The 43,921-nt window shown below is 71.4% G+C and carries 30 protein-coding genes and 1 pseudogene; 11 read left to right on the forward strand and 20 right to left on the reverse strand.

Features of this window, described 5'->3' with window-relative positions:
- Positions 1-110: 110 nt before the first annotated feature.
- The gene (locus MXD62_RS19635; protein ID WP_248830976.1) at positions 111-605 is read right to left on the reverse strand and encodes a DUF1772 domain-containing protein; all 495 of its coding nucleotides are present in this window, start codon (positions 603-605) and stop codon (positions 111-113) included.
- Positions 606-847: 242 nt separating this feature from the next.
- On the opposite strand from MXD62_RS19635, the gene MXD62_RS19640 reads away from it, so the two are divergent.
- Positions 848-1,861 carry an AraC family transcriptional regulator gene (locus MXD62_RS19640; RefSeq protein WP_248830977.1) on the forward strand — a complete coding sequence of 338 codons (1,014 nt, stop codon included), beginning with the start codon at positions 848-850 and terminating at the stop codon, positions 1,859-1,861.
- Positions 1,862-2,028: 167 nt separating this feature from the next.
- The gene (locus MXD62_RS19645; RefSeq protein ID WP_248830978.1) at positions 2,029-3,000 is read left to right on the forward strand and encodes a phospholipid scramblase-related protein; all 972 of its coding nucleotides are present in this window, start codon (positions 2,029-2,031) and stop codon (positions 2,998-3,000) included.
- An 80-nt stretch (positions 3,001-3,080) separates the two neighbouring features.
- On the opposite strand, the gene MXD62_RS19650 is transcribed toward MXD62_RS19645, so the two are convergent.
- The 4 genes from MXD62_RS19650 to MXD62_RS19665 form a co-directional block, all read right to left on the reverse strand.
- Positions 3,081-4,457, reverse strand: a complete 1,377-nt coding sequence (locus MXD62_RS19650) for an NADP-dependent succinic semialdehyde dehydrogenase (RefSeq protein ID WP_248830979.1) — start codon at positions 4,455-4,457, stop codon at positions 3,081-3,083.
- 295 nt (positions 4,458-4,752) lie between these two features.
- Positions 4,753-5,568 carry an SDR family NAD(P)-dependent oxidoreductase gene (locus tag MXD62_RS19655; protein ID WP_112105555.1) on the reverse strand — a complete coding sequence of 272 codons (816 nt, stop codon included), beginning with the start codon at positions 5,566-5,568 and terminating at the stop codon, positions 4,753-4,755.
- Between the two features lie 113 nt (positions 5,569-5,681).
- Positions 5,682-6,734, reverse strand: a complete 1,053-nt coding sequence (locus tag MXD62_RS19660) for an alcohol dehydrogenase catalytic domain-containing protein (protein WP_248830980.1) — start codon at positions 6,732-6,734, stop codon at positions 5,682-5,684.
- Positions 6,731-7,573: a sugar phosphate isomerase/epimerase gene (locus tag MXD62_RS19665; RefSeq protein WP_248830981.1), complete on the reverse strand. Its 843-nt coding sequence runs from the start codon at positions 7,571-7,573 to the stop codon at positions 6,731-6,733. The genes MXD62_RS19660 and MXD62_RS19665 overlap by 4 nt, the downstream gene beginning before the upstream one ends.
- A gap of 104 nt (positions 7,574-7,677) precedes the next feature.
- Here MXD62_RS19665 and MXD62_RS19670 point away from each other — a divergent pair, with 104 nt between their 5' ends.
- Complete coding sequence (locus MXD62_RS19670; protein WP_248830982.1) at positions 7,678-8,367, forward strand: TetR/AcrR family transcriptional regulator; 690 nt, start codon at positions 7,678-7,680, stop codon at positions 8,365-8,367.
- A gap of 522 nt (positions 8,368-8,889) precedes the next feature.
- Here MXD62_RS19670 and MXD62_RS19675 read toward each other — a convergent pair.
- The 4 genes from MXD62_RS19675 to MXD62_RS40750 form a co-directional block, all read right to left on the reverse strand.
- Entirely contained in the window at positions 8,890-11,277 is a 2,388-nt protein-coding gene (locus MXD62_RS19675) for a serine/threonine-protein kinase (protein WP_248830983.1), read from the reverse strand.
- A gap of 10 nt (positions 11,278-11,287) precedes the next feature.
- Positions 11,288-13,609, reverse strand: coding sequence for a protein kinase (locus MXD62_RS19680; protein WP_248830984.1), 2,322 nt, complete (start codon positions 13,607-13,609; stop codon positions 11,288-11,290).
- Positions 13,610-13,693: 84 nt separating this feature from the next.
- Positions 13,694-16,189, reverse strand: a complete 2,496-nt coding sequence (locus MXD62_RS19685; RefSeq protein ID WP_248830985.1) for a protein kinase — start codon at positions 16,187-16,189, stop codon at positions 13,694-13,696.
- A gap of 657 nt (positions 16,190-16,846) precedes the next feature.
- Positions 16,847-17,311 (reverse strand): transposase, encoded by a 465-nt coding sequence (locus tag MXD62_RS40750; RefSeq protein ID WP_368862420.1) that lies wholly within the window; start codon positions 17,309-17,311, stop codon positions 16,847-16,849.
- An 807-nt stretch (positions 17,312-18,118) separates the two neighbouring features.
- On the opposite strand from MXD62_RS40750, the gene MXD62_RS39275 reads away from it, so the two are divergent.
- The 4 genes and pseudogenes from MXD62_RS39275 to MXD62_RS19715 all read left to right on the forward strand — a co-directional run.
- Complete coding sequence (locus MXD62_RS39275) at positions 18,119-24,289, forward strand: phospholipase A2 (RefSeq protein ID WP_285224122.1); 6,171 nt, start codon at positions 18,119-18,121, stop codon at positions 24,287-24,289.
- On the forward strand, positions 24,286-25,707 hold the full coding sequence (locus tag MXD62_RS19705) for a WD40 repeat domain-containing protein (RefSeq protein ID WP_248830986.1): 1,422 nt from the start codon (positions 24,286-24,288) through the stop codon (positions 25,705-25,707). The genes MXD62_RS39275 and MXD62_RS19705 overlap by 4 nt, the downstream gene beginning before the upstream one ends.
- Before the next feature lie 503 nt (positions 25,708-26,210).
- A complete protein-coding gene (locus tag MXD62_RS19710; protein WP_248830987.1) occupies positions 26,211-27,029 on the forward strand; it encodes an endonuclease/exonuclease/phosphatase family protein in 819 nt (272 codons plus the stop codon).
- Positions 27,030-27,244: 215 nt separating this feature from the next.
- Positions 27,245-27,517, forward strand: a pseudogene (locus MXD62_RS19715) (GNAT family N-acetyltransferase); the annotation flags it as partial.
- Positions 27,518-27,536: 19 nt separating this feature from the next.
- On the opposite strand, the gene MXD62_RS19720 reads toward MXD62_RS19715, so the two are convergent.
- From MXD62_RS19720 to MXD62_RS19750, 7 genes are all read right to left on the reverse strand, one after another.
- The gene (locus tag MXD62_RS19720; RefSeq protein ID WP_248830989.1) at positions 27,537-27,890 is read right to left on the reverse strand and encodes a helix-turn-helix transcriptional regulator; all 354 of its coding nucleotides are present in this window, start codon (positions 27,888-27,890) and stop codon (positions 27,537-27,539) included.
- Positions 27,891-27,972: 82 nt separating this feature from the next.
- Positions 27,973-28,542, reverse strand: a complete 570-nt coding sequence (locus MXD62_RS19725) for a DUF4333 domain-containing protein (RefSeq protein WP_248830990.1) — start codon at positions 28,540-28,542, stop codon at positions 27,973-27,975.
- Between the two features lie 505 nt (positions 28,543-29,047).
- Positions 29,048-30,250: a fumarylacetoacetase gene (fahA, locus tag MXD62_RS19730; protein WP_248830991.1), complete on the reverse strand. Its 1,203-nt coding sequence runs from the start codon at positions 30,248-30,250 to the stop codon at positions 29,048-29,050.
- Positions 30,247-31,158: a hypothetical protein gene (locus tag MXD62_RS19735; RefSeq protein WP_248830992.1), complete on the reverse strand. Its 912-nt coding sequence runs from the start codon at positions 31,156-31,158 to the stop codon at positions 30,247-30,249. The genes fahA and MXD62_RS19735 overlap by 4 nt, the downstream gene beginning before the upstream one ends.
- A complete protein-coding gene (locus MXD62_RS19740) occupies positions 31,155-32,378 on the reverse strand; it encodes a homogentisate 1,2-dioxygenase (protein ID WP_248830993.1) in 1,224 nt (407 codons plus the stop codon). The genes MXD62_RS19735 and MXD62_RS19740 overlap by 4 nt, the downstream gene beginning before the upstream one ends.
- A 56-nt stretch (positions 32,379-32,434) precedes the next feature.
- Positions 32,435-33,640, reverse strand: coding sequence for a 4-hydroxyphenylpyruvate dioxygenase (hppD, locus tag MXD62_RS19745; RefSeq protein ID WP_248830994.1), 1,206 nt, complete (start codon positions 33,638-33,640; stop codon positions 32,435-32,437).
- Between the two features lie 127 nt (positions 33,641-33,767).
- The gene (locus MXD62_RS19750) at positions 33,768-34,625 is read right to left on the reverse strand and encodes a helix-turn-helix transcriptional regulator (protein WP_248830995.1); all 858 of its coding nucleotides are present in this window, start codon (positions 34,623-34,625) and stop codon (positions 33,768-33,770) included.
- Between the two features lie 116 nt (positions 34,626-34,741).
- Between MXD62_RS19750 and MXD62_RS19755 the strand changes: the two genes are divergently transcribed.
- Positions 34,742-35,740, forward strand: coding sequence for an aldo/keto reductase (locus tag MXD62_RS19755; RefSeq protein WP_368862421.1), 999 nt, complete (start codon positions 34,742-34,744; stop codon positions 35,738-35,740).
- Positions 35,741-35,855: 115 nt separating this feature from the next.
- Positions 35,856-36,818: an intradiol ring-cleavage dioxygenase gene (locus MXD62_RS19760; protein ID WP_248830997.1), complete on the forward strand. Its 963-nt coding sequence runs from the start codon at positions 35,856-35,858 to the stop codon at positions 36,816-36,818.
- Positions 36,819-36,843: 25 nt separating this feature from the next.
- On the opposite strand, the gene MXD62_RS19765 is transcribed toward MXD62_RS19760, so the two are convergent.
- Positions 36,844-37,194 carry a VOC family protein gene (locus MXD62_RS19765; RefSeq protein WP_248830998.1) on the reverse strand — a complete coding sequence of 117 codons (351 nt, stop codon included), beginning with the start codon at positions 37,192-37,194 and terminating at the stop codon, positions 36,844-36,846.
- A gap of 231 nt (positions 37,195-37,425) precedes the next feature.
- On the opposite strand from MXD62_RS19765, the gene MXD62_RS19770 reads away from it, so the two are divergent.
- Together MXD62_RS19770 and MXD62_RS19775 are read left to right on the forward strand one after the other, a co-directional pair.
- Positions 37,426-38,418 carry an alpha/beta hydrolase gene (locus tag MXD62_RS19770; protein ID WP_248830999.1) on the forward strand — a complete coding sequence of 331 codons (993 nt, stop codon included), beginning with the start codon at positions 37,426-37,428 and terminating at the stop codon, positions 38,416-38,418.
- A gap of 354 nt (positions 38,419-38,772) precedes the next feature.
- Positions 38,773-40,725 (forward strand): NAD(P)/FAD-dependent oxidoreductase, encoded by a 1,953-nt coding sequence (locus tag MXD62_RS19775; RefSeq protein ID WP_248831000.1) that lies wholly within the window; start codon positions 38,773-38,775, stop codon positions 40,723-40,725.
- A gap of 80 nt (positions 40,726-40,805) precedes the next feature.
- Here the strand turns inward: MXD62_RS19775 and MXD62_RS19780 are convergent, their stop codons facing one another.
- The 3 genes from MXD62_RS19780 to MXD62_RS19790 form a co-directional block, all read right to left on the reverse strand.
- Positions 40,806-41,729 (reverse strand): NAD(P)-dependent oxidoreductase, encoded by a 924-nt coding sequence (locus MXD62_RS19780; protein WP_248831001.1) that lies wholly within the window; start codon positions 41,727-41,729, stop codon positions 40,806-40,808.
- A gap of 161 nt (positions 41,730-41,890) precedes the next feature.
- Positions 41,891-42,901, reverse strand: coding sequence for a hypothetical protein (locus MXD62_RS19785; protein ID WP_248831002.1), 1,011 nt, complete (start codon positions 42,899-42,901; stop codon positions 41,891-41,893).
- Positions 42,902-42,972: 71 nt separating this feature from the next.
- A partial coding sequence (locus MXD62_RS19790) for an SMC family ATPase (protein WP_248831003.1) occupies positions 42,973-43,921 on the reverse strand: 949 nt, incomplete at its 5' end.

The following is a 43,921-nucleotide window of genomic DNA, read 5'->3' on the forward strand; positions in this document are numbered from 1 at the left end:
GGGGGGCGGGGGGGGGGGGGGGGGCGGCCGCCCGGGGGGGGGGGGGGGGGGGGGGGGGGGGGGGGGGGGGGGGGGGGCGGGGGGGGCCCCCCCGGCCCGGTGGGCCGGTCTCACCTCGCCTGCTCGACGACGCGGGCGGCGACGGTGAGCGCCGCCGCCGCCGCGATCGAGGTGATCGTCCGGACGTGGTTCCAGGCGGTCCAGCTGGGCAGGTACTCCGCCCACCGCCGCGCCGCGTCGACGTCGTCCGGCGACACCCCGGCCAGCGCGTCGTTGCGCGGAACGTGGTAGACGATCGTCACCACGATCGCGACGAGGTACAGCACGCTGCCGACGAGGCGCAGGGCGGCGCCCGGCCGGTCGAGGTCCAGCGCCGCCGAGACGCCGAGGACGGCGCAGGTCAGCGCCGTGCCCAGCAGGGCCGTCATGAACCAGCCGGTGGGCGCCCACCGGTTGATGCCCTGCATCGCCTGCAGGCCCTGGGCGGGCGGCAGCCCGTCGAGCGCCCGCATCACGAACACGGAGAAGGCGAAGAAGACGCCGCCCACGACGCCCGAGCCGACCGCCGAGACGATCGTGAGCGGGGCCAGCACTCGTTCAGTCATCGGATTTCCTGGCCGCTGTCGGCAGCGCCGGGCGCCGGGCCGGCGCGCCCGGTCATGGTGGTCGTCGCGTTCGTCGTCATGCGATCCAGTCAAGCCCGGCCGGCTGAGACGGCCCATGGCCCAGAATCTCGGATCCATACGCGGACGTCCACCAGGCCCCGCCCACGGCCGGATGCCACGCACCACCGCCGGGTCAGCCAACCCGGCCACCCGCCGCCGGTGGATCACTATCATTCCGGCTCATGGACGCCCTGGCCGGAATGCTGGACGGGCCCCGCGCCCGGGGGGCGTTCGCGATCCGCTCGGTCATGTCCCCGCCCTGGTCGATGCTCATCAGGGACCAGGCGCCGCTGACTGTCGTCGCGGTCGTGCACGGCGAGGCCTGGGTTCTCCCCCGGGACGGCCCCGCGGTGCGGCTGCGCGCGGGCGACGTGGCCGTGGCCCGCGGGCCCGACCCGTATGTCGTCGCCGACGACCCGGCGACCCCACCGCAGATCGTGATCCATCCCGGGCAGGTCTGCACCACGCTGTCGGGCGAGAGCCTCGCCGCGGAGATGGATCTCGGCGTGCGCACCTGGGGGAACCAGCACGATGGCGCGACGGCTCCGCCGACAACCATGCTCACCGGGACGTACCAGCATCACAGTGAGGTCAGCCGCCGGCTGCTCGACGCGCTGCCGACGCTGGCCGTCGTCCGCGCCGACGACTGGGACAGCCCGCTGGTGGCGATGCTCGCCCAGGAGATCGGCCGGGACGACCCGGGCCAGGCCGCCGTCCTCGACCGGCTCCTGGACCTGCTGCTCGTCACCGCGCTGCGGGCGTGGTTCGCCCGCCCCGACACCGACGCGCCGCCGTGGTGGCGGGCCAACAGCGACCCCGTCGTCGGCCACGCGCTGCGGCTGCTGCACAACCACCCCGAGCGCCCCTGGACGATCGCCGCCCTGGCCGCGGCCACGGGTGTCTCCCGCGCGTCGTTCGCCCGCCGGTTCGCCAGCCTGGTCGGCGAGCCCCCCATCGCGTTCCTGACCGGCTGGCGCCTCACACTGGCCGCCGACCTGCTCCAGGAGCCTGAGGCGACGGTCGGCGCGGTGGCCCGCCAGGTCGGCTACGGCAGTCCGTTCGCCCTCAGCACGGCGTTCCGCCGTCGGTACGGCGTCAGCCCGCAGCAGTACCGCGCTCGGGCCCGCGGTGAGCAGGCGAGCCTGCCGTCGCTCGTGAGCGGCGGCGGACCAGCCGAGGGTTCCTCTCCCGGCTGACCACCGACTCCCACCCGGTCAGCGGGCGCCGGGACGCCATCGCAGCGTGGCCCGCCGAGCACCGGGACGGACCGGCATCACCGGCTGTCGCCCAACCGACGTCCCGGGATGGCCCGGCGCCCTGCCCGGCCACACTCCGGACGACCGGCGAGTGGCAGAGTGGGTACATGTCACAGAGCGTGCCGCCAGGCTGGTACGACGACCCGTCAGGGCAGCCCGGCGCTCGATGGTGGGACGGCAACACGTGGACCGACCACACCCAGCCGGCACCGCCCCCGCAGCCCGCCCCGGCGCACCACGGCCCGGCGCATCCGGGTCAGCAGCAGCCCGGGCAGTACCAACAGCAGGGCCAGCCCCAGCAGACCGCGGCTCAGCAGCCGTACGGCCAGCCGGGGCAGCAGGTCCCGTCCCAGAACGGGCCGGGGCCGGGCGGCTGGGGCGGCCCGCAGGGCTACCAGCCGCCGCCCGTGCAGACCAGCCACACCCCGGACCGGGTCCAGCGGCAGGTCCGCGAGCAGGCCGGGGTGCACGTGCCGGCGCAGGGCGGCGGTTCGCTGTTCAGCGAGCCGGTGCTGGTCGTCAACCAGAAGACGAAGCTGATCGAGTTGACGAACGAGTACGCCGTCTTCGACCAGAACGGGAACCAGATCGGCTCGGTCGTCGAGGTCGGCCAGAGCGCGTTGAAGAAGGCCGTGCGCTTCGTGTCGTCGGTCGACCAGTTCCTCACCCACCGGCTTGAGGTGCGTGACGCCGCCGGTGTGCCGCAGCTGGTGCTGACCAGACCGGCGAAGCTGTTCAAGTCGAAGGTGGTCGTGACGCTGCCCGACGGCCGGGAGGTCGGCAGCATCGTCCAGCAGAACGTGTTCGGCAAGATCCGGTTCGGTCTGGAGGCCGGCGGCACGACCCTCGGGATGATCAAGGCCGAGAACTGGCGGGCGTGGAACTTCTCCATCGTCGACCAGAACGACACCGAGGTCGCCCGGGTGACCAAGACCTGGGAGGGCCTCGCCCGGACGCTGTTCACCACGGCCGACAACTACGTGGTGCAGATGCACCGGCCGCTGCCGCAGCCGATGCTGAGCCTCGTGGTGGCGTCGGCCCTGACCATCGACACCGCGCTGAAGCAGGACTCGAACTGAAGCAGAACGTGAAGGGCCTGGGTTGAGCCGCTGGCGCGGGCACCGGCTACCGGTGCCCGCGCCAGCGCTGCTCCGCTCGCTCAGCCGGCCCAGACGGTCTTGAGGTTGCAGAACTCCCGGATGCCGACCGCGCTCAGCTCACGGCCGTAGCCGGAGCGGCGGACGCCGCCGAACGGCAGCTCCGGATGGGAGCTGACCATGCCGTTGAGGAAGACCGCGCCGGCGACCAGGTCGGAGATGAACCGCTCCTGCTCGGCCGGGTCGGTCGTCCACGCGTTGGAGCCGAGCCCGAACGACGTCACGTTCGCCAGCTCGATCGCCGCGTCGATGTCCGGCACCCGGTAGAGGGTGGCCAGCGGGCCGAACGCCTCCTCGAGGTGCAGGCGCATCGCCGGGGTGACGTCGCCGACGACGGTCGGTGGGAAGAAGTACCCCGGCCCGGACGGTGCCGTCCCGCCACACAGGATGCTGGCGCCCTCCTTCACCGCGTCCGCGAGGAGCTCCTCGATGTCGAGCCGGCCGCCCTCGGTCGCCAGCGGGCCGATGTCGGTGCTCGGGTCCATCGGGTCACCGACCTTCAGGGCCGCCATCCCGGCGACGAACAGCTCGGCGAACTGCTCGTAGACGTCCTCGTGGACGATGAAGCGCTTCGCGGCGATGCAGGACTGCCCGTTGTTCTGGCAGCGGGCGGTGACCGCCACCTCGGCGGCGCGCGCGACGTCGGCGGAGGGCATGACGACGAACGGGTCGCTGCCGCCGAGCTCGAGGACGGTCTTCTTGATCTCCTGCCCGCACACGGACGCGACGGCCTGGCCGGCCGGTTCGCTGCCCGTGACGGTCGCCGCGGCGACGCGGGGGTCGCGCAGCACCGCCTCGACCTGCCCGGCGCCGATCAGCAGGGTCTGGAACGCGCCCTCGGGGAACCCGGCCCGGAGGAACAGGTCCTCCAGGTACAGCGCGCACTGCGGGACGTTCGAGGCGTGCTTGAGCAGCCCGACGTTGCCCGCCATCAGCGCCGGCGCCGCGAACCGGACGACCTGCCAGAGCGGGAAGTTCCACGGCATCACCGCGAGGACGACGCCGAGCGGCTGGTACCGGCCGAACGCCCGGCTCGCGCCGACCGAGCCCGGGTCGGCCAGCGTCTCGTCGGCGAGGAACGACTCCGCGTGCTCGGCGTAGAAGCGCATGCCCTTGGCGCACTTCGCCGCCTCGGCCTCGGCCGAGCGCAGCGTCTTGCCCATCTCGGTCGTCATCGTCACGGCGATCTCGTGCCGTTCCGCGTCGAGAATGTCGGCGGCCCGCCGCAGCAGCGCGGCCCGTTCGGCGAAGGTCGTCCGGCGGTAGACGGCGGCCGTGGCGCTGGCCAGGGCCAGCCGCTGCTCGATCTCGTCACCGTTGAGCGCGTCGAACGTCCTGACCACTGCGCCCGTCGCCGGATTGACCGACTGGATCGCCATGTCGCTCCCTCTGCTGTATCTGCCCGCTGGATCTGCCCGCCTGGCCGCCCAGACACGAGCCACGGCCGCCGTGGGGAGTGGGCACTCCCCGTCGTCGGCGCGGGCCCGTTCCGACTCCGCCGTCGGCGCGGCACTCACCGATCGACGCGATAATCCCCGATCTCGCCGCGACGTGCCGGCGCCTGGCACGGTTTGCCCACCAATTTGCCGATCAACCGGTCGACCGGGCTTCGCCGTTCCGCCCCGGCACCCGCCGCCACGAGCCGGACTTTAACAGAGTGAGCGATTACTTGTGTCAGGCGATCTGGGTGCCGCCGTCCACCGACAACACCTGCCCGGTGACGAACGCGGCGGCGTCCGAGGCCAGGTAGACGGCGGCGGCGCCGATCTCGGCGGGCAGGGCGGTCTGACGCTCCAGCACCGTGCGCCGGCCGATGGAGTGCAGCTCCGGGCCCCGGGTGGCGGCCAGCCGGGCGAACACCCCGTCCGGATGCCAGCGGCTGCCCGAGCTGACATCCCGGCTCATGTCCTCGGGGAGGGTCCCGTAGGGCGCGATCGCGTTGACGGTGATGCCCTGCCGACCGACCTCCTTGGCCAGCACCTTGGTGAAGCTGTGCACCGCGCCCTTCATCGCCGAGTAGACGGCGAGCAGCGGGTCGCCGACGATCCCCGACGTCGAGCCGATGTTGATGATCCGCCCACTCCCCCGCTCGATCATCCCGGGAAGCACCGCATGGGTGCAGTTCAGGGTGCTCATGATGTTGAGCGAGATGTCCCGCTCCCACGTCGCCGGGTCCGAGTCGGCGAACGCGTCGAGGTCGACATTGCCGCCGACGTTGTTCACCAGCACGTCGACGCCGCCCAGCCGCTCCCGCACGGCAGCCACCATGGCGACCACCTGCGCGCGGTCGGTGACGTCGGCGGCCTGCCACAGCACGTTCCCCGCGCCGGCGGCCAGCAGCTGCTCGCACACCCGACGGCCCTGCTCCTCATCCCGGCCGACGATGACGACGTTCGCCCGCTCGGCCGCGAAGGCGAGGGCGATACCCCGTCCGATGTTGGCGTTCCCGCCCGTGACAACCGCCGTGCGGCCGTCCAGCCCGGTCTCCATACTGTGCCCTTCCGTGTCCGGTGCGGGTACCCGCCGTCGCGCCGTTCCGCGGTGGCCGGCTCTCCCGAGGTTGCAGGCGTTCCCAAGACGGCGGGCGAAGCCCGGCCCGCCGGTCAGCCGACAGGCAGGTCGACGAGGACCTTCATCCGCCGGCCGTCGCGAAGATCTTGTAGAGCGTCGCGCAGGTCGGACAGGCCGACGTGGTCGACCCACCCCGCCGTCGGGTACGCGCCGCCCGCGATCAGATCGATCACCCGGGTGAACACCCCGGGGCCGTAGCCCAGCGACCCGGTCAGCTCGATCTCCCCCCGGGCCAGCACCCACGGCGCGAACTCGACCGGCCGCTCGGCGACCGCGATCCCGACGTAGCGCCCCCGGGCCCGCAGCACGGCCGGGGCCAGCCCGAACGTCCCGGGCACCCCGGCGGCGTCCAGCACCACGTCGACGCCGCGACCGCCGGTGCGGCGCCGGACCTCGTCGGCGACGTCGGTCGTGTTCGGGTCGAGGACGTCGGCGACACCGAGCCGCTCCGCCGCGGCACGGCGCGCCGGCGCCGGCTCGACGAGCAGGATGTCCGCCACCCCGACGGCGCGCAGCCCGAACACCACGCCCATCCCGATCGGCCCGGCACCGAACACGAGGGCGGATCCGCCCGCCTCGGCACCGGAGCGCAGCACGCCGTTGAACGCGACCGCCATCGGCTCCACCAGCGCGCCCTCGGCCAGCGACATCGACGCGGGAAGGCGGTGCACCATCGCCCGCGGGACGGTCGTGAACTGGGCCAGCCCGCCGCCGTTCGAGCAGATCCCGTGCGTCATGACCTGCCGGCACAGTTCGGGGAGACTGGCCTGGCAGCGGTCGCAGTCACCGCAGGAGTAGAGCGGCTCCACGCTGACCCGCTCACCGACGGCGACGTCGGTGACGCCCGCCCCGACAGCCGCGACCACCCCGGCGAACTCGTGGCCCACGATCTGGGGCAGCACGCCCCCGGTGAGCGGATGCGGCACCGTCGTACAGGCCCGCGGCCCGGAGAAGATCTCCGTGAGGTCGGTGCCGCACAGCCCGTTGTGGGCCACGGCGATCTTCACCTCGCCCGCCGCCGCCTCGGGCTCGTCGACCTCCTCGACGCGCAGGTCACCGGGGCCGTGTAACCTCGCCGCGATCATGGCGCCCGGACCTGGTCGATCAGTTCGCGCACCCGGGCGGCGCCGAGGCCGGCGGCCTCCGCGGCGGGCATCCCCTCGGTGGCCGGGGAGAGAACCTCGGGCCCGACCCAGCCGAGCGCGCCGATACCGTCCAGCACGCGGAACAGCCGGACAAGGTCGAAACCGCCGTCGCCGGGAAGCAGCCGGTTGAAGGTGTCCCGGGCGATGTCGTCCGGTGCCTCGGCGGGCCCGTCGGACACCTGCACCGCGAAGACCCGGTCGCCCGGGAGCGCCTCGAGCGCCGCGAAGTCGGGGTTCCCCCGGAAGAAGTGCCACGTGTCGAACACCAGGCCGCCGTTGGCCCGATCCGCCGCCGCGACGACGGCCATCGCGGCCGGCAGGTCCCTGATCGCCATCATGGCCATGAACTCGAGCTGGATCAGGGTGTCGAACTCCGCCGCGCGGTCACACAGCTGCCCGAACGCGGTGGCGATCTCCTCGACCGGGAGGTCACCGGTCGGGCGGGCGAACGCCGTCAGCGCCGCGGGCCGCAGGGCCGCGCACATGTCCAGCACCTCGTCCGCGGTGAAGGCGATGGAGCGCGAAGCCGTCATCGGCTCGCCGCCGTACCAGTTCATGAGCCCGTCGAGCACGATGCCGAGGCCCTGGTCGCGCAGCCGCCGCCCCAGCTCGGCGGGCGCGGTGCCGGTCTCCTGGGCCAGCGCCACGTCCAGCGGGCTGATCGAGATGCGGCCGAACCCGCCGGCGACCGCGGCCTCCACCCGCTCCGCTAGGGGGCGCTGCAGGCCCACCGTGCCGGACCACATCACCCAGCCGATGCTCTCCGCTGAACCGGTCATCCGCGGCACCTGCCCCTCAGTCACCCGGCACACTACGCCGGAAACGACACTCGATGCCACCATCGATATCCTGGGGCAGGTGTGGCGCGGCGTATAGTACGACTGTGGCGGGTGAGGTGTCAGCAGGGCTCGACCTCCGCGAGCGCACCCGGCGCGCCGTGCGGACCGAGCTGATGTCCGTCGCGATGGACCTCTTCGTTCGCAACGGCTACGAGGCCACGACGATCGACGAGATCGTGGCCGCCGCCGGAATGTCGCGCCGCAGCTTCTTCCGCTACTTCGGGTCGAAGGAAGACGTCGTCCTGGGGCACCTCGACGCCCTCGGCACGTCCCTGGCCGAGGCCCTGGACCAGCGCCCCGCGAACGAGGACGCCTGGACCGCGCTGCGCCGGGCCTTCGACGCCCTGATCGCCCACCAGACCAGCGACCCGCAGGCCGCCCTCTCAATGCGGCAGATGCTCGACGGCAATCCCGGGTTGCAGGCCCGCAACCTGGAAAAACAATGCCGATGGCACGACCGGCTCGCGCCCCAGATCGCCGCACGCCTCAGCTACCCGGGAACCGGACCCGCGGATGACAGTCCCGCGGGAGCTGGCGCCGTAGTCGACAGCCATCCGGGTGACAGCCACCCGGTGGCCGGCCCCGCCGCCGGCGCTCGCACAGCCGCGGTCATCGGCGCCGCGCTGGCCTGCATGGAGGCGGCAAACCGCGCCTGGATGGCCACCGACGGCCGCACCCCGCTGGCCACCATCCTCGACGACGTCATGCGCACCGTCCGCCCCGCCGCCTTCTAACCCGTCACACTCAGCCCAGGCCGGGTTCGGCGCAGGCCGGCCGATATCCAGCAGATCCGGATACCCGGGGCAGGTTCCCTATCTGATGGATTTCGCCGCAGTGCTAATCGCGTAACGGAGCGCCGCACTACATCCCCGCAACCACGCACGCACCCGTGCAGCGCGCAGAACCGAGCAGCCGGCTTTTAACCGGTGAGTTCAGGGCTCGAGTCCCTGATGGCCCACCTCAGAGGGCATATCCTGCGCATTCTTCAAGCATTCCCAAGGGCAATCCTTTGACTTTTTCGAGGACCCCGGAAGGCTGGCCGAGCCGGTTTTTGTGACGCCCGCAGAACCTTGCGGTTTCTCACCGGCTGCCACCGAGACTCCGAGTTTTCTTTGGTTCGCCGGGACATCCGTGACCCGCGCCGGCCCACGCCCAGAAACGTCGCGGGGCCGCCTTCGGCAGGTGTCTGGAGCACGAGACGGCCCGCCGGCAGAGGTTCCCCGGACCACCACTCCCGCGGCGGGCTCGGCGCGGCCTCAGAGCTTCTGGACCGTCGTGAGGATTCCCCGGGGGTCGACGCGGAGGATCACGATGCCGTTGTCGATATAGAAGGAGCCGTCGTCCGCGAGCGCGATCTTGTTCGGACCGAACAGCGGCTGGGTGGTGGCGGGCCGGCCGTCGTCCTGTGCGCCGAGCGCGTCGCCGTTGCCCGCGACAGTCGTGATGGTTCCGCGCGCGTCGACGCGGCGGACACGGTGATTGCCCGCGTCGGCTATGTAGACCTCTCCGGCATCGTCGATGGCGATGATCGGGGAGCTGTAGAGCTCGGTGCCTCCGAGGTCGAGACTCGCCGCGGTCGCCGGGCCGCCATCGCCGGAGAAGCCCTGTTGTCCCGTCCCGGCGACCGTTCGCACGGTTCCGTTTCTCTCGAGCATCCGGAGGGTGCTGGTGTCGAGGCCCACGGCATAGATCCGGCCGTCGCGTACGGCGAAGCTGAGGAGATAGTCGTCGAGGAGACGCGGCAGGCCCGCATCGGGGTCGATCTGACCGGGCAGGGGGGTGGCCGCGGTGCTGGGGCGGCCGACGCGGGCGACGCGGGTAAGTACGCCCGCGGCGTCGATCCGGTAGATGAGGGACGTGTCCGCGATGTAGATGTCGCCGTTCGCCGGGTCGAGGGCGATGCTGTCGTCCAGGGAGCTGAAGGAGATCGACGTCGCCGCTACCGGGCCGGTCGGGCGAGGGGCGAAGGCGGAGGTACCTCCACCCCCGGCGACGGTCGTGATCCGGCCAGAGGTGTCCAGGCGGCGGACCCGGCCGCTGCCGTTGTGGCCGTCCAGGATGTAGAGGTTCCCTTCCGCGTCCAGCGCCAGGCCGGTCGGGCCGTTGAGCCAGGCCGCCTTCCCCGGCCCGCCGTCGCCGACGGTTCCCGCGGCCCCTGTGCCGGCGACGACGCTGACCTTTCCGTTCGACTCTCGGCGCAGCACCCTGTTGCTCGCCTGGTCGGAGAGGTAGAGGACGCCGTGGGCCCCGACCACCCAGCCGCTGAACTGCCGCGGGATGGCGATCTCGGCGGCGCCTTCATCGTCCTCGGGCGAGGTGCCTTCGGCGACCGTGGTTCCGGGGTCGGCGCTGCCGTCGGCGGTGACGAGAACGACGCCGGTGACGGCCAGTGCGAGTGCGGCGAGGAGTCCTGTGACGGTCAGGACGACGCGCCGACGGCTGCCCCAGCCGTACCGACGGTCACCGAACGGGGTGCCGGCGAAGGGGTGGGTATCGCCGTCCGGGGCCGCGACCCGCTCCGTTCCGGCCCTGCCCGTCGCAGCGGGTGCCTCACCGGCCCCGCTGTCCCCTCCCACGTCCGTTGGTGCCGTGCCGCCCTCGGTCCGGTCCTGGCGGGTCCGCGGCGGGTCCAGCGCCGGGAGGTCAGCGCCGGCACCCGTGTCGGCATCGGGTGGAGTGCTCGGAGCCGGGCGCGGTGGGGGTGCTTCGAGACGCGCGGTGGCGGCTGTGAACACGTAGCCACCGGAGTCAGGACGCCTGGGCCCGCCGTCGCGGAGCGGGATCTCCTGCAGGCGCAGGATCAGGCCGGCGCGGGCGAGCCAGTCGGGCCCGTAGGCGGTGGCGGCCTCGGCGAGCGCGCCGCCGAACGCGGCCGCGTTCGCGTGCCGGTCCGCCGGCTCCTTTGCCAGCGCCTTCATCACGACATCGGCGACGGGAGCGGGAACTTCACCGAGGGCGGGCGGGGCCTCCTCGAGGTGCTGGCGTAGAAGTTCGGGAACGGGCTGTCCGGAGTCGAACGGCGACCGGCCCGCGAGCAGCTCGTAGAGGACGACGCCGAGGGAGTACTGGTCGGCGGCGGGACCGATCCGGCCACCGGCGATCTGCTCGGGGGCCATGTATCTGGGGGTGCCGACCGGATGGTCCGCGCTACCGGCGGCGCCCTCGAACATCGCGCCGATACCGAAGTCGGTGAGCTTCGGCTGACCCGCGGCGGTGAACAGGATGTTGTCGGGCTTGATGTCGCGGTGCAGCACACCGCGGACGTGCGCGTGGGCCAGCGCGTCGGCCATCGCGAGCCCGACGGCGCAGGCCGCCTCGGCCGGCAGCCGGTGCCGGGTGAGCGTCCCGCCGCCGAGCAGCTCCATGATGAGCAGACAGAAGTCCTCCCGGCCGACGAACTCGTAGATCCGCACAATGTGCGGGTGGTCGAGCCGGCTGAGCAAGCGCGCCTCGGCACGGAAGGTGTCGGTGAGGGAGGTGCCTTCCCCGAGGTCTTCGATCGGCAGGACCTTCACAGCCACGTCGCGCTCCAGGTCGCGGTGACGGCCGGCGAGGATCAGCCCGTACGATCCCGCGCCGAGCTCGTCCCCGAGGATGTAGGCGGGGAGCGCGGTGGCCACGCGTGTGCGGTCGATGGCGGGCAAGGCTCTTCCTTCAGGTCCTGGCCACGCTCGCCGCGACCGGCGGCGTGGGCGACGGAGTCGGCGACGGGACCATGGGGGTCGATGCCGGGGGCGTCGACGTCGTGACCGGGCTCGGCGACGGTCCGGGGGCCGGGCGCGCCGTGGATGGGACGGCGGGCGACGGGCAGGGCGGGTCCGTGCACGGCGGCTGCGCGACCCGGACGGCCCGCATCCGGTCGGCGCCGCCGTCGAACAGATACAGGATGCCCTGGCTCTCGTCCAGCGCCAGGCCGTAGACCTGCCGGATCTGGGCGTCCACCGCGGGCCCCCCGTCGCCGGTGAGATCGGACTCGCCGGTGCCGACGATCGTGGTGACCACGCCGGAGGCGTCGACACGGCGGATCCGGGACCGGTCGGAGAAGTAGAGTGCGCCGGCCGAGTCGACGACGATGGCGGCGCCCGAGGGGTCGATCTGCGCTTCGGTGGCGGGGCCGCCGTCGCCGGAGTACCCGGCTTTCCCGGTTCCGACGACGGTGGTGATCATCCCGTCGGGGGTAACGCGCCGGATCCGGTTGTTGCCCCCGTCGACGACGTAGAGGCTGCCGTCCGGCCCGAACGCGAGGCTCTGCGGGGCCCGGAAGAAGGCGCGGGTCGCCGGGCCGTCGCCGTCGCCGCCGTCCGCGACCCCGCTGCCGGCGACCGTCGTGATGACACCGTCCGTGCCGACCCGACGGACCCGTTCATTGGACTCGTCGGAGATGTAGAGGTTGCCCTGCCCGTCGAGGGCGAGGCCCGCGGGCGTGCGCAGCATGGCCTTCGTGGCGGGGACGCCGTCACCGGAGAAGGTGAGACCGTCGTCGCCGACCGGCCCGTCGTACCCGGCCTCGCCGGTCCCGGCGACCGTGGTGATGATCCCGTGGGTGTCGACCCGGCGGACCCGGTTGTTGCTGGAGTCCGCGATGTAGAGGGACCCGTCCCCCGCCACAGCGATGTCGCTGGGCGCCTGGAGCTGGGCCCTGGTGGCCGGACCGCCGTCGCCGGAGAACCCGGCGATGCCGTTGCCGGCCACGGTCGTGACGATGCCGTCGCGGTCGACGCGCCGGACCCGATGGTTGAAGTAGTCCGCCAGGTACATGTAGCCACGGGGCAGATCGAGCGCGAACCCTCCCAGGGAGTCGAACACCGCGAAGGTCGCCGATCCGCCGTCACCAGAGATGTCCAGGCCCTCGACACCGAAGATTGAGATGATCGTTCCGAGTGGCAGACTGGCCGGCTGCCAGGCCGGCGGCTGGAGCGTGGGCGCCGCCGGCTCGGGGTGCCACAGCGCCCAGCCGACCCCGCCGCCCGCAGCCACGCCGAGAGCGAGGGTTAGCACCAGGAGCACCGCCGTGGCGCCGACCCCCGCCCACGCCAGCGGGCGTCGCCGTACCCGCCCGTCCCCGCCCGCCCCGCCGGCACCGGTCAGTCCACTGAGCCGGCTGGTGGTGAGGGCGCGCAGGTCGTCGGCGATCCGGATCGGTGCGCCGCAGGCCTCGACCCAGCCCCGACCGAAGACTCTGGTGGCGGCGCGGGCGAGGTCGACGGCGAACGCGCGTGCGTCCGGGTGGCGGTCCTCGGGGCGCTTGGCGAGGCTGCGCATGACCATGTCGGCGAGCGGCCCGGGCACCCCGGGTGGCGGCGGGGGGACGACCTCGAGATGGTGCCGCAGCAGCACCGGCAGCGATACCTGCCCCGGGACCACCGGGCTGCCGGAGAGAAGCTCGTAGAGCACGGCGGCCAGCGCGTAGAGGTCGGTGGCGGGGCTCAGCCGCCCGCCGGTGATCTGCTCGGGAGCCATGTACCTCGGTGTGCCGACGACCCGGCTGGCCGTGGAGGCAGAACCCTCGATGACCTTGGAGATGCCGAAGTCGGCGAGTTTGGGCTGGCCGTTCTCGGTGAACAGGACGTTGGCCGGCTTGATGTCGCGGTGCAGCGCACCCTGCCCGTGAGCGGCCGCGAGCGCGTCGGCCAGTGCGAGGACGACCGCGCACGAGGTCTCCGGGCGCAGCCGTCGGTCCGCCAGGGAGCCGCCGCCGAGCAGCTCCATGACGAGCAGGCACACGTCCCCACGGGCCACATAGTCGTAGGTGCGCACGATGTGCGGATGGTCGAGTCGGGACAGCACCCGGGCCTCCGTGCGGAAGTCCACGGCTGCCCGGGGCTCGGCGTTGGCGAGTACCTTCACCGCCACCCGCCGGTCGAGCTCCTGGTGGTGCGCGGCGAGCACGAGACCGAACGCGCCGGCGCCCAACTCGGAGCCGATCGTGTAGCCCGGCAGCGCGGCGGCCACCCGCCCGCGGTCAACGACGGCCACGACACCACCCCCCTCGTCGCGCTGCCATCCGCTCGGCCCCTCCACTCGGTGTCGCCGGGCCCGGTGACCCGGACGCGTGGGATGTCATCTCGGAAGGTCGATCCGCACGATCCGGTTCTGCCCCCGGGCGGCGACGTAGAGATGTCCGGCGTCATCCACCGCCACCGGCCCGTCCGGGAGGACGTCCGGGACGGGGGCGCCGGCGGCCAGCCGGCCGGGCGGGGCCGTGCCGGCGATCGTGGTGATGATCCCCGCCGGGTCGATCCTGCGGATGCGGTTGTTGCTGGCGTCGGTGACGTAGACGTTGCCAGCGGCGTCGACCGCGACACCGCGCGGGTTGCGCAGTGTCGCCGCGGTGGCCTTCCCCCCGTCACCCGAGAAGCCGGGGACGCCGGTTCCGGCGATCGTCTCGATCACCCCGTCGAGATCGATGCGGCGGATTCGGTGGTTGTAGGAGTCGGCGATGTAGATCCGCCCCTCGCGGTCGCACGCGACGCTGAACGGCTTGCTGGCCATGGCCTCCGCGGCGGGGCCGCCGTCGCCCCACCAGCCGAAGCCGAACCGGCCGACGACCGTGGTGATGATCCCGGCGGTGTCGACCCGGCGGATGAGGTCGTTCGCGTTGTCCGCGATGAGGATGCCGCCGGCCGGGTCGACGGCGATCCCGCTCGGGTACCACAGGGCGGCGCTCGTCGCGGGCCCGCCGTCGTCGTCGGGGTTCCAGGGGCGCTCGCCCGAACCGGCGATCGTCGTGATGATCCCGTCGGTCCCGACTCGGCGGACCCGGACGTTGAACGTGTCAACGATGTAGAGGGTCCCGTCGGGGCCGACCGCGACGGCCGCCGGGCTGTTCAGCATGGCAGCGGTCGCCGGCCCGCCGTCGCCCGAGAAGCCGGCCTGCCCGGTGCCCGCGACGGTCGTGATCGTGCCGTCCGGGCCGATCCGGCGGACCCGGTGGTTGTCGAAGTCGGGGACGTAGATCGCGCCGGCGGCGTCGACCGCCGGGCCGTAGGGATGGTTCAGGGTCGCCTGCGCCGCCGGCCCGCCGTCGCCGGAGAAACCCGCCTGGCCGGTGCCCGCGACGGGGACGACGGGAAGCGGCGCGGTGGTGGCCGTCGGCCGCGGTGACTCGGCCGTGGGCAGGACCGTCGGGGGCGCGGTGGGGCCGGCCGGGCGGCGGGTGGGCTGCGCCACGGGCGTGCGATCCGCCCCGTCGTCCAAGACCCGGAGGACGACGGCCGCTGCCAAGGCGAGGACGGCAAAGACCACGGTGATCGACGCCGCGGTCCGGCCGAGCCGCAGGCGCCCGAGCCGGACCCGATGCCGTCGCGACGGATCTGCGGGCGTCTCCGCGGCGGTCGTCTCCGGGCCGACCAGGGCCGTGGAAAGCGCGGCCGGATCCGGCGCGTCCGGCGACGTGTCGCCGGCTGCCGCCGTGGCCGGGGGCGTCGAGACCGGTCGAGGCGACAGCGGCCGGGTCCCGTCCGCGTCGGTGGTGTCACCCGTGCTCTCCGGCCGGGTGACCGCCGCCCCCGCGGGCTCTGGTGGCGAAGACCGCCCCGGGACTGGCGCGACCGGGACGCCGGTCGGACGCTGGACCGTGCCGCTGGGGTCCTCTGCTCCGTCTACCGCGGCCGGTGGCCCGCCGGCCAGTACCTCGCCGGCCAGTGCCTCGCCGCCCAGCTCGTCCGGCGGCTGTGCCGCGAGTTCGCGCAGTGCGGCGGGAACGTCCAGTGGGACTCCGGCGGCCGCGAGCCAGCCTGGCCCGTAGCCGCGGCGGGCTGCCTCGGCCAGGTGGCGGGCGAACTCGGCGGCCGTCTGGTGGCGCTCGGCCGGCCGCTTGGCCAGCGCCCGGGCCAGCAGGTCGGCCACCGGTTCCGGGACGCCCGGCGGGGGCGGTGGGACCACCTCGCAGTGGTGGCGGAAGAGGTCCGGCGCCGTGCGGCCGGCGCCGAACAGCGGCGTGCCGGCGAGCAGCTCGTAGAGAACGGCGGCGAGCGCGTAGAGGTCGGTCGGCGGACCGAGCGGGTCGCCGGTGACCTGTTCGGGGGCCAGATACTGCGGCGTGCCGACGATCCGGCCCACGGTGAGGTCGGAGTCCTCGGTGAGCCCTGCGACGCCCAGGTCGGTCAGTTTCGGCCGGCCGTCGGCGGTGAACAGGATGTTCGCGGGCGTGATGTCAAGGTGCAGGACGCTGGCCGCGTGGGCGTGCGTGAGCCCGTCGGCGACGGCGAGGGCGACCGCGCAGGAGGCCGGCGCGTCGAGGTTCTGCCGCTCGAGGCTGCCGCCGGGTAACAACTCGGTGACGAAAAGGAGCAGCCGGTCGACGGCGACGACCGCGTGAGTCCTCGCCAGATGGGGGTGATCGAACTCGGTGAGCGGATGCGTCCCGCTGGCTGCCGCCCGCGAGTCGGGGGAAAGGCCGGCTGTACCGAGGTCGACGACCTTCACCGCCACGTCGCGCTGAGAGTCGCTCCTCCGCGCCGCGAGTACCAGGCCGAAGGCGCCGGAGCCGAGGTCCCGGCCGAGCGCGTGACCGGGCAGTGCCGCGGCTATCAGTTCGCGATCGACGATCGGCACAGGTGGCCTCCTGGTCCCGTCCGTCAGCCCGGTCCCGCCGGTAAGCCCCGTTACCCACCGCACGTCGCCTTCGTGTAGCTCCGTCCCGGGAGGGGAGCGTACGGTGGCTCAGCGCCACCGGCCTAGCGCTCGCCGCGATTGTCCGACACCTGACAGTCCGCGCCCCGGGTGCCGGGCGACAGGTGCGGGATGAACGTGCGGGCAACCGGGCCGCTGCCGGCGGCGAAGCACGACCGCGCCGCGACCACCGACGAGCGGAACCATGCGAGCCTCCTGAGGAGAACCGGACCACGTCCTACCTCGGCTGAGCCACCGCGAGCCGCGCGGTCGTGCGCACTACGGTGGCTCGCGGGGCCGTCCGTGCCCACCTGACCAACGGGTGCACGATCACGCGGGTCCTGGCCGACAGATCAACTCAAGGGCACCCGAAGGGCCGGTCATAGCAAGGGTCAGACCAGCGTGGCAGCGACAACATGATGCTCGCAGTCCCAAGCACACTCCGGTGGCCCCGACCGATGGGCGCGTGCTGTGGCGTTTCAGGACGTGGTGACAGGCATCCGATGTGTATTGGGCGCCGTGAGGGTGGCGCGGGAGGCGGCCATGGTGAATGTCGTGGCACCGAGCCAGCCACATCCCGAGACCGCCTGATCACGACCTCTAAGAGGGTGTGCTGTGCGACGGTCGGGTCGTAGTCCGCCGCGACGGGGATATCGAAGCGGATACCGAGTCAGCACCTCTGGTGGCGCCCTGGCGCGGGTCAGATGTCGCCGGCCTGGGGCGGGTGTCTTGGAGACGACGCAGGGTTTGGCGCAGACGGGTGACTTCTTGATTGAGCCGTCTGAGTTCTGCTTGTTGCTCCCGGCGTAGGTGCCGGTCGCGGTCACCCGCGATCTCTGCCTCGCGGACCCATCCACGCAGCGTTTCGGCGCTCATCCCGAAGGCTTCGGCGACGGTGGTGATGGCCTGCCAGGTGGAGCGGTGCTGGGGCCGGATGCGCGCGACCTCGGCGACGGCCTGGGCTCGCAACGGCGGCGGATATCTACTGGGCCGGCCCATGACAGGCTCCTGAGTCTGGGGAGTGGGCATCCCGAGGGGTGAAAAGCGCGGGGGACACGGGGGCATTCGGGCCGCGTTGCGTCGACACGCGACTCCGCCCCTTGGTGGGAATACGAAGGAGAACTTCGGACTGCCGTCTGTCTCCTCGAAGAGTGAGCTCGCCAGTGAGCACCCAGCCGGAAGGAAGCCGCGAGGAAACAAGCTTGACCGCTGTGTGCTTAGGGGTACCGCTAGGGAGGCTTCCGGCCCGGGGTAGGACTATGGCAGAGGACAGGTGGCATTGTCAGCCGATCCGCAGGAGAAGCTCCCTACTGCCCTTAACGATCAACCCCAGGCCCACACCTGCGCGGCCATCACCCCATGTGACCACTGACTGCGAGACTGGGCACGGAAAGTAGCAGGCACTGCCTAGTCCGCCGCCAGGCGAGGTTCGGCTACCACGCTTGGCAACCGACAAGACCTTTGCCCTTCCGGTGGAGACCGCCAGCTTCCGCCATCCTCCGGAAATGTTTCGAGACGGTAACACCCCACTGTGTGTCGGGTGTCACTTCCGATACGGAAAGTATTGGGCCCGCCAACGCGAACTCCGTCCCATATTTGACGGTAGATGCTGTGATATCCGATCTGCCCGGGCTAGAGGATCCGCTCACCTGTTACGCGACGTGACAGTCAACGAGAACCTTTGACCCGCCCGTCACGCAACGTAGCGCCCGTTGATCGATGGAAAATAGTCTTTTTCTTGCGTTCAGAGTTTTTCCCCTGTCATTTTCGGTGATCCGGTGTGACCCCTGTTCCCCTCAGGGGTCACACCCATGTCGTGTTCCCCTTCGCAATCCCTGGTGGATCGGAGTTGGCGTGTTGCGGGCTTCCCCTATGCGTCGTCGTAGACCCCTCGCCCATGTCCTCTGTGTGCTGCTGGTCGCCTTACTCGCAGCCACGATCACTCAGTTCCTGCCACCTCTGCAGGAGGCCGCGTCCGCCGCTCCAGCGGAGACAGACACCCCACCCGCGGTCGGGCCAGCGGAGCGCCCGGACTTCATCGCCGCCCAGCTCGCCGCGCACGCCGAGAAGCGACGCATCGAGGTGACAGGGGAACGAACGGAAACGACATCGACGTTCGTGAACCCCGACGGGACGATCACCGTCGAGTCGTTCGCCGGGATCCGCCGCGTCCACCGCGGCGACGGCTGGGCCGACGTCGACCCCACACTCGTGGTCGCAGACGGCAAGATCACCCCGAAAGCCACGAAAGCACAGATCACCCTGTCCGCCGGTGGTAAGGCCGGCGGAGACCTCGCCGCCTTGATCGACGGCGACCGGACCGTGACGTTCACCTGGCCAGATGCCCTCCCTGCACCGGAGCTGAAGGACAACACCGCCACCTACCCGGCGGTGGCCGTGGACACCGATCTGGTCGTCAAGGTCACACCCACCGGCTTCGACGTGCACATAGTCGCGCACACCCCGGCGGCGGCACAGGCAGCGTTGGAACTGCCGATGCGACTGCGCGGGCTGACCGCGGAACGCACCCCCGGCGGTGAGCTGCGGCTGTCCGCCGAAGGGAAGACAGCTGCCCGGTCCGCCGCGCCACTGATGTGGGACGCGCACCTCGACCCCAAGACCGGGCTCCCGGACCGGGTCCACACGGTGGACTCCACACTCAAGGGCTCGGGAGCGACACCGACCCTGGTCCTGGACCCCGACGAGGCATGGCTCACCGCCAAGGACCGGGCGTATCCGATCACGATCGATCCCGGCGCGGTGCTGCCAGACAACCTCGACACCGATGTGGCCAGCGCGTATCCCACGACGAACTACGACACCTCCCAGTATCTGCGGGTCGGCGCCTACCTGGGGTCGTTGCAGCGGTCGTTTCTGAAGTTCGACACCACCGCGATCGAGGGGCGGCATGTCACGGCCGCGCAGCTCAACCTGTGGCAGGCGGGGTCGACGACCTGTGACGACCAGCCGACGATCGTGCAGGGCTCAGCGAGCCTGCCTTCCGGCGCGACCTGGAACACCCAGCCGGCCTCGGACGGCACCACGTGGGCGTCCGCCAGCTTCAACGAGGGCGCGGACAACAGCTGCGGCGCCGGGCCGGTCGGGATCGACGTCACGAGCCTCGTCCAGGCCTGGTCGTCCAACGCCCAGCCCTCGCCCGAGACCCTGACGCTGCGCGCCGGCAACGAGAGCCTGGACGCCCAGTTCAAGTCCTTCTACTCCGGCGACACGGCCCTCAAGCCGCAGATCTCCACCACCTACAACTCCTACCCAGGCACCGTCGCGAACCGGTCGACATCGCCGTGTTCAGCACAGTGCGGCGGCAGCCCCGCAACGGTTCTGACCAACAGCACCCGTCCGGTGCTGTCCGGCGCGGCGACCGACGCGGACGGCGCGCCGCTGCGGCTGGACTTCGAGGTGTGGAACTCCGCCGGCACCACGAAGATCACCGACGGCTCCGTCTCCGACATCTCCCCGAACGCGACCGCCTCCTGGACCGTTCCGGCCAGCGTTCTGACGAACGGCACGAGCTACCAGTGGCGCTCCCGCGCCTACGACGGCGTCGACTACTCCCAGGCCTGGTCGAGCTGGATCCCGTTCACCGTCGACACCACCGCGCCCTCGGCACCCACCGCGCTGACCTCGGCCGCCTGGACATCCGGCGGCTGGTCCACCACCACCTCCGGCACCGTCTCGTGGACGTCGCCCGGTGGTGACACCGCGAGCTTCCTCTACGGCCTCGACGAGCCCTCCCCCAGTACCGAGACCACTGGCACGACCACCCCGTCCCTGACCCCGACCGCCGGGCTGCACACCCTCTACGTCCGCACCAAGGACAAGTCGGGCAACCTCTCCCCCGTCGCGTCCTACAGCTTCGGGATCGGCACCGGGGCGCTGGCTAGCCCGGTGGAGAACGCCCGGGTGCAGCGGTTCGTCATCCTGGAAGGGCAGGCCCCGAGCACGCAGGTGTCGGTGGCCTACCAGTACCACCTGGGCACCAGCAGCGGAGCGACCTGGCTGGACGTCCCCGTCGGCGAAACGGTGATCGAGGGCACCTCGACCCATCCGACCTGGCCCGCACCGCGGAACGGGTCGGGGGTGTTCGACCGGCAGAACTGGAACCTGCCCGGCACCCTCGGCGGCGGCTCGGACGGACCGGTGCAGATCCGGGCGTGTTTCCGCACCTCGGCCAACGTCGTGTCGTGCACCGGCGCGCGGACGATCGAGTTCACCCGCAACGCCTTCGGTGACTCCAACGCCAACGGCGACGTGGGCCCAGGCTCTCTGGCGCTGCTGACCGGGGACTACTCGCTGTCGGCCACCGACGTGTCGATGCCGACCTACACCGGTTCCCTGACCGTCGGCCGGTCGACGACCACGCTGACCCCGCCGGCGGCGACCAGCGACCCGTCCGGCGTCTTCGGCCCGGGCTGGACGTCGGACCTGCAGGGCCCGGACAGCGGCACCGCCGGCAGCACCCTGACCGACACCACCTCGACCAACAACACCGTGACCCTGACCTCCAGCGAGGGCACACCGTCCAGCTATACCCGGACCGGGTCGGGGTCCTACCCGTACAGCTACGTCGGCGTCGGAGACACGGCCGTCGACGGGTCGAAGCTGGTCAAGGACTCCGCCACCCAGTTCACCCACACCGGCATCGACGGCACCAAGACCGTCTACGTCGCCAAGACCGTCGGCTCGGCCACCCTCTGGGTCGTCGACCAGGTCGAGGAGCCCGGCTCCGCGACCATCTCCACCTACACCACCGACAGCGCCGGCCGCGTCACCCGCATCCTCGCCCCGGTACCCGACGGCGTCAGCTGCACCACCCTGGTCGCCGGCTGCCGCGCGCTGACCTTCACCTACGCCACCTCCACCACCGCCACCGGCACCACCCCCGCCACCTGGGGTGACTACACCGGCCGCCTCGCCTCGATCTCCATGGCGCTCAACGGGGCATCCGCCGTCGTCGTGGCCCAGTACCAGTACGACAACACCGGCCACCTACGCCAGACCTACGACCCGCGCCTCGACAGCGGCGGCGCCCATCTCGCCACCACCTACGCCTACAACGCCGCCGGCCAGATCAGCTCCTACACCCCACCCGGGCAGGAGACCTGGACCTTCGGCTACGACACCTACAACCGCATCACCACCGTCTCCCGCGTCCGCCCCGCCGGCGCCGGCACCGCCACCCAGACCATCGTCTACGGCCTCGCCCTCACCGGATCAGGCGCACCGATTGACATGGCCGCGGGCGTCGTCGACGACTGGGGACAGCGCGACCTGCCCTCCTGGGCCACCGCCATCTTCCCCGCCAGCCGCGTCCCGTCCAACCCGCCGGTCGCCGCCGACTGGCCCTATGCCGTCATCACCTACCTCAACACCGACGGCCGGCAGGTGAACACCGCCTCCCACGGCAACGGCGCCTGGCAGATCACCACCACCGAGCACGATTCGAACGGCAACGTGATCCGGGAGTTGGGCGCGGAGAACCGCAACCAGGCCCTCACCCCCACCGCCGACACCGACCCCACCGTCACCGCGGTCACCGACTCCGCCGCCCGCGCCCAGCTCCTCGACACCGACACCGTCTACTCGACCGACGGCGTTCTGGTCACCGACACCTTCGGCCCGACCCACCGCATCGTCGACGACACCGGCGCCCAGTACTCCTCCCGCCAGCACACCCACACCGACTACGACGAAGGCGCCCCGTCCTCCGGCCCCTACTGGCTCCCGACCACCATCACCACCACCATCCGCCTCGCCAACGGCACGGACATCCAGCCCCGCAAGACCATCAACGGGTACGAGCCCAAGAGCGGCGCACCCGCCGGCACCTCCGGCTGGACCCTGCGTGAGCCGACCACCGTCGCCGCCTGGATGGGCGGCGGAGCCACCCCCAACATCGTCCGCACCACCTACTACAACACCGCCGGAAACCCCGTAGAAGTCCGCCAGCCGAAGGCCAACGCCGCCGGCACGGACGCCTACACCACCGTCTTCTCCTACTTCACCGCCACCGGGTCCGGTGGCTGCGTGAACGCCTCCTGGACCGGCCTGGCCTGCACCACCGGCCCCGCCGCCCAGCCCAGCAGCGGAAACCCGCTCCCCGTCACCAGCTACACCTACAACAACCTCAACCAGCCCCTGACCAAGGTCGACACCGTCACCTCCGGAACCACGACCACCCGCACCACCACCTACACCTACGACACCGCCGGCCGCCCGGCCTCGGAAGCCTTCGCCGCCAGCCCCGCCGCGAACGGCGGAACCGCCGTACCCACCGCCACCTACGGGTACAGCACCACCACCGGACTTCCCACCACGACCACCGCATCGTCGATCACGCTGACCACCGGCTACGACACCTGGGGCGAGGTCACCTCCCAGACCGACGCCGACAGCAACACCACAACCACCACCTACGACATCGACGGACAGATCTCCACCCTCAACGACGGCAAAGGTACCTACACCTACGTCTACGACACCGCCACCGAACACCGCGGCCTCGTCACCAGCCTCGGCGTCGGAGCCGGAGCCGCCCCATCCACCTTCACCGCCACCTACAACGGCAACGGAGCCCTCACCTCCCAGAGCTACCCGAACGGCCTCATCGCCACCACCCGCTACGACAACGCAGGCGAAGGCACCAGCCTCGCCTACGCCAAATCCGGAACCCCCTGGCTGACCTTCTCCCAGGCCAGCTCCATCAACGGCCAGGTCCGCCTCGACGCAACCCCACCCGCCACCAAAACCCTCAACTACGACCTCACCGGCCGGCTCACCGGCGTCGGCGACGCCGTCAGCTACGGCGGACCCCGCATCTGCACCACCCGCACCTACACCTACGACGCCGACTACAACCGCACCACACTGAACAGCTACCCCGACGCCGGCGGCCAACCCGACACCGGCAACTGCTCCACCTCCACCACCCCCCAGGTCTACTCTCACACTTATGACCAGGCCGATCGGATCACCGACACCGGCTACACCTACGACCTTCTCGGTCGGACAACAGCAGTTCCTGCGGCCGACGCAGGCGGAACCGCACAGACCGTCGGTTACTACGTCAACGACCTGGTCGCATCCCAGACCGTCGCCTCCGCCACCCGCACCTACGCACTCGACCCGGCACGCCGCTTTCGCTCCTGGACGGACGGCTCCGCCACCTTGACCAACCACTACACCACCGCCAGCGGCGACAGCCCCGCCTGGATCGGTGTCACCGGTGGCGCCTGGACCCGCAACATCCTCGGAATCGGCGGAGACCTCGCCGCCACTCAGGACAGCACCGGCACCGTCACACTTCAGCTCGCCAACCTACACGGCGACATCGTCGCCACCGCCGACGACAACACCAGCGCCACCGCCATCGCCAACTACGCCGAATCCGACGAATTCGGCATCCCCTACTTCTCCAGCACCGCTTACACCCGCTACGGCTGGCTCGGAGCCAAACAACGCTCCCGCGACACCCTCGGCGGCCTCACCCTCATGGGCGTCCGCCTCTACAACCCCCTCACCGGCCGTTTCCTCCAGACCGACCCCGTCTCCGGCGGCTCCGCCAGCCGTTACGACTACACCAACCAGGACCCGGTCAATGGCGGTGATCTTCAAGGGCTCTGCGATACCCCTGCCGAGTGGTGTGTAATCGCGATTCTCAAGAACAGCAGTCCTATTCCGTGGAACTTCGCCCTCTGGAACATGAAGTACCACGGCCGATACTGGACTTCCTATGGGGTGAGCGGAGGGCGCGTGTATGCGAGGTATGGCAACTGTTCGAGTAGCCCAGAAGGGGTCCGGGGGATATACAACTTCCACCTGGCCTGTCAAACTCATGACCTAGGCTACGATCTGCTGCGCTACTTCAGAATTGGAGGAAGCGCCCGCCGGGCGGTTGATTGGCTCTTTTATGGCGACATGAACCGGTCATGCCAGTGGTGGAACTACGCTTGTCGGAACGCAGCTTCCACCTATTATACGGTCGTCGCGGCGAACAGCGCACGACAGCGCTACAGGACACCATGATGTCCCAAGACCGGAGAGTTCGTCGCGTCTGGGCCTGCGCCGGCCCTGAGCTGGTCGCATTGGCTTACTTGGTTCTCGTCGGGCTCGCCGCGAAGGGCACCCTCCACTCGCTCGCCCACGATGACTTTGACGGGCTGAACAACCTCCTGCAGCTTCCACTTGCTTTTCCATGGCTTTTTCTGGGGTTTCCATTTAACCTCGGCGAGGTTGAGTACTCCTATTTTCTCACCTGCTGTGGAGCATTCAATGCTTTGCTGTTCTACGCCTGGCTGGTACTGAGACGTGCGCAGAGCCGGGTAGCGGGCAGAACGGGACAGCCAGCATCTACGTATGCAGGAGCGGCTCCCGCCGACGGTCACCGGAATCACCGATTCTCCCGGAGTGATCTTGCCGGGGCGCTGGTCGTTATGGTGCCACTGGTCGGATTGGCGATCATGCTAATCTGGCACGAAGCCAATGAGGTTGACCCCGTCGCCACCATTGCCGCCCACGAGAATTCCGCCGGGACCGTAGCCTTCAGCTCTGATGGCCGTCTGCTCGCCAGCGCCGGCCACGACGGCGCGGTGCGGCTATGGGCTGTCGACCAGGAGGCGACGCATCCCCGGCTTCTGACGTCCGTCGTCGTTGATGACTTCCTGAACTCGTATGACAAGGTGGCGTTCAGCGGGGATCATCGGACCCTGGTCGCCTCGCGCTATGACGGCGAGGTGACTATCTGGAACGTGGTCGACTCCACCACCCTGACCGAGGCCGCGACTCTTCCCGGAAATCCCGGCCTTTTTGCTGGGATGGACCTCAGGTCTGACGGCAAGGTCCTCGCCAGGGCTACCAACGACCATACGGTGCAACTATGGGATCTAGCGGACCCGGCAAACCCTGTTCGACTCGCGTCGTTTGACGCCAGACATGGCGGCAACATCACGGCGATCGCTTTCAGTAGCAATGGTCGGACTCTGGCTATTGCATCGTCCGTGGCGGTCGAGCTATGGAACGTCGCGGATCCGAGCCGGCCGACTGCCGTCGCCGTCGTCACCGAACCAGTTGGCGGCGCGGACGACACCGTGTTCGGCTCTGATGACGCCCTCCTTGCGGTCACTGAGTTCGGCGAGCACGCCGTGACGCTATGGAATCTGTCAGATCCCAGCCGTCCACGGCTGGCCGCGACGCTTCCGACGGACGGCAAGGCTCTGGCGGTCGCGTTCAGCCCTGATCGCAGAACTCTCGCCGTCGCCATCGACAAGGCCGTTCGGCTCTGGGATATCAGCGATCTCCAACATCCCGCCGAACAGGCCACCTTCAGTGGTCACGACGGGTGGATCAGCGACCTCGCATTCAGACCGACGGGTGCCATCCTGGCGAGCGCTGGCGACAACGGAAAGATCCGTCTATGGGATGAAAGCTCCTACTCCTCCCGATAGACGCCTCTGACCTAGTTCCGGACCCGCCACGGTTGGATTGTCCAGCCGTGGCGGGTCCGATCTGTGACCAGCACGTTTGACATCGTCAAAGCGGGCGGGCGCTGCCCTACCCCATCGCCATGCTCACATCCATGGCGGCGCCATGAACATCCGATATCCGCACCGCGGTGGCGCCGGGTGGAACGGCGCGGATCGGCCACCGTCAGCCGGTGCGCGTTGTTCTTGCCGTATCCCACCTGCCCCCCAGAACGGCAGGAAATAACGGAGCGTAACCATCGTCGGGCGGGTGACGCGACCGCAGGTCCCAGCCCAGGCGGCCGAAGACAGCACCCAAATCAAGATCATTCTCTGCACAAAATTGCCGAATGCGCCCACAATGCACTCACAAGCCAATTTCGATCTTGAGTAGATGATCTATGGCTCCGCAAAAGGGAGTGTCCGACTACCGGTTGGGAGGATGCTCCACGACCGGATCGTGACCTTATATGCAGCTCGGAGATCAGATGACCAACCCGAGCGGCCTGTCGCTGCTGACGTTCAACATAGGTAACCCCTCCCTTGAACGCGCCCGTCATCAGCTCGCCTGGCTCGCCGATCGTCCCGAGCAGGTGCTGGTTCTGACCGGGACGAAGCTCAGCGACGGGTGCCGGCTGCTCGCCGACGCGTTTGGCGCGGCCGGTTACCGGGTGATCCATACCTGGCCCGAGCCCGGCGAGTACGGAGCGATGATCGCCAGTCGGGTCGAGGCGGTACCCGATGCGTTCCCGGACCGGGTCGGTTACCTGCCGGCCCGCGCCGCCGCCGTGGTCCTACCGACCCCGACGGGGCCGCTGCGGCTGATCGGCCTGTACACGCCCTCCCGGGACGCCAGCCCGGTGAAGACCGAACGGAAGCAGAAATGGCTGGCGGCCTGCGATACGGCGCTGGCCGGTGGTCAGCAGCTGGCCACCGTGCTGCTCGGCGACCTGAACATCCTCGAACCGGACCACCGCCCCCACTACCCGTTCTTCGCCCCATTCGAGTACGACTTCTACCGCGCGCTCGTCGGCGAGCACCATCTCGTCGATGCTTTCCGCCTCCTGCACCCCACCGCGGACGCCTACAGCTGGGTCGGACGCACCGGCGACGGCTACCGGTACGACCACGCCCTGTGCTCCGCGTCCCTGCGCAGCCGCATCACGGACTGCCACTACGTCGACGAGCCGCGTACGATCCGGTTGTCCGACCATTCCGCACTCACCCTCACCCTGGCCGTACCGGCTTTCCCGGTACATGAGGTGACCGACCCTCGAGGCCCGGCAGAACCCGACACCCGGTTCTGACAAGGCCTGGCCGGGCGCAGAAGCTGATCCGCGGGCCCGCTACGCTGCTCCCGTCGCGCCGTCGGACGTCACGGAGGGCAGCAGGGGAACACTGTGGAGCTGCGTCCACTGCTCGTTGATCGCGACTTCTCCGTCCGCCCCGGCCGTCCCGCGGACGTCGCCCCGCTCCGCACGATCCTGGCCGAACCGTCGGTGGCCTGAGCAGCCGGTTCCAGGGGCACGGAATCGGCACGAGGGCGGTGCGACTCCTTTCTCGTTTCCTCTGCCAGCACCGGGGTCATCATCGAATCACTAGTGACCCCGCGGCCGCCAACGACAGGGCGATCCGCTGCTACAAGAAGGTCGGTTTCCTGCCCGTCGGAATCATGCGCAGGTATGAGCGCGGCCCGGACGGCGCTTTCCGTGATGGGCTACTCATGGACCTGATCAGCGATGATTTGGAGGCTGGATACGGAGCGCGCCACGGCGCGCCCCTCCACCCTTCGTAGCTTCCGCGGGAGGCGTTCATCAGGTGTCCTCCTGCCGAGATCGCGGGGCAGGCCGCTCCTGTAGTGGCGCCGCGGTGTCGGGGTGGCGTTCCGGTGCGTCCGGGCGATCGTCCCAGTGGGCCCGGAACGGCTCGAGCCAGCGGGCGAGCTCCCGCAGCGGCGCGGGCTCCAGGAGGTAGAGCCGGCGCTGTCCGTCGGGGCGGACAGTGACTAGCCCGGCCTCACGCAGGATCCGCAGGTGCTTGGACACGCCGGGCTGGCTCAGCCCCAGCTGTTCGACCAGTTCGTTGACGGGCCGAGGGCCGGCGCGGAGCAGCTCGAGCACCCGGCGGCGGTGCGGGTCACCCACCGCGGCCCAGATCACAGGTTCCACAACTCGACTATCACCAAAAAGTTATATTGCTGTCAAGCGATTACTTTTCCGTGACGGACGTCCCGGAAATTCGTCTGCGCCGCTATGAGTCCGCGGGATCACCGATCTCGAAACTGAACGCCGTGTTCGCGCCGTCGACGGAGTCGACGGCGACGTCCACCGGATAGGTCGTGCCGTCCGCCGGGTCGGTCAGCGCGCACTGCATCTCGACACCCACCTTCGCCCGCAGCGAAGCGGGGCAGTCGGCGGAAAGGTCCGTGCTCTGGAATCGTGTGCCGAACGTGTTGACGATCTCCCCCTCCACATCGGTCTCGTCAACCGCTGTCACACCCACGAGGTCGAGATTGAAATGGGTGTCGTCGCCGTTGACCGAGTCGACGGAGACGTTCACCGGGTACGTCGCGCCGTCCCCCGGGTCGGTCAGCGCGCACTGCATTGTCACGCCCACCTCGGCCTGGAGGGACTCCGGGCAGGCCACCTCGACCGGAGGATCCACCCGCTGGAAAAGCGGGCCGAACTTGGCGGTGATCCGGTCCTCCACCTCGCCCCTGGCGACCGAGCTGCCGCCCAGGGAGACCGAACCCTCGCATCCCGCGAGGACGGCGGCGGCCAGCAGGCAGCCGGCCACGACACGAACGCCGCCCCCGGCCACGGGGCCCGGCCGTCGCCTGCGTGGTCCCGCACCGCGCGGTTCCTGGCGACGCCCTTCGTGACGCCGCCTTTCATCAGGCCGCAGGTCTCCACCGCGCACCGACGGCCTTCCCGAATACAGGTTCATGTCCATCCCCTCCAGACCGACGGAACATTCCGCGAGGAAAAATTCGGCGAACAATGAAAGGGACGCCACCCACCAAGGGAAAGGATCCAGTGCCACCTGCCGAACCGAATTACGGAATGACTCCCCGCCAGATCACAGACCGCACATCAATGTCAATGTAGCAGCCCGGATGTCCCAGGCATGGGTGAAAGAATGTCACTACCGCGACACGACGGGAGGACGTCAACCTGAATGCGGCGGTCACCGCGGCGCAGTGGCGGGCGCCGCCGCGGCCGCGAGCCGTTCCGGTCGAGGAACGGCCCGTGTCCCGCCGGCGGCAGGACCCGGGCAGGTGAGTTCCCTCGTCTGACGGGACCGGTGCCTGCCGGCCGGCGGGTGCTCACCGGGCCGGGCGGATCGTTCCCGTCACCTCACCGAAGCCGATGCGCACGCCGCTGTCGCCGGGGGCGGGGGCGGTGGCCCGGATGGTGACGGTGTCACCGTCCTCGAGGAACGTCCGCTCGGTGCCGTCGGGCAGTCGCAGCGGCTCGGTGCCGTTCCAGGTGAGCTCCAGGAAGGACCCGCACTCGTCGCGGCGCGGGCCGGAGACGGTGCCCGAGGCGAAGAGGTCGCCGGTGCGCAGCGCCGCGCCGCCGACGGTGAGATGCGCCAGCTGCTGCGCGGGCGTCCAGTACATCTCGGCGAAGGGCGGGCGGCTGACCACGGAGCCGTTCCAGCTCACCTCCAGCCGCAGGTCGAGGCCCCACGCGCCGTTGTCCCGCAGGTAGGGCAGCGGTTCGGGCTCCCGCGGCGGCGGCTGGAACCGCGCCGCCGCCAGCGCGTCGAGCGGGACGACCCAGGGCGAGACCGACGTCGCGAAGGACTTCCCGAGGAACGGCCCGAGCGGCACGTACTCCCACGCCTGGATGTCCCGCGCCGACCAGTCGTTCACCAGCACCACGCCGAACACGTGGTCGGCGAACGCCGCCGGGGTGACCCGTTCACCGAGCGCCGACGGTGTCCCGACGACGAAGCCGACCTCCGCCTCGATGTCGAGGCGGGTCGTCGGGCCGAACGCCGGCGGCTGGCCGTCGGCGGGCCGGCGCTGCCCGCACGGGCGGACGATCTCGGTTCCGGAGACGACGACCGTGCCGGAGCGGCCGTGGTAGCCGACAGGCAGGTGCCGCCAGTTCGGGTTCAGCGGATCACCACCGGGGCGCAGGATCCGTCCGACGTTGCTGGCGTGGTGCTCGGAGGCGTAGAAGTCGACGTAGTCGGCCACGTCCACCGGCAGGTGCAGCCGGACCGCGTCACGCGGGATCAGGCTGGGCCGCGCCGCCGCTTTCTGGGCCGGGTCGGTCAGCAGGCTGGTGATCCGTGCGCGGACTGCCGTCCAGTGGCGCCGGCCCCGGCTGAGGAACTCGTTCAGCCGGGGCCGGGCGAACACCGGGTCCCCCAGCGCGGCGGCCAGGTCCAGCACGTGGTCGCCGATGGCGACGCCGATCCGGGGGCTCCCACCGTCGACGGAGAAGGCGCCGTAGGGGAGGTTCTGCAGCGGGAAGTCCGAGCCCTTGGGTACCGGCACCCACGAACGGGCCGTCACGCCGACGCCTCGGTCCCGGCCGACGCCGCCGCCCCGGACGGTGCCGCGGAGCTGACGAGGCCGAGCCGGCGCAGGTCCTCGACCGGTGTGTCTGTCCGGCATGAGCCGTATGCGACGAGGGCCCGGCGTGCGGCGCGGGCCAGCTCCGGCGGCACCGCGCGGGCCTCGGCGACGAGCGCGGCCTCGTCCGCGCGGTCGAGGATCTCGCTGACCGCCGGGAGGCCGGCGCCGTCGACCGCGCGGCAGGTGGCGAGCACCAGGTTGAGGAACCCGTGGTGGGTGAAGCCGGTTCGCCGGTCCCGGTAGGGCAGCGCGTGGTGGAGCCCGGCGGTCGCCTTGAACGGCACGCCGCCGCGCGCGCAGGCGACCACGAACCGGGCCACTTCCGCGGACGGGGGGAACTGTTCCGCGCGCGCCCCGCCGCACCGGATCTTGACCCCGTGGCCGGCGGCCGACACCCGCGCCAGGGCGTCGAGATCCCCGCGCGGCGTCTCGACGAAACAGGGCACGGACGGTGGCACCGCCGCCAGCGCGGCAAGGTCACCCAGCGGCCCCTCGACCCCGACCAGCTCGACGCGCGGGTCGCCCTCAAGGCGGGCCAGGGCGGTGTGGAGCGTCCTCGGCTCCAACGGGCTGACGAGGCCCAGCGCGAGACGCCCCTCGGCGGCGGTCCCGTCGAGACGCCCGCTGAAGGCTCCACACCCGCGCGCACCGGCGGCGAGCGCTTCGAGGAGTTCGTCGACGCGGGACACGGCGCACAGGAAGTGGCCGGTCAGGACGCCGGTGGGGTCCGCGCGGTCGTGCCGGTGCCGGCGGAGGGCGGCGGGCATGGGCAGTTCCTCGGGCGGGAACAGCCCGGCGTCGTCGACCAGCCCGGCGAACAAGCCCGGCGGCGGATGGCCGGTCACCCCGCGCCGCCCCGCGCCGCCGCTTGCGCCGCCCACGTCCAGGCGTAGTCGGGGTCCTCGCAGGCGAGGCCGCCCTCGCCGAGCTCGAGTGGGGCGAAGGTGTCGACCATGACCGCGAGCTCGTCGACGAACTCCACCCCGATGCTCGCCTGCACCGCCCCGGGCTGCGGGCCGTGGGTGTGCCCGGCGGGATGCAGCGAGAGGGAACCAGGCCCGATCCCGGAACCGCGGCGGGCTCCGTAGGCACCGCCGGCGTAGAAGATCACTTCGTCGGAGTCGATGTTGGCGTGGTAGTACGGCGTCGGGATCGCGTCGGGGTGGTAGTCGACCTTGCGGGGCACGAAGTTGCAGACGACGAAGTTACGGCCCTCGAAGACCTGGTGCACCGGCGGTGGCTGGTGCAGCCGGCCGGTGATCGGCTCGAAGTCGCCGATGTTGAACAGGTACGGGTAGAGGCAGCCGTCCCAGCCGACGACGTCGAACGGGTGGGTCCGGTAGGTCAGCACCGTGCCGGCGACGCCGCCGGTCCCGGCCCCGGGCCCGCGGTGCTTCACGTACACCTCGACGTCCGTTCCCTCCTCGAGCAGCGGCCCGGCCGGGCGGCGCAGGTCGCGTTCGCAGTAGGGGGCGTGCTCGAGGAACTGGCCCGAGGCTGACAGGTAGCGCTTCGGCGGGCGGATGTGGCTGTTCGCCTCGATGATGTAGGCACGCAGCGGCTCGTCGCCGCTCGGCGTCCACCGGTGCGTCGTGCCGCACGGGACGACGACGTAGTCGCCGGGGCCGGCCGGCAGTGTGCCGAACACGGTGTCGACGCGGGCGGTGCCGGCCTCGACGTAGACGCACTCGTCACCGGTGCCGTTGCGGTAGAGCGGTGAAGGCGCGCCGGCCGCGACGTAGCAGAGCCGGACGTCGGTGTTGCCCAGGAGCAGCCGCCGCCCGGTGACGACGTCGAGGCTCCGCCATCCCTCGGCCGCGGTGAGGGTGTGGGTGCGCAGGTGCCGCGGCCGCAGCGGGTGGTTGGCGACGGTGCCGAGGGCGGGCAGCTCCCACGGCCGGGCCGCGCTGATCGCCGCCGGGATCTCCCGGTGGTACAGCAGTGACGAGTCCGCGGAGAAGCCCTCCGATCCCATCAGCTCCTCGCTGTACAGGCCGCCGTCGCCGTCGCGGTGCTGCGTGTGCCGTTTGGGCGGGACGTCCCCGGTCCGGGCGTAGTACGGCATCGTCGGGTCCTTTGCGTCGGGTCCTCAGAACCTCGGCTCCTCAGAACGTCGGCACCTCAGAGGTTTCCCCGCCGTTCCTGCTCGCGTTCGATCGCCTCGAACAGGGCCTGGAAGTTGCCCTTGCCGAAGCCGAGCGATCCGTGCCGCTCGATGAGCTCGAAGAACACCGTCGGACGGTCCCCCAGCGGCCTGGTGAAGATCTGCAGGAGGTATCCGTCCTCATCGCGGTCGACCAGGATCCGGCGTCGCCGGAGCTCCTCGACCGGTGCCCGCACCTCGCCGACGCGGGCCCACAGCGCGGGGTCGTCGTAGTAGGTGTCGGGGGTGTCGAGGAACTCGACGCCCTCGGCCCGCATCGCGTCGACCGAGGCGAGGATGTCACCGGTCGCCAGCGCGAGGTGCTGTACGCCGGGACCGCCGTGGAACTCCAGGTACTCCGCTATCTGCGACTTCCGCCGGCCGGGCGCGGGCTCGTTGAGCGGGAACTTGACCCGGTGGTTGCCACTGGCGACCACCTTGCTCATCAGCGCCGAGTACCGGGTGGCGATGTCGCCGCCGACGAACTCGGCCAGGTTCGTGAAGCCCATGACCCGGTTGTAGAACGCCACCCACTCGTCCATGGCGCCGAGCTCGACGTTGCCCACGACGTGGTCCAGGGCCTGGAACAGGCTGCGCGGCGCACCCGGCCGCCGGACGTACCCGGAGCGGCGCTCGACATAGCCCGGCAGGTAGCACCCGGAGTAGCGCGACCGGTCGACCAGGGTGTGCCGCGTCCGCCCGTAGGCGGCGATGGCGGCGAGGCGCACGACGCCGTGCTCGTCGCGCAGCTCGTGCGGCTCCTCGAGCACCTGCGCACCCTGGGCGCGGGCGTGCGCGACACACCGGTCGACGTCGGGCACCTCCAGCGCGATGTCGACGACGCCGTCGCCGTGCCGGCGGTGGTGGTCGAGCAGGGGGCTGTCCGGGCGCACTCCCCCCTTGAACACGAAGCGCACCGCGCCGCTGGTGAGGACGTAGGAGCAGTGGTCGGGCTCGCCCGTCTCCGGCCCGGAGTAGGCGACGAGGTCCATGCCGAACGCCGACTGGTAGTAGTGGGCCGCCTGGTTGGCGTTGCCGACCACCCACACCACCGCGTCCCAGCCGGACACCGGGAACGGGTCGCCGGCCGGGTCGTGCTCGACGAGACCGACCAGCTGTCGGAGCTGGTCGACGTCCAGCTCGGCCGTGCGCTCCTGGCCGGTCAGCGTCACTTCGGTGCTCATGGACGTCCTCTCGGCCGGGCGGGAGTCGAGGCGGCGGCGCTGGCGCGCGAACGCGAGAGGGACACTACCTTGAGTGACATGATGCCGCCTGGTGTGACGACTCGCCTGGTGTGATGAGACGGGTTGGTCAGCGGCCGGTGACCTCGCCGGCGGTCAGGTCCTGGGTTCCGATGACCCGCAGCAGGTCGAGCTGGTCGCGCGCCGGGCTGCCCGGCCGCGGGTAGAGCACGACCAGCGTCTGGGTCCCCGCGTCGCTGGTCAGCGTCTCGCACAGCAGGTCCACGGTGCCCACCGCCGGATGGATGATCCGCTTGTGGTCGGCGCGGCGCACCATGACCTCGTGCTCCGCCCAGAGCCGCGCGAACTCCTCGCTGCGGCCCAGCAGGTCAGCCACGAGATCCTCCACATCCGCGTCGCCGCGGCGCCGGCCGTGGGTGGCGCGCAGGTCCGCGACGTGCGTGCGGGACAGCCGCTCCCAGTCCTCGCGCGGGAACCGCGACCGGACGTCCGGCTCGGCGAACCAGAGCCAGGTGTTGTTGCGGGCCCGTCCCGGGCGGGCGGAGATGTCGCCGGACAGCGCGACCGACATGCGGTTGCGCGCCAGGACCTCGCCGATGTCGGAGACGACGAACGCGGGAGTGTCGGTGAGCCGGTCGAGGATGTACAGCAGACCGGGCGAGACGTGCGCGGCGGTGGACGTCCGCGGCGGGGGCGGCTGGCCCGCGAGGTGGAACAGGTGGTCGCGTTCGTCGTCGCGCAGGCGCAGCGCCCGGGCCAGCGCGGCCAGCAGCGGCGCGGACGGCCGCGGCCCACGGGACTGCTCGAGGCGGGTGTAGTAGTCGGTCGACATGACGGCGAGCGCGGCCACCTCGTCGCGGCGCAGCCCCGGGGTGCGCCGGCGCACCCCGGGGGGCAGGCCGACGTCCGATGGCTGCAGCTGCGCGCGGCGCCGGCGCAGGAAGTCGGCGAGCCCGGAGCGATCCATGCCACCAGCGTTCCCCACACCCGGCGGCCGAGCCAGGGACCGGCGATCCCACGATGAATGATCCCTGCCGCGGCGTCGCCCGCCGCAGCAGACTGGCGGCCATGACGCAGACGACGATGGCGACAAGGCGGCTCGGGGCGACCGGGCCGGAGGTGGGTGCGCTCGGGCTCGGTTGCATGGGCATGTCCGGCATGTACGGGCCGGCCGACGACGACGAGAGCGTGGCGACGATCCTCGCCGCGGTCGACGCGGGGATGACCCTGCTCGACACCGGCGACTTCTACGGCATGGGACACAACGAGCTGCTGGTCGGCCGCGCCCTGCGCCAGCTCGACCGGGACGCGGTGACGGTGAGCGTGAAGTTCGGCGCGCTGCGCGACGCGGTCGGCGGCTGGGGTGGTTTCGACGCCCGCCCGGCGGCGCTGCGCAACTTCCTGGCCTACTCGCTGGTGCGCCTGGGCACCGACCATGTGGACGTCTACCGGCCGGCCCGGCTCGACCCCGCCGTGCCGATCGAGGAGACCATCGGAGCGATCGCCGAGCTGGTCAAGGCCGGCCTCGTCCGGCACATCGGCCTGTCGGAGGTCGGCCCGGAGACGATCCGGCGGGCGGCGGCCGTGCACCCGATCTGCGACCTGCAGATCGAGTACTCGGTCCTCTCCCGCGGCATCGAGGACGAGATCCTGGCGACCTGCCGCGAGCTGGGGATCGCGATCACCGCGTACGGGGTGCTCTCCCGCGGGCTGATCGCCGGCACCGGCCCGTCGGGGCACAGCGGTGACTTCCGGGCGCACAGCCCGCGCTTCCAGGGCGCGAACCTCGACCACAACCTGGGGCTCGTCGAACGCCTGCGGCCGGTCGCCGAGCGCCACAACATCTCCGTCGCGCAGCTGGCCATCGCCTGGGTCGCCGCCGCCGGTCCGGACGTCATCCCGCTGGTGGGGATGCGCCGCCGCAGCCGCATCGACGACGCCCTGGCCGCCGCGGCCGTCACCCTGTCCGAGCAGGATCTGGCCGACGTCGACCGGGCGGTGCCCGCCGGGTCGGCCGCGGGTGGACGGTACGAGGACGCCCAGCTCGCCGCCCTCGACAGCGAGCGTCCCGCCGAGCGCTGACGCGGCCCCGCCAGCCCGCCCACGCACAGGTGGTGCACAGGGAACGCACAGCGTAGGCATCGCCGGGCCCGCCATGATCGAGCCATCAGGTCAGCCGATCGCAGATGGAGGGCACATGGCGGATCACCGGAGTCCCGGCCGGACGCGGGCGTACGAGGGGCGCCCGCTGGCCCGGCCCGACGAGGAGATCGTCGACCAGGGCCTCGCCTTCGACGCCGGCACACTGCTGAGCCGGCGGCGGATGCTGGCCTTCTTCGGCCTCGGCGCCGCGTCGGCGGGCCTGGCGGCCTGCGGCTCGGACTCGACCGGATCCACGGCCTCAGCCACCTCGGGGACGTCCACCTCGGGGACGTCGGCCGCGACAGCGAGCGCGGCGGCCGGGGAGATCCCCGAGGAGACGGCGGGCCCCTACCCGGGCGACGGGTCCAACGGGCCGGACGTCCTCGAGCAGAGCGGTGTGGTCCGCAGTGACATCCGGTCCAGCTTCGGCGACTCGACCGGTACCGCCGAGGGCGTCCCCATGACGCTGGCGCTGACGGTCCGCGACCTCGCGAACGGCGGCACGCCCTTCGCCGGGGTGGCCGTGTACGTGTGGCACTGCGACCGCGAGGGCCGCTACTCGATGTACTCCGACGGCGCCACCGACCAGAACTACCTGCGCGGGGTCCAGGTCGCCGACTCCGCCGGCACGGTCCGCTTCACCAGCGTCTTCCCGGCGTGCTACACGGGGCGCTGGCCGCACATCCACTTCGAGGTCTATCCCGACCAGGCCAGCATCACCGACTCGACCAAGGCCATCGCCACCTCGCAGGTCGCGCTGCCGCAGGACGTCTGCGAGAAGGTCTACGCCCAGTCGGGCTACGAGGCGTCCGTGCGCAACCTGGCGCAGGTCAGCCTAACCAGCGACGGTGTCTTCGGCGACGACGGGGCCGCCAGCCAGCTCGGCACCGTGACCGGAGACGTCTCCGGTGGCTACGCGGTCTCGCTCGCCGTCGGCGTCGATACCGCGACGGCCGCGGGCGGCGGCCAAGTCTCCGGCGGCGGAGCGCCGGCCGGCCGGCCGCCCGGCGGGCGCTGAGCGGCGGCGAGCGGCACGGGCTGGATCAGCCGCGCAGCTCCCAGCCGTTGCCGGCCGGGTCACGGCAGATCACGATCCGCCGGCCGTCGAAATCACCCGCGGTGAACGGGACGCCGGCCGCGGTCAGGCGCGCCTCGATCTCGGCGCAGTCGTCACCGACCTCGATCGCCGTGTGCGCCTTGGCCGCGGGAACGTGGTCGGGATCGAGGCTCAGGTGCACCTGCGTGCCGTCGTCGGCCTCGAACCACCGCGCGCGGCCGCGGACCGCAGCCGGCGGCTCGAGCCGCCGGTAGCCGAGCACCCCCACCAGGAAGTCCGCCTCGGCGTCGGCGGCATCCGGCGGAACCCCGAGGTTGGCATGGTGAAATCTCGGCACGCACCGGAGTCTGACACAGAAGCCACCTCCGGCGGAACGTCCTCGCCCCCGGTCAGCCGGCCTCAGCCTCCGAGCGGGCGGCCGACGAGCCCGGCCCGCTCGGCGACGAACTCCTCGACGCTGTGCGCCGGACGTCCCGCCCGCAGTCGGGAAATGTTTGGATTCTGTCGCCTTGGCAAGTGACAGGCACCGGCGCCCGACGGGTGCCGCCGATCATACCCGGAGGGGCAGATGGCCAGCGAGACGACCTGTCCGGCACCACTGTTCCCGGCACCGCCGTTCGACCAGGAGCTCAACCCGCTGCTGGTGTCCGGCCAGCTGCCGTCCACCGTGGACGCCGCGCGCATGGTCGCCCTGCGCACGCCGACACCGCTCGTGGGCGTCGACGAGGCGCTGGCCGCGCGGGACCTCGTCCGTGCGGACCGGCTCGTTCCCGGGCTGGACGGAGACCCGGACGTCACCGTCGCCGTCATCAGGAAGCGCGCGGGCGCGCCGGGCGGGCCGGGCGTCTACTTCGCCCACGGCGGCGGGATGGTCATGGGTGACCGGTTCAGCGGCATGGACCGCTACCTGGACTGGATCACTCTCTTCGACGCCGTCGTGGTCTCCGTGGACTACCGGCTCGCGCCGGAGCATCCCGACCCGGCGCCGCTGCGCGACACCTACGCCGGTCTGGTCTGGACGGCGGAGCACGCCGCGGAGCTCGGGTTCGCCCCGGGCCGGCTGATCGCCGCGGGCCTGAGCGCCGGCGGCGGGCTCGTCGCGGGGGCGACGCTGATGGCCCGGGACCGCGGCGGGCCCGCGCTCGCCGGGCAGATCCTGCTCTGCCCGATGCTCGACGACCGCGACGCCACGGTCTCCACGCAACAGATCGACGGCATCGGCGTGTGGGACAGGTCCAGCAACATCGCCGGCTGGGGCGCCCGGCTCGGTGACCGGCGCGGCACGGACGACGTCTCGGAGTACTCGGCCCCCGCCCGGGCCACCGACCTCTCCCGGCTGCCGCCGACCTACCTCGACTGCGGATCGGCGGAGGTGTTCCGGGACGAGGTGGTCGCCTATGCCTCGGGAATCTGGGCGGCCGGCGGGTCCGCGGAACTGCACGTGTGGGCCGGCGGCTTCCACGGTTTCGACGCAGTGGCGCCGGACGCCGCGATCTCCGTTGCCGCGCGGAAGACCCGGGACGATTTCATCCGGCGCCTTCCCGGGTCCCGCACACCGTGAGGATCGATGAATAATCGCTCACTCCGAGCCTGCCGACCCGCACCCACCCGCATCCAGGCGCACACGAAGGTCGACCCTCCGCACAGGGAAACATACGAACGCGTAACGGAGACTCCCGCCGCGGCACGCACGCACCCCTAGATCACATTCCACATCGTGGAATAGTAAGCGCTCACTTGTCCAAGTCGGTTCGGGCGGTTAGCCTTTCCTCGGCGCCAGGAAACCGGCCCGGGGAGAGCGGCGGCGGACCGTCCAGAGCGCCGTACGGCGAGGGCGGCGGCACGTTCGGTCATCGATCCGCGTGATCGCCGCTTCGTGCGTCCCCTCGTATCGGCGGAAGTGAGAGCACTCGACATGGATCGCGAGTCGGAGTCCCCACGTGCGGAATTACTCGCGGCTACCAATGAACAGATCGAAGACGCGGCTGGCCACGCCGATCCGATGGCACTGCGGGGATTGCTGTACCAACTGACCGGCGACGAGAGCGTCGCCGCCACGAAGGTCGGTCCGGTGCCGGGCTACGTGGGCGGGAACCTCTCGGTCGGCCTCACCGATCCGGCTGACATCGCCCTGCTCCGGGCGAAGGCCGCGGATTTCCTGAAGGCCTACCGTGACTCCGGCGCGCCGGGCATCGACCCCGGGCCGCGCGAGCGGCTGCCGCGCAGCCTCGCGCTCGCCGGCGGCCTGGACGAGCTCCCCGCGGAGGACGTCGACCTGTGGGTGGAGGAGCTCGGCCTCGATCCCTGGGTCCGGGGGCTGACCTGGAAGGAGTCCACCCCGCCGGAGCGGCTCGCGGACTTCTCCGTCATCGTCATCGGCACCGGCATGGGCGGCCTGAACACGGCGGTCCAGCTCCAGCACGCCGGCATCACGTTCACGGTGATCGAGAAGAACTCCGGCGTCGGCGGGACGTGGTACGAGAACCGCTACCCGGGCGCGCGGGTCGACTCGCCGAGCCGTGCCTACATGCACATGATCGGCGTCGAGTTCGACTGCCCGTCACCGTGGTGCTCGCAGGCCGAGAACCAGCGCTACTTCGACTGGGTGGCCGACACCTTCAACCTCCGCGAGCACATCGTGTTCGACACCGAGGTGACGACGGTGGTCTGGCAGGAGGACACCTCCACCTGGGAGGTCACGGCGAAGGGGCCGGAGGGCGAGCGGGTCTTCCGGGCGAACGCGGTCATCAGCGCCGTCGGGCTGCTCTCGCGGCCCAGCGTCCCGACCATCGCGGGCACGCAGGACTTCCAGGGCCCGGCGTTCCACACCGCGCGCTGGCCGGAGGGTCTGGAGCTGGGCGACAGGCGGGTCGGTGTGATCGGCACCGGCTGCTCGGGCGTCCAGATGACTCCGGAGCTGGCGAAGCTCGCCTCGCACGTCACGGTGTTCCAGCGGACACCGCAGTGGCTGTTCGAGCACGCCGGCTACCTGTCACCGTTCCCGGACCAGGTGACCTGGCTGGACCGCAACTTCCCGTACCACCCGCACTTCATGCGGTTCCGGACCAACTGGCTGCTCGGGCCGTACCAGTCGGGGCCGCTGCGCGAGATCGACCCGGAGTTCGACGACCCGTTCGCGCGCAGCGCCGTCAACAAGGAGATCCGCGACGAGCGGGTCGCCTTCATCCGGCAGAAGCTCGCCAGCCGGCCCGACCTCGCCGAGAAGATGATCCCGCCGCACCCGCCGTTCTCGGCGCGGCCGGTGCAGGTCGACGCGAACTACAACATGTACGACGCGATCATGCGGGACAACGTCGCCCTGGTCACCGAGGGAATCGACCGGATCACCCCGACCGGCATCCGCACGGTGGACGGAACCGAGCACGAGCTGGACGTCATCGTCTACGCGACCGGGTTCAAGGCGAACGAGTGCCTGTGGCCGATGGAGGTGCTGGGGCGCAACGGGCGCTCCGTGCACGAGCTGTGGGCGAAGGACGGCCCGCGTGCCTACCTCGGCGCGATGCTGCCGGGCTTCCCGAACCTGTTCCTCATCTACGGGCCGAACATGAACCCGTACGGCGGCCTGGGCGTCGTCAACCACCAGGAGATGGTCACCCGCTGGCTCCTCGAGTGCATCGAAAAGGTCATCGTCGAGGAGAAGGCCTCCATCGACGTCACCGAGAAAGCCTACTGGCGCTACAACGACCAGCTCGACGAGCGCGAGAAGTACAAGATCTACAAAGATGCGCGGGCGAACAGCTACTACCGTAACGAGCACGGCCGCTCGGTCACGAACTGCCCGTTCCCCGGGAACGAGATGTGGCACCGGCTGCGCCACCCGGACTTCGACGACCTGATCCTGCGTTGACCCCGCCGGCCCGCCTGCCCGTGGTCGGGGCCGGCGGGCGGTCAGGGCACGGGCGCCCTCGCGTTGGCGGGAGCCCCCGGTCAGGCCGGGTGCGGGGGCCATTCCAGGCCGGACAGCGAGGCCAGCGCGTGCACCAGTGCCTGGGCGCCGTCACGGCCGCGGTCCTGCGCCTGCAGGGCCACGTAGAGCTGGTTGGCGAGCGCCAGCCCCGGCAGGGCGAGCCTGGCCCGCCGGGCCTCGGCGAGCGCGATGCCAAGATCCTTGACCATGTGGTCGACGAAGAACCCGGGCGCGAAGTCGCCGCCCACCACCCGTGGCGCGAGGTTCGACAGCGACCAGCTGCCGGCGGCGCCGCTGGCCACCGACTCCAGGACTCCGGCGACGTCCAGCCCGACCCGGCTGGCGTACAGCAGTCCCTCCGACATCGCGACCATGGTGCTGGCGATGAGGATCTGGTTCACCATCTTCGTGTGCTGACCGGCACCGTACTCGCCCTGCCGGACGATCGTGGCGCCCATCGCCTCGAAACCGGGGCGGACCGCCTCGAACACGTCGGCCGGGCCGCCGACCATGATCGAGAGTGTGGCGTTGCGGGCGCCGACGTCGCCGCCCGACACCGGCGCGTCCAGCGCGTGCACCCCGATCTCCCCGGCGGCCCGGCCGATCTCGACCGCGAGCGCGGGCTCGCTCGTCGTCATGTCGACGAGAACCGCGCCGGGCTTCGCACCCGCGAGCGCGCCGGCGGGGCCGAGCAGCACCTCGCGGACGTCCGCGGGCAGGCCCACCATCGAGAACACGACATCGCTGCCGGCCGCCACCTCGGCGGGCGAGTCGGCCCAGGTCGCCCCCGCGGCGAGCAGGCCCTCGGCGCTCTCCCTGCTGCGGGTCGTGACCGTCACCCGGTAGCCGCGGCGCAGCAGGTGCCCGCACATGGACGCGCCCATCACCCCGGTCCCGATCCACCCGACCCGGGTCGACTCGGGTGACATCGGCTCGGGTGACACCGGCGAGGAACCTGCGACGGACAAGACGACCCGCTTCCTGTGCGATCACGCACGACTGTGTCCCACTGCCACCTCGTACGACCCCGTACGTCCCACGAGTTGTAAGTCCCGTACGACCCACGAGTTCGTACCACCCGGCCCCGCCGCCGGGGGCGGCCGGCTCAGTGCACCGCGGCGCGGCGCAGCGCGCGGTACAGCAGCTGGGGATCGCCCATCCGGCGGCGCAGCGCCCGCTCCAGGCCGGCGATCGGGTAGAGGTTCTGGGGGGCGCGGGCGTCCTTGAACTCGGTGGAGGCGAAGCGGCGCAGCGTCACCTGGCTCTGGTCGGCCAGCGCGATCGCCTCGGCGGCGGACATGTCCGCGCCGCACTCGACCCGCACCACACCGGCCCACGGCGCGCCCGGCCCGCCGGGCAGCCGCAGGTACCAGCTGTGCCTGTCCCAGCTGGTACCCATCAGGAAGACCGGGGTGCGCTGCCCCGGGCCGAGGGTTCCGACCATCGCGTGCTGGCGCGGCGGCAGGTAGGCCGACTGGTGGGTCTTGACGAAGCCCAGGGTCCGCGGCAGGTGCTGGCGCCCGCGCAGCGGGCCGTCGACGACCAGCAGGTCGGTGCCGCCGGCCGGGTCGTCGCCGGCCGGGTCGGCCGTGTGGTGGCCGCCGGTCGGGTGGTCGCCGAGCTGGGCGCGGGCGGCGGCGGCCGACTCCACCTCCAGCTCGCCGAGGGCCCGCTGCAACGCCAGGCTCAGTCCGACCGGGTCGGTCGCGCGGGTGCGGCGGACGGGGTAGTCGCCGGCGGTCGTCCGGACGTCCCCGGCGTGCGCGGCGGCGGTGAACGTCCCCCGGCGCACCGTCGCGACGGCCAGGTGGGCCCCCGCCGCGCAGCAGCAGACGACCCCGCTGGCGTAGGAGGCGCACAGGGCCGGCAGCGCGGACGTCGCCTGCTCGCCGGGGGGCACGCTGTCGTGGATCCAGGCGCGGGCCTCGACGCGGCGCACGCCGTCGACGAACAGCACCGCGCCCGGCGGGGCCGTGCCGGGGGCGGGGTCACGCGGCGCCCACGCCGACTCGGGCACCTCGACGTCCAGCACGACCGGGGCGCTGGACTCGACGAGCTCCTCCTCACCGAGGCTCGTCCCGTAGCCGGGGTCCCAGGCGTCGACGCTGAATCTCATCCCACCCGCGGGCACGACAGGGGCGGTGGGCGGGGCGGGCACGGCCGGCCCCGGGTATGGCGGTGCCTCGGTCAAGTGCGCTCCCTGACGACGGTCGACGTCCGCTGGTCCCGGTTCACCGCGAAGCGTACGGGGACCCGTTCGGCCAGCGCCTGGACATGGGTGACCAGGCCGACCATCCGCCCGCCGCCGCTCGCGAGACTCTCCAGGGTGCTCGCGACGACGTCCAGGGTCGCCTCGTCGAGGGTGCCGAAGCCCTCGTCGAGGAACAGCGAGTCGAGCGAGGCCGCCCCACCGGCCGCCATCGCCCGCAGCTGGGAGGACAACGCGAGAGCCAACGCCAGGCTGGCCTGGAACGTCTCACCGCCGGAGAGGGTCCGCACCGGCCGACGCGAGTCGGCGTCGGCATGGTCGACGACCACGAACTCGCCATCCTCGTGGGTCAGCTCGAACTGCCCGCCGGACAGCTCCGACAGCGTCACCGACGCCTCCTCGACGAGGATGTCGAGGGCGGCGGCCACCATCCAGCGCGGGAACCGGTCGGAGCGCAGCAGCTGGCCGAGCTGGCGGGCGACCTGGTCCGCCTCGCGCGCCGTCGCGACCTCGGCGGTGAGCCGGCCGGCCTCGGCACGGCGCTCGACGACCCGGGCGAGTTCCGCGCGGGCCCGTGCCAGCCCTTCCGCCACGGCGGCGGACGCACCGGCCGAGGCCGGCCCCCCGGCGGGGTCAGGCTCGGGGCCGTCGGGGCGAAGGTCGTGGGCGGCGAGCAGCTCGCCCAGCGCGGTGTCGGCGTCGTCACGGCGCCGGCGGGTGGCCTCGACCTCGGCGGTGGCCGCGGTGAGCAGGTGGTCGCGGGCCGTCGCCTGCGCGCGGGACCAGTCGGTCAGCTCCGTCCAACCAGCCAGGACGTCCTCGCCGTCGACCGCGGGCGCGCCGAGCGGGACGAGGCCGTCGCGGGCCGCGGCCAGCGCGGCACCGGCCCCGCCCAGCGGCGGCGAGGGCGCCGCCCCCCGAGCCGGG

This window comes from Frankia sp. Mgl5, from assembly GCF_023242985.1.
Lineage (GTDB): Bacteria > Actinomycetota > Actinomycetes > Frankiales > Frankiaceae > Parafrankia > Parafrankia soli.

What these genes read in the sequence shown, in the direction of transcription:
- MXD62_RS19635 (WP_248830976.1), bottom strand. Translation starts at nt 605, where the DNA reads ATGACTGAACGAGTGCTGGCCCCGCTCACGATCGTCTCGGCGGTCGGC.
- MXD62_RS19640 (WP_248830977.1), top strand. Translation starts at nt 848, where the DNA reads ATGGACGCCCTGGCCGGAATGCTGGACGGGCCCCGCGCCCGGGGGGCG.
- MXD62_RS19645 (WP_248830978.1), top strand. Translation starts at nt 2,029, where the DNA reads ATGTCACAGAGCGTGCCGCCAGGCTGGTACGACGACCCGTCAGGGCAG.
- MXD62_RS19650 (WP_248830979.1), bottom strand. Translation starts at nt 4,457, where the DNA reads ATGGCGATCCAGTCGGTCAATCCGGCGACGGGCGCAGTGGTCAGGACG.
- MXD62_RS19655 (WP_112105555.1), bottom strand. Translation starts at nt 5,568, where the DNA reads ATGGAGACCGGGCTGGACGGCCGCACGGCGGTTGTCACGGGCGGGAAC.
- MXD62_RS19660 (WP_248830980.1), bottom strand. Translation starts at nt 6,734, where the DNA reads ATGATCGCGGCGAGGTTACACGGCCCCGGTGACCTGCGCGTCGAGGAG.
- MXD62_RS19665 (WP_248830981.1), bottom strand. Translation starts at nt 7,573, where the DNA reads ATGACCGGTTCAGCGGAGAGCATCGGCTGGGTGATGTGGTCCGGCACG.
- MXD62_RS40750 (WP_368862420.1), bottom strand. Translation starts at nt 17,311, where the DNA reads ATGCCCCCGTGTCCCCCGCGCTTTTCACCCCTCGGGATGCCCACTCCC.
- MXD62_RS39275 (WP_285224122.1), top strand. Translation starts at nt 18,119, where the DNA reads ATGCGTCGTCGTAGACCCCTCGCCCATGTCCTCTGTGTGCTGCTGGTC.
- MXD62_RS19705 (WP_248830986.1), top strand. Translation starts at nt 24,286, where the DNA reads ATGATGTCCCAAGACCGGAGAGTTCGTCGCGTCTGGGCCTGCGCCGGC.
- MXD62_RS19710 (WP_248830987.1), top strand. Translation starts at nt 26,211, where the DNA reads ATGACCAACCCGAGCGGCCTGTCGCTGCTGACGTTCAACATAGGTAAC.
- MXD62_RS19740 (WP_248830993.1), bottom strand. Translation starts at nt 32,378, where the DNA reads ATGCCGTACTACGCCCGGACCGGGGACGTCCCGCCCAAACGGCACACG.
- hppD (WP_248830994.1), bottom strand. Translation starts at nt 33,640, where the DNA reads ATGAGCACCGAAGTGACGCTGACCGGCCAGGAGCGCACGGCCGAGCTG.
- MXD62_RS19750 (WP_248830995.1), bottom strand. Translation starts at nt 34,625, where the DNA reads ATGGATCGCTCCGGGCTCGCCGACTTCCTGCGCCGGCGCCGCGCGCAG.
- MXD62_RS19755 (WP_368862421.1), top strand. Translation starts at nt 34,742, where the DNA reads ATGGCGACAAGGCGGCTCGGGGCGACCGGGCCGGAGGTGGGTGCGCTC.
- MXD62_RS19760 (WP_248830997.1), top strand. Translation starts at nt 35,856, where the DNA reads ATGGCGGATCACCGGAGTCCCGGCCGGACGCGGGCGTACGAGGGGCGC.
- MXD62_RS19770 (WP_248830999.1), top strand. Translation starts at nt 37,426, where the DNA reads ATGGCCAGCGAGACGACCTGTCCGGCACCACTGTTCCCGGCACCGCCG.
- MXD62_RS19775 (WP_248831000.1), top strand. Translation starts at nt 38,773, where the DNA reads ATGGATCGCGAGTCGGAGTCCCCACGTGCGGAATTACTCGCGGCTACC.
- MXD62_RS19785 (WP_248831002.1), bottom strand. Translation starts at nt 42,901, where the DNA reads ATGAGATTCAGCGTCGACGCCTGGGACCCCGGCTACGGGACGAGCCTC.